This is a genomic window from Spongiactinospora sp. TRM90649, from assembly GCF_029382225.1.
Lineage (GTDB): Bacteria > Actinomycetota > Actinomycetes > Streptosporangiales > Streptosporangiaceae > Spongiactinospora.
The window spans coordinates 114,696-156,249 of sequence record NZ_JARLTC010000032.1; the positions used below are offsets into that span (position 1 = coordinate 114,696).

Here is a 41,554-nt window from a genome sequence, read left to right on the forward strand (position 1 = left end):
GCGTCAGGGCCAGGGAGACGGCCCTGGGGGACGCGCCCAGCCGCCTGAAGAGCATCGCAAGCGCGGGCAGGCAGGCCAGGCAGACCGCCGGGGCCACCCACCGGGCCAGGCTCTCCGCGCCGGGCAGCCCGAGCGCCGCCGCCAGCAGGTTCATCGCGCCCGGCGAACCGGTCGCGGCGGCGGGCGGCCTGGGCAGCGCGACGTGCAGCACGCCCGCCAGGACCAGCGCGGGCGACCAGCGGAGCACGAAGAGCACGGCGGGGGAGGGCGCCCGGCGCCCGCCGTTGACGATTCCGCGCAGGCCGGGCAGCACGGCCAGGGCCACCAGCGTCTGACTGCCGAGGATCGCCATGCCCACGCCGGTGATCCCGTACGTGGGCAGCAGCACCTGCGTGCCGCCGATGGCCATGGCCGCCATCGACGCCTGGACCACGACGATCGTGCGCGCCCTGCGCAGCGCCCGCAGCGCGCCCAGGTACAGCTCCACGATCGCCCGGGGCAGCGCGGCCAGCGCGATCAGCCGCATCAGGTCGGTGGCGTTCTCGGCGTAGCCGCCGCCGTAGAGCATCAGCGCGACGGGGGCGAACAGGGCGGCGCCCAGCACCAGCGGCGTGAGGATCAGGAACGTGCGGCGCAGCGCCTGGCGGCAGTTCTCGCCGAGCCTGGCCGAATCGAACGCCCCCTCGACGGTCAGCGAGGAGGCCATCGTGTAGCTCAGCATCTCCAGCATCGCGCCGAGCGTGATCGTCAGGCCGTAGTAGGCGTTCATTTCCTGCGAGACCTGCGCCGCGACCAGCACCGGAAGCCCGTAGTTCAGCAGCAGCGTGAAGATCGAGCCGGTGTAGTCGCCCATCAGGAAGCGACCGATCTGGCGGACGGTGAGGTTCCTGCCCACGCCGGTCCGCTTGGCGTGCTCGGGCACCAGCCTGCGGAAGATCAGGAAGTTCACCCACACCGCGACGGCGAGCCCCGGCGCGATCCAGGCCAGGAAGACCGCCCACGACGACACCTCCCCACCGGAGGAGACGAGCACGGCCGCGCCGACCAGGACCCCGAACCTGATGATCCAGAAGATCAGGTTGGCGATCGGCACCAGAGGCGCGCGCCGCAGCGCGGTGAGCACCACGTCCTGGAGCGTGCAGAGGCACCAGACGACCACCATGGCGGTGAAGACCACGCCCGCGCCCCACCCGGACAGCAGGCCGTAGGTGGCTCCCCAGCGGTCCAGGGTGAGTAAGAAGACCAGGCAGCCGGCCACCGCGAGGACCGCGCCGACCACGTAGACGAGCAGCACGAACTGACCGGCCCTGCGGCCGGTCTGCGGGAGGAACCGGGTCAGCGTGCCGACGAACCCGAACGAGGTGATGGCGGCCAGCAGTCGCATGGCCGCCAGGATCGCCAGCGCGACGCCGACGTCCTTCTCGGCGAAGACGCGGGCGGTGACCGCCCAGTAGGCCAGGCCGATGATCGCGCCCGCGCCCGCGTTGAGCATCAGGGCGTAGGCGCTGCGCAGCAGCGGGTCGTTGAGATCGGAGGGCAACCGGCTCCGCAGCCGGGCCCCGAGCCCGCCTGCGCGGTGACCGGGGCCTTCGGCGGAGCGGCTGCGATCAGTCACCGTGTGCTACCTGGCGTACCGCATATCTGGTTCTCCTGACCATCGCGTACCCCTTGGTCAGTGCTCGTTCCCGGAGATAGATCAGCGGAACCGTCCGGCCCTCGACGGCTCTGGCGAACCTGGTCATCCCCATGTTCCAGCCGACCGTCAGCCGGGGCACGGCCAGCACGTCGTGCCGGTCGGTGGCGATCCCGTTGCCGACCGCGCAGGCCGCCCAGTAGCCCGCCTTGCGGACCTCCCTGCGGACCCGGGCGCTGGAATACCCGAACGGGTAGGCCATGGTCGCGACGGGGGTGCCGATCCGGTCCTCCAGCAGCGCCTTGTTCCGCTTCAGCTCCTGCCGGAGCTCGGCGATCGGCAACTGGTCGAGCTGCGGATGGCTGTGGCTGTGGCCGCCGATCTCGATGCCGCAGGACGCGACCTCGGCCGCCTGGCCGTAGCTCAGCATGGTGTCCAGCGGGCGTCCGGCGGCGTCGGCGCCCGCGTCGCGCATCCAGCCGCTGGTCAGGAAGATCGTGGCGGGCACGCCGAGACGCGTCAGCACGGGCAGCGCCTCGGCGTGGAAGTCGGCGTAGCCGTCGTCGAACGTCACCACGATCGGCTTGCCGGGGAGCTCCCGGCCGCCGCTGTTGTGCACGGCCGCGACCAGGTCGCCCAGGGTGAGCGGGGTGAAGCCGCGCTCCTTGACGTAGGAGAGCTGCTCGGCGAACGCCGAAGGGCGGACGGCCAGCGACCGCGTCTCCGGCCTGGGCCGGTCGGTTACCGAGTGGTACATCAGGATCGGCACGCGGATCACGACCCGCCTCCCCTCAGCTTGAGCCGTGCGGTGCCCAGCGCGTATCCCCAGGTGGTCCAGGCCAGGCCGATCACGATCGCGCCGGCGCGGCCCAGCCCGGCGAGGTCGCCGCGCAGCGCGTCGCCCAGCCCGCGCAGCACGCCGAGCGGCAGCGTCCTGGTGGCGTACGAGCGCTCGCTGGAGAGCCCGTCGCCGGCCCCGACGCTGGCGGCGACCAGGGCCTTGGAGAGTCCCTCGGCATAGCACCGGGACCGCAGGTAGGCCAGCCGGGACCGCTGGGCGGAGACCTTGTGCCCGATCACGGCGCCGGGCTCGAAGAGGATCACCGATCCGGGGCGCCGCTGGGACAGCCGGATGCAGAACTCGGTCTCCTCGCAGCCCAGCGGACGGCTCTTGCGGCCCTGCACGCTGCGGCCGATCCCGGAGGAGAAGCCTCCCACCCCGGTCACGGCCTCCCTGCGGAAGGCCGCGTTGCCGCCCATCACGTTGCGGACGCGCGCGCGCCGCTCGGGCATGCCCCGATAGGTGCAGCCCACCGTCCAGTCGAACTCGCGGGGGAACCACCGGGGGCGGCTCCCGGCCGCCCACAGTGGTTCGGTGCGCCCGCCCACGCCGACGGTCGCCGGATCCTGGAAGCCCTCCTCCAAAGCCTCCAGCCATCCGGGGTCCGCCACCGCGTCGTCGTCCAGGTAGGCCACGATGTCACCGGTCGCGATCTCCGCGCCGGTGTTCTTGCCGCCTGAGAGCCCGCGCTCGTGGCCGTTCTCCACGACGACGGCGTCCGGGTATTCGCGCTTCAGCGCGAGCTGCAGATCCGGATTGTGGTCCACGACCAGGATCAGCTCGTGCGGCCCTCGCCGCTGACCCTCGACGGACGCGACCGCCTCACGGATGTCGTCCCAACGTTCCTCCGTGTAGACGCAGATGACAACGCTGACGTCCATGGCCCTTACGCCGCGCCCTGGTCGGCGGCCGGCGCGGCGGCGGGCTCGGCGGCGGGCTCCGGCGGGCGGCGGCGCCACTCGCGCAGGATCGTCCTGAGCACCCGGATGCCGTCCCGGGTGACCCTCAGGTTGCTGGTCCCGTGCAGGCGGACCCGCTCGTGGCTGGGCACCTCGTGGACGCGCAGCCCGGCCCGGTGGGCGCGGATGTTCATCAGCGTCTCGACCTCGAAGCCGTCGCAGTCCACGCCGATCACGTCGAGGTGACGGGCCCAGAAGGCGTTGTAGCCGTAGCAGAGGTCGCTGTAGCGGGAGCCGTAGATCATGTTGACCAGCCGGGTCAGCACCTTGTTGCCGAGCTGCCGGTTGTAGGTCAGGTCGTCGCTGCCGCCGCCGTTCAGGAAACGCGACCCCTTGACGAAGTCGGCTCCGGTGACGAGCGCGCCGACGAACTGGATGATCTCCCGCCCGTCGGTCGAGCCGTCGGCGTCGATCATCACGATGATGTCGCCGGTGCAGGCGGCGAAGCCGGCGGCCAGGGCGTCGCCCTTGCCCTTGCCGCGCTGGGTGACGATGCGCACGTTCGGGCGCAGCCGCCGGGCGACCGCGACCGTGTCGTCGACGGAGTTGCCGTCCACGAGCACGATCTCGTCGATCCAGTGCGGCAGCGTCGCGAAGACGTGCGGCAGGTTCTCCGCCTCGTTCAGCGCGGGGACCACCACGCTGACGGTCGGGGATATGGCCAGGTGCGGGGTGAGAGGTGTGAAGCGCTCGGCCGGTGGCACGGACCGCAGCGGGGTCACGTGCGCGTGGCCGTTGTGCTTGATGGTCTCGGGACTCATGGTCAGTGGTGTCCTTCCGGGCGGTGGGTCGCGGGCGCCGACTGCCAGGGGGAACCGGGGCGCGCGAGCGAGCCGACCAGTGGGAATGGTGAATTACGTGAGTGGCGCATGACAGTCCTGGGGCTGCTGGTTTTTTGAGGGTGCGGTGAGGTGCGTGTGATGAGGGATACCGCCCGCCGGGAACGCCTAACGCGATCCCGACGGTTCGCCGGGTTGCTGTGACCGACGTCCTGTGCGCAGCCGGCCGGCGACCTTCAGCGCACGATCCGCGAGCCGGTACAACTCCGGCCGGTCGGTCACGATCGTTCTGGCCTTGTTCACCGGGGTCCTGCCGATCCAGTGGATCGCGGAGGCGGCGGAGGGCCGGGAGATCCGCCCTTCCGCGACCAGCAGGACGCCGCTCTTCAACCAGTCCTTGTACTCCCGGCCGCCCTTGCCCATGTCCACCTGACGCAGACCGGCCCGCGCGGCGTGCTCCGCCATCAGCAGGTGGTGCACGATGCCCGGCGAGTAGCGGGCGTATTCCGGGTCATAGGCGGGAAACCAGCCGACCAGCGAGGTGGCGGTGCGCAGCCCTAGGTGGCCCGCCACGGGCACGTCGCCTGCGTAGAGCATGGTGAGCACCCCGGCGAAGCCGGGCGTCTCGGCGGCGTGCATCTCCTCGGTCAGCCGGACTATCCACGGCTGGGCGAACCTGTCCACACGGCCGGTCCTGCGGTACTGGTCGGACTTCCAGTCCAGCAGGGTGCGCAGCACGGCGGGGTCGGGGGACGCCCATTCCAGGCGGACGTCGCCGTGCTCGCGGCCGAGCTTGCGCTCCTTGTAGCGGACGGTCTTGTAGTTCTTGGGCGAGTTGGCGCGCACCCGCTCGGCGTAGGCGTCGAAGCCGTCGCTCAGGTCCATCACGGGGGCCGGCCGCACGTCGGACTCGAATCTGGCGAACGTGGGCTGACCGGCGACCATGTGGTCGAAGTCGAGGACGCTGAGGCGGCAGGCGCGCAGCAGCTCGCGGGCGTCGAGCTTCAGCTCGGGCACGGAGATCAGGCCGTGGCAGGTGGTCAGGAAGCCGCCGAGCGGCTTGCCGATGCCGAAGCCGTGGCGCTCGAACGGGAAGAAGCCGACGATCCGGCCGTCCTGCTCGATGACGGCGACCCGGACGTACTCCTGCAGGCGGCCCATGGCCTGGGCGAACTCCACTGACAGGAAAGCGTTGTCCAGGCTGGGATCGGCCTGCTGGAGTTCACGCCAGCGGGCGACCTCTGAGGGGCCGAGGTCCGCCGGGCGAGCGATCGTGATCTGCGTGCTCACCGTGACCCCACTCCCTCTTCTACGCGAACGCTCGGATTGTGCAGGACGCGCAGGACGTACAAGAAGCCTCCGAGCGCCGCGATCGTTGCGACCGCCGCACGCGGGGACCATGCATCCCAAACCAGCATGGCCTGTGCAAGAAGAACATTTATTACGAGACTTGCGGCTCCGCCGAAAATTAACGCCGCAACGGGGTCACGATCACGCAACAGTCCTGCGGCCGCGACGGCTGGGACCACCAAAAGGTACAGAGGGGTCAAGACCAGGCGGAGTGGTGTGTCGATGTCGGCCAGTGCGATCGCTGCGCCGGTGGCGCACGCGAGCCACAGCGCCCACGTGACTACTCCCCGGAACGTGCGCATCAGAAGGCTCCCCCGTCAAGCTGAGTCAAGGCATGGCTGATCGTCTCGGATTCATGGGACCAACCACGCCGTACGGTCGTCAATGGCGACGCGTAACCCCAGGACATGGTTTACCGGATCGACCGCCGCAGCGTAGTGTGATCCCCCACATACCCTACGAAGATCTTACAAGAGTGTCATATCTCCACTCTAGGGCGGGGTTAAGGTCGCCGGAGCCATGCCCTTCTGGACGGACCGGAGCTAGGTGCTAGCGCTCACCCTCCTGCAACGTGTCCTGTTGAGTCGGGGTGGAGGAGGTCTCGGACGGCTCGGGAGTCGCGGTGTCCGGCGGGTCCACAGGGGGTTCCGGCGCCTCGACATCCTGGCCCCGCCAGGAGATCGCGCAGTTCGCGGCGCCGCCGTTCGACCTGATCGTGACGCGTCCGGTGCCCGGCTCGCCGGGGTCGTGGACGGTCACCCAGACACCGGCGCTCGCGCCGGGGCGCAGCCGTCCGGAACGTGAGGAAAGTCCCATCGGACCGGAGACCGTCGCGCTCCACGACACCGCCTTGCCGCGCGCGGCGAACTGGATCAGCCCCGCGCCGGACCGCCCGAGATCGCCGGGGCAGGAGACGGAGAGCCGCGCGGAGGCCCCGGGGGCCGGGCGCCGCGAGGGGGAGGGGCGGGCCACGGCCTGCCGGGTCGTCCGCTCAGGGCCGGAGGTCGCGCTGGGCGTAGGCGGCGTGCCGGTCGAGGCGGCGGGGGCGGGCGCCGGTGATTCCGCCGGCTCGTCCTCGAAAAACCCCTCCGGCGTCTCCTCGGCCCCGGTGGGCTCGGGGCCGGGGGTGAAGACGACGGGTCCCTCGGGACTGGGCGCGGCCTGAAGGCCGTCCGTCCCGCCCCCGCCACCGGCCGCGATCACCGCTCCGGTCGCGGCCAGCACGCACACCGCCGCCGTGACGACGGGGGCCAGCCGGCGCGGCCTGCGGCGTGAGCGGCGCTCGGCGGCCACCGGGAACCCGGCCGCGTCGAGCCGCTCGGTGCGCTGGGCGATCAGTGTCCTGGTCTGCTCGCGTTCGGGGTTGACGCAGGTGTCGATCACCCGGCGGCGCAGCGAGAGCGGCGGGAAGGCGATCGGGATCAGTTCGAGCAGCCGCTCGGCGGAGACGTGCCGGTGCCGCAGCTCGGTGCAGACCTCGCAGCCGCCGATGTGGCCGGACAGCCGCTTGCGGAGCATCGCGGGCAGCGGCCCCTCCAGGGAGTCCACCATCGCCGACAGGTCGGGGCAGTGCGCCCTGCCGATCCTGGGGAGGACCACCGCGGCGGCGGCGAGCTCCAGGTGCTCGCGGGCGCGGGCGAGCCGGGCGCCGGTCTGCCGGGAGGTGAGGCCGAGCACGGAGGCGGTCTCGGCCTCGGTCAGCTCGTGCCGTACGGCGAGTTCGAGCACCTTGCGCTCGCCGCCGCTCATCTCGCCGAGCACCTCATGGACCAGGTCGGTCAGCTCGGGGTCGGCGGGCTCCTCGTAGTCCTCGTAGTCCCCGTAACCGTCGTAGTCCTGGTACTGGTCGTCGTGGGCCTCGGGGACCGGCGCGCTCAGCGGCGAGGCACCGCCCCGCCCGCGCCCGCGCGCGGTGCACTGGAAGCGCGTCAGCGCGTACAGCCACGCCCGCAGCCGCCCGGCGTCTCCCAGCCGGCCCACCGACCCGTGCGCGGTGACCAGCGCGTCGTGGACGGCGTCGGCCGCCGCCTCGGGGTCGGGCAGGTGGGAGCACGCGTAGTCGTTGAGTCGTTCGGCGTACGCGTCGTAGAGACTGGCGGGCGCGTGTGCGTCCACGCGCCGCAGCGCCTCGACCAGTAGGTGGTCGTCGGCGCGGCCGGTGTTCGGCCATCCGGACACGAATCTTCCTCCCCGCGGGACGGGCTCGTTCGCGGGTGTCGATCACCTGCCCGCGCCAGGGCCCCACGCGCGTAGGACGCCTGTCTGCCGGGAGTTGGTTGTCGTAAAGGGCGGTGTATGGCCTAGACATACCAAGTAGGCATATTTCATGCAGATCTTGGGGCTATCGCCTACGCGGTCAGCCGTCGCAGTTCGGCGCGCACAGGCGGCGCTTCATTCCCTCCAGGAAGATCTCACGCACCTGCATCACGTCCTTGGCGATGAACAGCTCGCCCCCGGTGGCCGAGGCGAGGGCCTGCATGCTCCGCCTGCCCTTGGGCGCGTCCGGACCGAAGGCGATGATCAGGATGTTGACCGGCTTGGCCGGGTCGTAGCGGTCCTTGAGCCGCTTGACGACCTCCGCGTCGGACAGCCCGCCGTCGGGGTCGTCGTTGCCCGCCCCGTCGGTGAGGACCAGGATCGTGTTGATCTTGTCGGCCTGGTAGTCCTCGGTCATCCGCTCGTAGGCGGCGTCGATGGTGTCGTTGAGCCCGGTGTCGCCGGTCGGCTTGGCGCGCACCCCGGCCAGGTGCCGGGCCAGCACGTTCTTGCGGAGCACTCCGCCGATCTTCTCGGTGAGCGGGCCGACGGGCACCGTCTCGCGGTAGTCGGTGCCCCGGCCGTTCATGTGGGTGGAGAACTCCCAAAAGCCGATCTCGCTGTCCGGCGGGAAGAGGCGCAGCCCTTCCACGCCGATCCGGGAGATGACCCGCATCCGGTCCATGCCCGCGCGGGGCACCGGCAGGGCCATGGTCCCCGACACGTCGTACAGGGCCAGCATGCGGGTACCCAGGTTGAGCCGCGACCAGGACTGGGCCAGCGCGGCGACGGCCTTGGCGTCAGGGGTGGCCAGGGCGCGCGGCGGTTTGGCGGCGAAGCCCGCGCCGGACGACAGGGCCTCGCCGCCCGCGCCGTCCGGGGTGCGGAAGCCGTGCTCGCGCAGCACCGTCCGGGCACGCTCGCGGCCCAGTTCGGCGGCGAACCCCCGGGCCGCCGTGGCGACGGCGTCATCGGCCGTGGTGACCACCGCCGGGTAGTCCAGGCTGATCGTTCCCTCGCGCGGATAGAGGGGCGCCACCGGGTCGGCCGACCCCTTCGCGGCGTTGTGCCGCCAGATCCCCTGCTCGGAGGCCACGCCGACGGGGACTTTCCGGGACTTGACGTCGAGGCTGGACAGCAGCGCCTCGGGCGACCCGGCCAGCGATCGGGAGAGCTGCTTGAGCGCGCCGATGAGCTGGTCCTCCTGACCGCCCGCGCGCAGCACCCCGGCGGCGGCCAGGGCCGCGCCCAGCCCGACGGCGCTCCGGCGCGGGTCGAGGGTCAGCACCCGCACGCGACCGGCCCCGCCGTCGGGGTCGGCGGCGTTCGCCGCCTCGGCCAGCTTGGCCCAGCTCGGCTCGCCCAGGCTCTCGCGCAGCCCGGACGCCGCCGACCGGGTGGCGGCCAGCACGATCGGCGAGCGGGCGACGGTCGCCGCCACGGCGGGCGGCTTACCGCCCGGCCTCACCCGGCCGAGCCACATCTCGGAGTCGGGGATCCACAGGTCCACCTCGGTACGGCCCGCCGTCGCGCCGCTGCCCGCGAGCGCGTTCGCCACGCCGGGGGAGTCCTGCGCCTGCACGCCGACCCGCACGCACCGGTCGCCGGACTTGTGCCGGGCGGCGTTGTACTCCTCGGCGATGGCCGTGACCGCGGGCTGGATGTCCGGGGCCGCCACCACCCGTACGGCCAGCTCGCCCCCCGCGCACTGCCGGTCGCGGTTGACGATCACGAACGCGGCGACGCCCAGCAGGACGGCCAGCGCGACCGCTCCCGCCAGTGGTACGAGCACCTGGCCCGTCCTCGCGCGACGGCGCGGCGGCCGGTACCCGTAGCCGCCGTCGCCGGAGTCGTCTGTGCGGTGACGTCCGCCCACGATGTCCTCTTCTGCCGGTCGGTGGATGCGGGGGGTCACCCTATCTAGAGACAGGCCGCAATGTTCCTAGAACGATACTTGGTGCGCTTAGAGTGGCAAAACGGGTCTTTTGGGGCGGGAAACAGCGGTCAGTGGCGGCAGAGCCGGCCGTGCCACGCTCGCCGTCCCTCGCGCACCGCCACCGCCGCGAGCGTGAGCGCGACCAGCGGGTCCACCCACCACCAGCCCGCCGTGTTGAGCCACAGCCCGGCCAGCACACCGCCCGCGAGCGCCGCGCACAGCAGGTTCTGGGTGCCCTCGCCCGCCGTGGCCGCCGAGGACAGCCGCGCCCCCAGGCGACGCTTCGCCAGCCCCAGCGCGGGCATGCTCACCAGGCTCACCGAGGTCACCACGATGCCCAGGAGGGTCGGCGTGGACCTGTGGCCCGCCCCGAGGTCGTAGATGACGTGCGCCACCAGATACGGCGCGAGCAGCCAGAAGGACACCGCCACGGCGGCGGTCGCCCGCCGTTCGGCGTGCGGGCTGTACGTGCGCGCCCCGGTGAACCGCCACACCACGATCAGGCTGGCCAGCGCCTCGACCAGGGCCGACAGGCCCCAGCCGATCAGCGCCACCGAGTGCGCGGAGAACCCGGCGGCGAGCCCGAGGCAGCTCTCCAGGCCCAACCAGGCCAGCGTCAGCGTGGAGAGCCGCCGGGCCGCGCGGGCGTCGCGCGCCCAGGCGGCGGCCCCGCCCTCGCGTGAGGCTGCTGACGCGGCCGGGAGCGAGCGAACACGCTGGTCAGGCACCGTGACCTCCCGTCATCCGCTCCCGGCCGCCGACAGCGCTACGTACCCTACCCAGCGCATAGGGTCACTGGTTCCAGTGCGCGCAAAGAAGCGGTTAGGCGCTGACCCGTTTCCTCCGGGGGCCCATGGGAGGATACGAAGGTGATCGAGATCGTGGAGGTGACCGACCCGGCGGACCCCCGGCTGGCCGACTACACCCGGCTGCGCGACGTCGAACTGCGCAAGAGCCTGGAGGCCGAGCACGGTCTGTTCATCGCCGAGGGTGAGAAGGTCATCCGCCGCGCGATCGCCACCGGTCACCCCGTCAGGTCCGTGCTCACCACCCGGCGCAGGCTCGACGCCCTGGCCGACGTCCTCGGCGGCGCGACCGTGTTCGTGGCGGCCGACGACGTCATCCGAGACGTCGCCGGGTTCCAGGTGCACCGGGGCGCCCTCGCCGCCATGCGGCGCCTGCCCCCGCTCCCGCTCGCCGACCTGCTCGCCGGGCCGTCCCCCCGGCGGATCATGGTCCTGGAGGACCTGGTCGACCACGGCAACGTCGGGGCCATCTTCCGCTCGGCCGCCGCGCTGGGCGTGGACGGCATCGCCCTGTCGCCCCGCTGCGCCGACCCCCTCTACCGCCGCGCGGTGAAGGTCTCGATGGGCGCGGTGTTCTCGATCCCCTACGCGCGGATGGGCGAGTGGTACGAAGGGCTGTCCCGGCTGCGCGAGGCGGGCTACCGCACGCTCGCCCTGACGCCCGACCAGAAGGCCACGCCCCTCTCCGGCGTCGAGCCCACCGGCCGGATGGCGCTGCTGCTGGGCTCGGAGGGCGACGGCCTGTCGTCGCGCTGGCTGGAGGAGGCCGACGAGGCGGTGTGCATCCCGATGAGCCCGTCGGCGATGGCCGCGGGCGTCGACTCGCTGAACGTCGTGGCCGCGGCGGCCGTCGCCGCCCACGACCTGGTGCGACACACCGCCGCCCAGCGGTAACGGGCTGCGAAGTTACACTGAAGGTTCGGAGACAAGGGGGGATCCGGATGGGCAACGTGGTTGATTACATTCGCGTCGAGTCGCTGGACCGCCAGGCCCAGCACCTGACCCAGGCCGAGCTCGACCTCCTCGCGGACCTGCTCGCCGCACGGCCCGCCGACGGTGAGTCCTAGGCGGACGCCACCGCCACCGGAGCGGGTGGTGCCGCTGGACGAGGCCGGTCGCCGGGCCGACGCGGCGGTGGCCGCGCTGGGGCTGCGGGCCGAACTCCGCGACGCGGGCGGCGGCCGCGATCCGACCGCCTGGTGGTGCGCGCTTGCCGACGGCGGCGTTCCGGTCGCGTGCGGAATGGGAAAGGGCGGGCCAGGGGAGGCCCGGGTGGGGGCGGTCTTCGAAGCCGTCGAGCACTATCTGACGGGTCCCGCCCGGTTCGATCCGGCCGCTGTCGAGCGGGCCCCGCCCGCCCGGATCGCCGCGGGTCCGCTGCGTGCGGAGGCGTGCGCGCCGCTGCTGGCCGCGACGCCCGGCCGCGAGATGGCCTGCCTGCCCTACCGCTCGCTCGACGGCGGGCGCACCACGCTGGTGCCGCTGTTCCTGTTCGCGCCCTGGTATGTCGAAGAAGGCGCCACGGGGGAGCGGGAGCGGGCGGGTGACGACTGCGACTACTCCCACCTGCGGCGCTACAGCTGCAACAGCGGCTCGGCCGTCGGCGTCACCGCCGCCGAGGCGCTGTTGCACGCGCTCAACGAGGCGATCGAGCGCGACGCCCTCTCACTGCTCCTGGTGCGGGCCTTCCTGGGGGGTCGCGGCCCCCTGCCCCGGCCGATCGACCCGCGCACGCTTCCGCCCGGCCCGGCCGCCGCGTACGCGGCGGCGGCTGAGGTGACCGGCTCGCCGGTATGGCTGCTGGACATCACCTCCGACCTGGGCGTGCCGGCCATGCTCGCCTACACGCCTCCCGCCGGGGACCGCCCGCATCGGCGCGGCGCCGGTACGTCGCTGAGCCCGGCCCACGCCGCGTGGCGGGCGCTCACCGAACTGGTGCAGGTCACGCTGGGGGAGAGCCTGATCGAAGGCCCGGCCTCCACACGGGGCGATCTCGGCGGGCTGGCGGCCCATCCCGCGTTGCACGCGTGCGGGCGGTTCGACCTCACCGCATACCTGGCCGGGGTGCCCGCGACTCCCTTTCCCGGCGAGCCCGCGCCGCCGGGATCGCCTGCCGAACAGGCCCGGAAGATCGCCGCGCTGCTGGCGGCGCGGGGCCGTACGGTCTACCGCCGTACGGCGTGCGCACTCCCCGGCGAGGTCACCGCCGTCCACGTGATCGTGCCGGGTCTGGAGCGGTTCATGGTCGTCACCGACGGTAATCTCGTGCTCCCCGGGCGTAGGGGGATGGACGCGGTGAATTTTACGGTCCGCCGTCATTGCAGGTCGGCCCATTAATCGGCGGTCACTCTTGGTCTGCACATAATGGCCTTATGTCTGGACAACATGGATGGCGAAGTCCCCGGACCAGAGCCTCCGTGATCCTGGGCCTACTGCTCCTGGCCCTGTCCACCGCGTTCCTGTTGATCGCCCAGCGGCTGCGGGGGAACCTGGGCGCGGGCACGACCGGAGTGACGGCCGGGCTCGGCTCACTGGTCACGGCCGTCGGCGGCGCGGTGGCGCTCGGCAACGGCCTGCTGCGATATCTGACCTGGTGGCACAGGCGCGGTGCGCCTGCTGCCGCCCCCAGTTCCGAGGACATCGGCCGGGCCAAGGACATCCTGGCGGGCCTGGTGACCCAGCAGTGGCGCGACGAGACCGTGCTGCGCTCGCTGTGCGACCCGGAGCCCATGCCGCTGCCCTGGCGCTCGACCGGGCGCCGCGAGCTGGCCGACCATCCCGAGATCATCGCCGAGGGCGCGGTGGCCTTTCCCGGCCTGGACGTCCACATCGAGGACATGGCACGCAAGTTTCGCGGGCTGCGCTGCCGCCGCCTGGTCATTCTGGGCGGTCCAGGCAGCGGCAAGACGACCCTGGCCGTGCAGCTGATGCTCGAACTGCTGCGCACTCGGGAGCCGGAGGAACAGGTCCCGGTGCTGCTGTCGGCCGGGCGCTGGGACGACCGCGCCCACCCACGGCTGAACGACTGGCTGGTGGCGACGCTGGCCGCGGACTACCCGGCGCTGCGCGCCGAGAGACTGGGCCAGGCCATCCCGGAGGCGTTGGTGGCGCGAGGCGAGGTGCTCCCCGTCATCGACGGAGTGGACGAACTGCCGGACGGCGTGCGCGCGAACCTGCTCAACGCGCTGAACCGCTCCATGCACGAGACCGACCAGCTCATCCTCACCTGCCGCACGGCGCAGTTCGCCGAGTCCGTCGAGTCGATCGGCGACGTCCTCACCGCGGCGGCGGTCATCGAGCCGCAGCCGATGACCCCGGACGCGGTGGCCGAGTACCTGCGGGCCTGCCTGCCCCCGGTGGCGTCCCCCACCTGGCCCCGGGTCCTCGTGGCGCTGCGCGCCGGGGCCGTGCCGGCCCTGGCCGAGGTCACCTCGACGTCGCTGGGGCTCTGGCTGGTCCGCGCCACCTACATCGCGCCCAGAGAGGATCCCGCGCCGCTGCTGGAACTCGGCCGGGGCAGTGCCGCCGACCTGCACGACCATCTGTGCGACCGGCTCATCCCCGCCCTGGTCGGCGCCCGGCCGCCCGCCGACGGCCCGACCCAGCCCTTCCGCCCGCAGCACGCGTGGCCCGCCGAGCACGTCGGGCGCTGGCTCACCTACCTGTCCCGCCAGCTCGTCCAGAGTGAGGACGACCCCCGCGACATGGCGTGGTGGCACCTGGCCCGCTACACGCCCAGCCGTCCGGTGCGGGTGGTGACCGGCATCACGATCGGGATCCTGGTCGGCATGACCTTCGCGTTACTGACCGGCGAGCCCGTCACCGGCCTCCCGCTCGGCTTGCTGGCCGCGGTCGTGGTGATGGTCATGATCGGATCCTGGTTCACCGAGTCGCCCGGCCACGCCGACTTCCAGCTCAGGGGCAGGGCGTCGGCCCTGCTGCGGGTGCTGCGCGACGGCCTGATCGTCGGCGCGCTGGGGGCAGTCATCGGCTGGATGATGGCCTACCAGGTGGGCGGGGCGCAGGCGGCCGTGGCGGGCGCGAGGGAGATCGGCCTGTTGTCCGGCATCGGCTTCGTCGTGGTGCTCAGCCTGATCCGCTGGGTCGAGCACCCCACCACCGAGGCGACCGCGCGCTCGCCCCGTTCGACGCTGCGAGCCGACCGGAACCTGACCGTGATCCGGACCGTCAGCGGGCTCGTGGTCGGCCTCATGTTCGGATACATCGGGCAGAAGGCGCAGCTCGCGCCGAGTGTGGCGATCGTCGGCGGACTCGTGCTCGGCCTCCTGTTCGGGCTCATGCTCGGCAGTCACCACGCCTGGCTGGCCTACACGCTGACCGTTCCCCGCCTGGCCACCCGGGGGCGGCTGCCGCTGCGGGCCATGGGCTTCCTGGAGGACGCCCACCGGCTGGGCCTGCTGCGCGCGGAGGGCCCGTACTACCAGTTCCGGCACATCGAGCTGCAGGAGCACCTCGCGCGGGGACGGCGGGCCGCGAACGACCCGCGTCCATGAGCGGGACGCCGGGGCCGCACATGAGAAGGCCGCCCCCGGCAGGCGGGGGCGGCCTCGTCACCGGCGGGGGTCACCGCCGGGTCGTCACTGCGGGATCAGCGTCCCTGGAGCCCTCTGACGTTGTCGCCGAAGCTCCAGTTCCTGGAACCGTCCCAGTTGATGGACCAGGTCATCAGGCCCTTGAGCTGGCCGCCGAAGGCGTTCCACGCCTGGCTGACGAGTCCGGGGCTCATGTAGCCGCCACCGGCGCCCGGCTGGGCGGGCAGGCCGGGGACCTGCTTGTCGTAGGGCACCTTGATCGTGGTGCCCTGGATGACCAGGCCGTTGTTGAGGCAGGTGGTCTGGGCGGTGAAGCCCTGCACGGTGCCGGCCGAGTAGGAGTCGCCGGAGCAGCCGTACATGCTGCCGTTGTAGTACTGCATGTTCAGCCACCACAGGCGGCCGTTGTCCGCGTACTTCTTGATGATCGGCAGGTACGCGCCCCAGATGGAGCCGTAGACCACGCTGCCGCCGGTCACGTAGGCGGTCTCGGGCGCCATGGTGAGCCCGAAGTTGGACGGCATCTGGGCGAGCACGCCGTCGATGATGCGCATCAGGTTCGACTGGGAGGCGGAGGGCTGGTTGATGTTGCCACTGCCGGCGAGCCCGGTCTCGATGTCGATGTCGATGCCGTCGAAGTTGTACCGCTTCAGGATCGGCACGACGGTGGCGACGAAGCGGTCGGCGACCGTGCTGGAGCTGAGGTCGATGCCCGCGGTCGCGCCGCCGATGGACATCAGGATCGTCGCGCCCGCGGCCTTCGCCGCGCACATCTCGGCCGGGGTCGAGACCTTGACGGTGTTGTCCATGCCGTCCTCCCACAGCACGGTGCCGTCGGAGCGGATGACCGGGAACGCGGCGTTGATCACGTTGTAGCCGTGCTGCTTGATACGCGGGTCGTTGATCGGGGTCCAGCCGAACGGCGGGTGGACACCGTTGATCGCACCGTCCCAGTTCTCCCAGTAGCCCTGGATGACCTTGCCGGCCGGGCGGCCCTTGACCGCGCAGGTCGCATCGCCGGTGGGGGTCACGGTGGGCGTGACCGTCGGTGTCACGGTGGGGGTGACGGTGGGCGTCACCGTGGGCGTGACCGTGGGGGTGACGGTGGGCGTGACGGTCGGGGTGGGGCCGCCGGGGCCGTCGAGGCTGACGTCGTCGGCGTAGTAGGTGCCCTGGCCGTACCAGCCGTGCAGGAACACCACGGCGGTCGTCTGGTTCGCCGTCGTGGTGAAGGGGATGCTGATCTGCGTGTACGACGTGGACGAGGAGGCCCAGCGGGACGAGCCGCCGTTCACACCAAGGTAGACGTAGCTGCCCCGGACCCAGGCCGACAGGGTGTAGGCGGTGCTGGGCCGCACGGACACCGTCTGGGTGCACTGGGCGTTGTCGGAGCCGCTGGCCGCGCCCGCCAGGGCACCGGAGCCGCTGCGGACCGGGCTGGAGACCACCGAGCCGAGACCACCGGTACAGGTCCACGGAGAGATGCCGCCGGCCTCGAAGCCGGGGTTCTGGAGGATGTTCGCGGCCTGGGCGGAGGAGGATTGGTTGACGAGGACGACTGTGGCGAGCAGCAGTGACGCCGCCACCGCCAGCCACCGGAAGATTCGCTTCATTTGGGGGGTTGCCCTTCTGACGCCCGCGTGGGGATGAGGGGGTGGGCGTCTACGGCGCGGCGGGGGGTTTGAACGCCGCGGTGATGGGGGCGTGCGCGCAGCGGGATTCGCGGGGTGCCGGGGGGAATCGGTCAGGGGCGGGGTCCATGCAGGGTCCGTTTCCGGCGATGCGGGTCACCGCACCGCCTTGCCCGTCATCCGGCTCCGCGCGCCGCTGCGGTGCCTTGTGGGTCTCCGGCGGGGCCGGGATGCCGGAACCGGGTCAGCCCCGGGTGTCGATCCAGACGGCCACCGTCGTGTGCGCGGTGATTCGGGTGAGTGAGGTCTGTCCCGCCGGGACCCAGGGGCCCTCGATGGGGATGAGACCGACCTCCGGGAGGAAGTGCCTTTGCAGAACGTGGATGCGATGCTCGCCGGTGCCGCTCGCGCAGTAGCTGCTCGCCTGCATGCCGCCGATCTGGTAGCTGCAGCCGGTGGGCGCGGCGGACGCGCTCGTCGCGCCGCCGATCAGGGCACCGGCGCCGAGTAAGACGACGGTGGACGCGGTGGATAACCACTTCCTGGCGTTCATGGGGACTCCCGTGGGCGTCACTCGTTTTCTTTAGGAAACTTTCCTAAAGATAGGAGGACGATCACGGACCGTCAATAGGCGCTTCACAGTAGCGGTTCGGAGGCGTATTCCAGAAGAGTCCGGGCCGTCGTGAAGCGGCGGGAGGCCTGCGTGTCGCCCAGTACCGCGCCCACCAGCAGACGGCCGTCGCGCTCGGCGGCGAAGAGCAGGCAGTAGCGGGCGGCCCTGGTGTATCCGGTCTTGACGCCGAGCGCGCCCCGGGTGGAGCCCAGCAGCTCGTTGGTGTTGCGCCAGGTGTGCGCGCCGTGCACGGAGGTCCTGCGCACGGTGTGCCGCCTGGTGGCGGAGATCTGCCGCAAGACCGGGTCGCGCAGCGCGGTCGCGGCCAGGCGCACCTGGTCCGCGGCGGTGGAGTGGCCGCCCTGGGCGGGGGACGGCAGGCCGTCCGCGTTCGTGTAGCGGGTGTCGCGCAGCCCGAGCGAGCGCGCCGCCGCGTTCATCTTGGCCGCGAACGCGCGGTCGCCCGGCCCGTAGCGGCGGGCCAGCGCGTGGGCGGCGTCGGCCCCCGACGGCAGCATCAGCGCGTACAGCAGGTCGCGCACGGTGAACCGCTCGCCCTTGCGCAGCGCCGCGGTCGTGGCCCCGTTGGAGAGCGCGTGGCGGACGTCGGCCGAGGTGATCGTCACGACGTCACCGAGCCCGCCCTCGCGCAGCACCACGTAGGCGGTCATGACCTTGGCCAGGCTCGCCACCGGCATCCGGCGAGTCGCCTGCTTGGAGTAGTGCACGGTGCCCGCCGAGACGTCGACCAGATAGGCGGCCCGGGCCGTCACGGCGGGCGCGCGCCGCACCGTGGACGGCGCGGCCGCGACCGGGGTCACCTCGGCGGGCGGAGGCGGCGGAGCCGCCGCGATCGTGGTCGCGGCCAGCGCCGCGGTGCTGATGAGAAGTCGGAAGCCCCCGTTGCTCATGCGGTCATAGTGGCATGCGCGCGGAGGCGGGGGGCTTCGCTTCCGCATCAGCGTGGCGACGCCTGCGGCGGCGCGCCAGTACCAGGGCGGCTACCGCCGCCGGCACGACCAGGGCGGCTCCCGCCGCCGCGAGCGGGGAGTGCGCGGCCAGTTCGAACCAGCCCCACAGCACCGTGTAGAGGCCGAACATGGTGACCGGCACCCAGGTCAGGCAGCCGAGCGCGCTGGCCGCCGCGTACCACGGATAGGTGACGCGGAGCACGCCCGCGACCCACGGCAGGGTGTGCCGCAGCACCGGCACCCAGAAGCACGCGTAGACCGCCAGCGCGCCCCAGCGGGCCACGACCCTCTCCACCGCCTCGATGCGGTGGCGGCCGATGCGCTCGCCGATCCTGGAGCCGTACAGCCGCTCGCCGAGCCTGCGGCCCACCCAGTAGTAGACCTGGAACGCTCCGAACAGCAACGCGCCGCCGCCGAGCGTGACCAGCCACAACGGCAGCCCGAAGACCGACGCCTCGGTGGGCGCGGGAATGAAGGACACCACCATGAGCCGCATGTCCCCCCTCGCCCCCCGCACCACCACCGGATATTAGGACAGCCTAACCTCGTGGTCCCGCCGGTGTGCATCCCGGTACCGGCGCAACGCCGGAAATCCACACTAAGTCGCCACTGCAAGTCGACGGCAAGCGGACCTAAAGCCGCTTGCCGTACACCTGAGGGTGAACGAGGAGGGGGTGTCGGCCGATGAGTCCGCGAAGCAGACTGGTGCCAGTGGTGGCGAGCGGGGCCGCGAACGCGGTCAAGCTACTGGTCGCCACGTTGACCTTCACCGGCGCGTACGTGGGGGTGGAGGCGTCGCAGAGCGCCTCTGTCAGCGCGCGGGAGGCGGCGGCCGGCACCCCGGTGACCATTGTGACGCTCAGCGCCCGCACCATGCCGGCGACGACCCCCGAGGGCGTCATCGGCATCGAGCCGATCGTCACCGCCGAGAACGCCGAGAACGCCGAGAACGCCGAGCGGCCCGGCGAGCCGGTGGCCGGGGCGATGAAGGCGGCGGGCGCGGCGGCGAACATCGGCGCGGTCACCGTCGGCATCACCGGCGGCCCGCGCCCGTGCGAGAAGGAACTGCGGGCGCGCGGCGAGATCCACAGCGCCGACCCGTCCGCCACCGTCCTGTACGGCTGGCGCCTGGAGCGCTGGAGCCACTCCGCAAGGAAGTGGAAGTCCTACGCCACCACGGTCTCCGGGTTCACCGGCCCCGCGACCGAGGCCCAGTGGAGCACCAACGTGGTCGCCAACCCCGGCTGGTATCGCGTCAAGCTGACCATCGAGGGCGGCACCGGCCCCTCGGCCGTGCGCGGCGAGCGGATCCAGCTCAGTTGCTGACCACGCCGCGCCCGCCCGGGAGCCTTCCACCGGGTCACAGATTGGCCGACAGCGCCCGCCGTGACGCCTCCACCCACCGGGGCACGCCGACCCGTTCGGCGACCGCCACGGCCTTCTCGTAGTGGTCTCTCGCGGCCTCCGGGAGGCCCAGACGGATCGCGAGGTCGCCCAGCGTCAGCGCCACCGGCCACAGCGCGACCACGCCGGTGCCCGCGCCCGCGATGCGGTCGGAGAACGGCTTCAGGGTGTCGTAGGACTCCTGCATCCGCATGCGGTCCTCCAGCAGCATGCCGGTCAGCGCCCGCCAGGTCATGGTCAGCTCGTAGAGGAAGTCGGGCCGCACGGGGGTGCGGACCGCCGCGACGGCGCGGGCGTCGCGCTGGTGACCCGCGGAGGCCAGGGCCAGGGCGTAGGCGTCGAGGGTCCACTTGGCCCCGCGCTGGTGCGCCTCGGACAGCGGCTCGACCATCTCGGCGGCGCGGCCGTCCACCAGGTGCAGGCAGAACGACGTGATCAGCGGGAGGTCCTGGCGGCCCTCCAGCATGCCGGCCCGCGCGGTCAGCCTGGCCGCCTCGCGGTAGGCGGTCTCCGCCCCGGCGTAGTCGCCGGCGATCATCCGCCGCTGCCCGGCGTACCACGCGCCGACGGCCCCGGGGGCGGGCAGGTCGTACTGCCTGGCGAGCTGCTCGGCGGAGGCCACCTCGGCGTCGGCCGTGGCGAAGTCGCCCCTGGCCGCCGCGCACTCCATCAGCACCAGATGGGCCAGCGCCTGCACGGCGACCTGCCCGGACGCCTGGCCGACCGACAGCAGCTCGCGCCCGATCGCCTCGCGCTCGCCCACCGCCGGGATGCCGTAGGACTGGCGCAGCCGCCCGCTGAGCGCCACCGCCAGCAGCGCGGGGTCGCCGCTGAGCCTGGCCAGCTCCTCGGCTTCGAGCGACGCCTCGTGGCCCCGGCCGGTGGCCGAGCCCTCCAGCTCCAGCGCGAGCGTGGCCAGCAGGCTGGCGCGCAGCGCCTGCTCCTGCGCGGGCAGCTCGATCAGCGCCTTCTCGGTGACGTTGACGATCTCCCACGCGGTGCGGGTGAAGTCGCGCGCCATGCCCTTGTGCGGGACGGCGAGCGACGCGGCGACGCGCGCCGTCAGTTCGAGGTCGCCGAGCGGGAGCGCGGCGTCCATGGCGGCCCGGCGCTGCCTGCGCGCCGCCGCCATGTCGCCGCACAGCCCGAGCGCCTTGATCAGCCGCAGCGAGAGCTGCAACCGCTCCCGGACGTGCTGCTCGCCCTCGGTACGGCCCGACCGGTCGAACGCGTTGATCGCCTGCTGCCACAGGTTGGCCGCCTCGCGGTGCGCGAACCGCCGCTCGGCCTGGTCTGCGGCGAGGCTGGCGTAGTGGACGGCCTTGGCCGCCGTCTCCGCCGTCCCCGCAGCGTCGAAGTGGTGGGCGAGCGCGGCGACGTCGGACGGGTTGCGCCGCTCGATGGCCGCGGCCACCGCGGCGTGCAGGCGGGTCCTGCGCAGCCGGGAGGCGTCGGAGTAGAGCGTGTCGCGGACCAGGTCGTGGTCGAAGCGGAGCATGCCCGGCCCCGGCTCGGTGACCAGCCCGGCCAGCAGCGCGGCCTCGACCGCCTCCACCACGGCGTCCTCGTCGCCCGCGACGTCCACCAGCAGGTCGACGTCGACGTCGCGGCCGATGACGGCCGCCTGGAGCAGGATCTGCTGCGCGGGGCCGGGCAGCCGGGCGATCCGGCGGCGCAGCACGTCGCGCACGCCGGACGGCACGCCGGTCAGCACCTCAGCCGAGGTGGTGCGCCCCCTGGTGGCCTCGGAGTCGAGCAGCCGCACGGTCTCGCGCACGAAGAACGGGTTTCCGCCGGTGCGTTCGGCGATGGTGTTGACGGCGTCTTCGTCCACCTCGCGCACACAGGTGGCGCGGACCAGCTCGGCGACGCTCTTCTGGTCGAGCCCGGACAGCCCCACGCGGACCGGGCCGAGCCGGGCGAGCGCCGCGAGGACGTCGGCCTGCTCGCCGGTGATCTCGCTGTCCCTGGCGGTGACCACGAGCAGCACCCTGCTGGTGGCCAGCAGGCTGGGCAGCGCCCGCAGCAGCGCGAGCGTCTGGGCGTCGGCCCAGTGCAGGTCCTCCAGGACGAGCAGCAGCGGGCACTCCTTGGCCACGGCGGCGAGATAGCCGCCGACGGCCCGGTGCAGGCGGAACCCGCCGGAGGCGATGTCGTCGTCGGGCGCGGGCGCGGTGTCGTCCAGCAGCGGCGCGAGGAGCTGGGCGTATTCCCCCGGGCCGACGGTGGACACCAGCTTGCGCAGGATCTCCACCCAGGCCCAGCCCGGCGGGGTCGCGCTGCTGTCGGGGCAGGCGCCCGCGGCGGCGATCCAGCCCTCGGTGCCGAGGGTGAGCGCGAGCCTGCGCACCAGCGTGGACTTGCCCTCGCCCGCGTCGCCGCTCACCACGGCGACGGTGAAGTGGCCGGTACGGCCCGCCGCGGTGACCAGCCGCGCCAGCTCGTTCTCCCGGCCGACGAAGGGCTCGGGCTCCAGCGGTGGAAGGTCGGGCACGGTGGCCGTGGGACGCGGCGGCCAGGTGTCGGCGACGGCGGGCATCGCCCGCGCACGCTGCGGCGGCCCGGCCAGCTCCAGGTCGGGCGACTGGGCCAGGATGTCGGACTCCAGCTTGCGCAGCGCCGGGCCGGGGTCGATGCCCAGCTCGTCGGCCAGGATCGTGCGGGCCCTGCGCAGCGCGGCGAGGGCGTCGCCCTGGCGTCCGCCCCGGTAGAGGCCGAGGGCCAGCAGCCGCCAGCCCTCCTCGCGCAGCGGGTGCTCGGAGGTCAGCGCCTCAAGATCGGGGACCGTCTCGGCCGGCATGCCGAGCCGCAGGCCGGTGTCGGCGTGCCGCTCCCTGGCCACGAGCCGCAGCTCGTTGAGCCGGTTGACCTCCGCCTCGGCCCACGGCTGCTCGGCGAAGTCGGAGTAGGGGGTGCCGCGCCACAGCCCGAGCGCCTTGGCCAGCCGCGCCCGCGCGGACGCGGGATCGTCGGCCTCGGCGTTCTCGCCCGCCGCGCGGACCATCTCCTCGAACCGCAGGGCGTCCACCTGGTCGGGGGCGACGCGCAGCGCGTAGCCCGAGGCCACGGTGACCAGCAGGCGGTTGGGACCGCCTCGGGGCCTGCCGGGTTCGAGCACCCGGCGCAGCCGGGAGATGTAGACCTGGAGCCCCGACTGCGCGCCCTTGGCCGCGTCGTCGTCCCACAGGTCGTAGAGCAGGGAGTCGACGGGGACCACCTGCCCGCGTGCGACGAGTAACCGGGCGAGCACGGCGCGTTGCCGTAGACCGCCGAGGTCGAGCTCGTCGTCGCCTTCGTACGCCTCGACCGGCCCAAGCACGCGGAACGCCACCATGTCAGCCGCCACGCTATGCGCGCCCGTGAAGGGGGCACAAGCCGTACCGGCTCATTGCGGTGCCGGCGTGACCACGGACGCCGATGTTATGGAAATCACCTATGGGGGCGAACGCGGGCATCGGGGATGATGCGCTACTCGCGTGCCGCGGCTCCGTCGCCGTGGACCTCACCGTGGACCTCACCGCGGTCCTCAACGTGGGCCGCCTCCTCGACCTTCCGACCTGATGGCCGACCTGCTCGTCCGTCACGCCTCCGCAAGAGGGACCAGGCGCCGAGCGCCAGCCCACCGAAGGGGATCTCGATAGTGTAGGTCCAGAAGCCGAACAGCAGTGCCGCGGCCGTCGCGGCGGGCAACGGCACACCGAAGGCGTTCAGCAGCGCGAGCACCCCGAGTTCCATGATCCCGGCGCCGCTCGGGGTGACGAGCGCGGTGGTCAGCACCCGTGAGAGGGCGAAGACCGCGATCGACTCGGCGAGTCCGGGGTAGGCGCCGGTGGCCTGCAGACAGCAGATCATGATGAGCCACTGGAAGCCCATGAACGCGATCATGCCGATGGTCAGGCCGGGCCAGCGCCGCCGCACGATGCCCGCGGTGTCGGCGCGCAGCCGGGTCAGCGCCTCGGAGGCGGCGTGCTCGCGGGGGCGCAGCCGGTGGGGGAGCACCCGCACGAAGCCGTCCAGGCCGCGCCCGAGCAGGGCGGCGGCGCGGTCCCAGTACAGGGCGAGCGCCACGATCGCGACGAGCGTCAGGATGGACAGCGCGCCGACCCACCCGGCCTGGGCGATCCGCTGGTCGGGCACCCGCCCGGCGAGCAGCAGCGCCAGGATGCCGACGGCGGGCAGGATGAAGCGGAACAGGTTGTTCCAGATGCCGGTGGTCAGCGTGGAGACCACGACGGCCCGGAACGGGAACCCCCACCCCTTGGTCATCGCGAAGGTCAGCGCCACGCCGAGCGCCCCGCCGAACGGCAGCAGGTTGCTCACCGCGCTGCTGCCCGCGTTGAGCGTGAGCGCCTGCGGATGCGTCAGCCCGGGCAGCGACGAGGTCAGCACCACCGTGTAGGCGGCGAGGCTGGCCAGCCACGTGAGCGACATGAGCAGCACCATCAGCGGGCTCATCTGGGCGAATTCCGACCCGATCTGAGCCCAGGAGACCTCTTTGTCGGTCAGAGCGCCGACGACCTGCGGCAAAAAGACGATCAGTCCGGCCGCCAGGCCGAGCGAGACGACGGACAGAAGGATCTGTATCCGGGTGTTCTTCATGGCGGCCACCAGTCTGCCCTGCGGAATTCCCCGCTGTGCTCATCCCACAGGACGAATCCGTCATCCCTCCGGGGGCGCCTCGAACGGGTGTTTCATCCTGCTGCCGGACGGCAGGTCGCGCCGGACGTACCATTCGGTGCGGAATATCAGCCGGTAGAACGGGCGCGGGATCTTCAGCATCACCCCGAGCGTGCGATCGCCGTCGCCGCCCGTGGCCTGCGTTGCGTGCGCCGCCATGCTGGCGCGCTTCTGCCGCGCGAAACGGCCCACGCTGACCCGGTGGGTGATCGTCTCGGCGGGGGAGTAGGCCCGCTCGAACGTGCGCAGGTCGAGTTCCGGCGGGAACTTGTAGAACCGGCCCGCCAGGCGGAGCGCGCGCAGGAGCAGGTCGCGATCGACCGTGGCCTCCAGCACGATCGGCGTGCCCGCGATCTCGGCCGCCCGCCTGCCCACGCGGTGGACCTGCACGTGGTCGGGATGGCCGTAGCCGCCCGCCGGGTCGTAGATGGTGACCAGGTCGGCGGCCTCCTCCTTGAGCACCGCGGCGAGCCGCTGGGCGGCCTCCTCGGTGTCGGCGTCGATGAAGGCGTTGTCCGGACGGTCGTAGGCCAGGCCGCCGGCCGCGCTCAGCCCGGAGTCGGCGTAGCCGAGCTTCACGACCCGCGCACAGCCCAGCAGCGCCGCCGAGCGGTACAGCTCGGACATGCGGGTCTCGCCCAGCGCCTCGCCGGGCGCCAGGTCGGCCAGCCCGCGCTCGCCGGCCGTGGCCACCACCAGCACGACCCGGTGCCCCTGGGCCGCGAGCATGGCCATGGTCCCGGCCGTGAGCAGCGCCTCGTCATCTGGATGGGCGTGGAAGAAGACTGCTGTGCTTATGGCGCTCATCTCCGTTCCCGCGGCTCAACGGCGTGTCGGGGGGTATGAGCAAACCCTATCCCGCCGTCCGGGCGGAGAACGCGACGTGTGATCCCCCCGTACGCTGAGACGGTGAGGATCCTCCACGTCAGCGACTGCTATCTCCCACGTCTCGGCGGCATCGAGGTCCAGGTCGCCGATCTCACGGCGGCCCAGGCGAAGTCCGGTCACGAGGTCGAAGTGGCCACCGCCACGCCGGGCGACCCGCTGCCCGGCGTGCACAGGATCGTCGCGCCCATGCCGTTCGACCTGCCGGTCCACCCGTTCGGGGTCGGGCGGACGCTGCGGCTGCTGGCCGCGCGTCGGCCCGACGTGGTCCACGTCCACGCGGGCGCCGTGTCGCCGTTCGCCTGGATGGCCGCCCGCGCGGCGGCGCGGGCGCGCCTGCCGCTGGTCGTGACCGTGCACAGCATGTGGGATCCCGTGACCAAGGGCGTCTACGCCGCGCTGGGCGGGACCTACGACTGGCGGCGCTGGGGGCTGGTCGGCACCGCCGTCAGCGAGGCCGCCGCGCGGCCCATCCGCGCGGTCGCCGGGCGCGGCGTGCCGGTGCACGTCGTCTCCAACGGCCTCGACATCTCCGGCTGGCGGCCGACCGGCCCCGCGCGCCATGCCGCGCCGGGCGATCCCGTCCACGTGGTCGCCGTCGGCAGGCTCGCCCCGCGCAAACACCCCCTGCGGCTGCTGAGGATGCTCCAGACGGCCGAGCGCCGCGCCCCCGGCCTCCGGGCCACCATCGTGGGCGACGGCCCGGCCAGGGCCTCCATGGAGCGCCATCTGCGGCGCGAGGGGATGACCGGCTGGGTCGAGCTGCCCGGCAGGCTGTCGCGCGAGCGGATCCGCGCCCTGCTGGCGGAGGCAGACGTCTTCGTGGCCCCGGCGCCCAGGGAGTCCTTCGGCCTGGCCGCCCTGGAGGCGCGGGCCGCCGGGGTGCCCGTGGTGGCGCGGGCGCAGAGCGGCGTGGCCGACTTCGTCAGGCCCGGCGAGGAGGGGCTGCTCGGCCGCGACCTCGCGGAGATGGCCGCCTCCATCGCCAGGCTGGCCACCGACACCGGCCTGCGCGAGCGGATCGCCGCGCACAACCGCGAGACCGAGCCGGTGCGGTGCTCGTGGCCCTCGGTGCTCGCCGGTTTCGAGCGCTGCTACGAGCAGGCGGTGTCCCGCGCGCGGGGCCGTCCGTTCAGCGGTTGAGCGCCACTCAGCGGTTGAGCACCACGATGCCCTCGCGCTCGAAGACCTTCCGGTAACCGGCGGCGACCAGCTCGTCCACCCGCTGGCGCGGGATGTCGGCCGACGCGAACGGGAACTCCCCGTTGCGCACGTCGGCCACCACCCAGGGCGCGCCCCTCGGCTGGTGGTCCAGCAGCAGGACCGTGGTCCGCGAGCTCAGCGCGGGCCCGATCGAGTTCGACGTCTCCACCACGACCCCGGAGGGCACCTTGGCGACCGCCTTTGCGGCGGCCGAGGCCCGCGCGTCCCGCTGGTAGAAGGTCGGATGCACGAGCTGGTCGAAGGCGAAGCGCGGCAGCAGCGTGAGCGCCACCACGAGCGTCCCCGCCGCCCAGACCAGGACCAGCCCCTTGTCCTCCCGCCGCATCCACCCGAGCAACCGCACCAGCCCGTCCACCCCGGCACAGAACAGGATGACGACGGTGAAGGCGCTGTAGTGGAAGTCGGCCGCCCACCACAGCGCGCGGTCGGACAGCATCCGCTCCATCACCATCGGCAGCGCGGCCAGAGCCAGAGGGGAGAGCAGGCAGAGCATCAGCGCCGGCCACGCGAGCAGTAGCACGGTGTCCAGCTTGGTCTCCTCGCCCAAAAGCAGGCGGAACAGGGCCAGGGGATCCCGCACCAGGGCCAGCGCGAGGCCGGGAACGTCGGGGGCGAGGTGGCCGTAGGCCCAGAAGTCGCGGGGGTCGCCGCCCGCCATGGGGATGAGCACCCCGCGCACCAGTATGGTCCAACCGCCGCCGATCAGCCCGAACGAGACTCCGGCCAGGCGTTCGCCGGTGAGGAACAGGAACAGGCCGAAGCCGATCACCATCAGGCCCATGTCCTCCTTCACCAGGAGAAGCGTGGCCATGGCGATGTAGGCATGCGTTTCCTTGCGCGCGTGCAGGCGCTCGATCAGGATCGCGGTGAGCAGCGGGGCGAAGGCGGCCTCGTGGAAGTCGAAGTTGGCCGCCTGTGCCACAGGCCAGGACAAGGCGTAGGCGACGGCGACGAGATAGGCCGGCGTCGTGCCGAGCATTCGGCGGGTGTAGAGCCACAGGAAAGGGATGGCCCCGGCGAGGAGCACGGCCTGGAGCACGATCAGGGTGGCCGGGCCGTCGTGGATCCAGTAGAACGGCGCGAGCAGGGCCAGGATGGGAGAGAAGTGGTCGCCGAGCTGGAGATAGTCCATGCCCCGGTCCAGGGTCACTCCCCGTGAGGGCACGAAGGGGGCGCCGAACCGCGAGTATCCCCGCACCGCCTGGTCGAAGATGACCAGGTCGAAGGTGGTGGCGCGGAAGGTGTGGAGGCGGACCAGGCCGAGGGTGGCGTAGACGGTGGCGGCGGCGGTCACCAGCAGGGCGACTCTGGGGCGGTGGCCCCGCAGGGCCGCCGTCGCGCGGCGGGACAGGGCGTCGGGTAACACCCTCGCGAGCCGGTCCCACCGTCCGGGAGCGGGCGGCGCGCTGGTGCCGTCGGTGATGGTCACGGCGGACACACTAGGAGATCTCTCACATACTTGGCATTTCACCACGTAGGTGGTGGGAGTAGCCGTACCGGTCGCCGCGCCTGGGACCGGCACGGCTACTCGCTCATGTCCGCGGGGGCGTTCCGCGACCGCACGCGCGGCCGTACGGCATGCGCCCCCGCAGCGCCGTAAGGCCGCGCGTGGTCGGCCTGGTCGGCCTAGGAGCAGGCCTGCGCGAGCTTGGTGCCCGCCTCGGTCATCTTGGTGACCGCGTCGTTGGCGGCCGTGGGGTTCGACGCGTCGATCTTGATCCCGCCGAACGAGGTGGACAGGTCGTTCAGCGCCGTGGCGGCCTCGCCGTCGGCCTTGGCGGCCAGGTCCTTGAGCTTGCCGGACAGGTCGGCGAACGCCTTGTTCATGCCCTCCGGGTCGGCGATCTTGGCGGTGACCGTGGTGCTGAAGTCGGTCAGCACCTTCTGGGCGTCGGCGCAGACCGCCGAGCTGCCGCCGGCCGCCGAGTCGCCGCCGGTGGTCGAGTCGCCGTCGGCCGTCGGGCTGCCGCCCGACGACCCGCAGGAGGCGAGGACGACGGCGGTGAGGGTGGAGGCCGCGGCGACACTGACACGGCGGATAAGGACGGTAGACATTGCTCTGCTTTCGGATTTGGGAGTCCTGGGGCTATTGCGACGCAGGTTACGTTAGGGGCGCGGCTTGCGAATGACTTTCATCGTGCTTACAGGGGTAGAAGCACCGCATGACGACGGGGGCGGCGGGCGAGGAGGCTCCGCCCGCGCTCAGGAAGGTCATCGGCCGCCAGATGCTTCTGCTGTTCGTGGTCGGCGACATCCTGGGCGCGGGCATCCACGCGCTGGTGGGCAAGGTCGCGGGACACGTGGGCGGGGCGCTGGGGCTGCCGTTCGTGGTGGCGTGGCGATCGGCGCTACGCCCTGCTGGCCGGTGACGGCGAGCCCGCGCGGGCGCTGTCGTTCCACCCGGTGCACGGCGCGTTCCTCGGGATCCTCGGCGGCACCGCGCTCGCCTTCTACGCGCTGCTCGGCTTGTAGGATTCGGTCAACCTCGCGGAGGAGGCGAAAGACCCCCGCCGCGACTACCCGAGGGCGCTGTTCGGCGGCGTGGCCGTCGCCGCGGTGATCTACCTGGCCGTCGCCTTCACCGCCACAATGCTGGTCGACACCGCGCGCGGCCGTCCCGATCCTGGTCGGCGTGGCGCTGTGGTTCGTCAACCGCCTGATGGTCGGCCGGGGCGCGCCGCCGCCGGACTCGGACCGTCCGGCCGCCGACGCGCCCCCGGGCGGGCTCACCAGTACATGACCGCCGACTGGTTCGACTCCCACGAGGTGTAGAGACGCACGCGCACCACGTACTCGCGGCCCTTGAACAGCCGGACCTTCAGCTCGGCGTTGCGCGGCTGGCCGGCGTCGTCGTCGCCCGCGAGGTAGCGCAGCTCGCCGTCCACCTCCTCGAACAGGACGGTCACCGTGTCGGCCGGGCCGAACGAGCGGACCGTGTACTCGCGGGTGGCGTCGGGCCGGATGCGGTAGTCGGCCTGCTGCCCGGCGTTCAGCGACAGCGGCCTGGACTCGAACGGCTTGAGCGTCGGGTAGTCCGCCGAGTCCATCGCCGGATACCACTCGCGGATGTAGGCCGCGTCGAGGGAGGAGATCGTCCCCGGCGGGCTGATGCCGCTCACCCCGAACTCGGCGGGGGTGAGGATCAGGCCGGGCCGGAACGGGTAGTGCATGATCGAGGTGGCGTCCCAGGTCGAGCCGGAGACCCCCTCCAGCTTCCTGATGATGTTGTTGAACGTCTTCTCCCTGTCCCAGAAGTTGGGCGGGCCGCCGAGTTCGGCGTAAACGGCCTCCTCGTCCCAGACGATCCCGGCGAAGGGGTTCTGGTGCTCGTGCATCATGCCGAGCGTGTGGCCGATCTCGTGCAGCGCGGTGCGCCGCGCGCCGGGCGTGGTCAGGTCCCAGCCGAAGTTCATGGTGCGCTCGCCGACGCCGATGCCGAGGACATCGCGGCCCACGTAGGACCAGGAGCCCTCGCCGCGCGCGAACCCGATCCTGACCTCCGCCTCCGAGCGGTCGAAGACCTCGATGAAGTCGAGCCCGATGCCGAGGCCCTTCCACTCGGCGAAGCTCTCGCGGACGGCGTCCTGCTGCTCCTTGCCGCCGACCCACGTCACGAACTCGGCGCCGTCGGAGGTGACCGTCCGGGAGCCGTCGGACTCGCCGTCGAAGAAGTAGTAGCGCAGCGTGGTGCCGTTCACCCACTTGTTGCCCAGGAGGATGATCGCGTCCATCCGGTTCCTGGACAGCCCGGCCGGTACGACGCGGGCGGGGGTGGGCGGCAGCCCGCAGAGCGCCACCGTGGTGTCTGGCATGAGGTCCTCCAAAGTAGCCGTGCGTCCGCATCGACTCTCTGCCTGTGACGGCGCCCGCGCCTGAGTACCCCGCTACTCAAGCCCACCCGTTCCGGGGGAACAGCCGTGAAAGCGGCGGGGTTGACCCGGACATGGAGCCTGTGCAGCGAGGCCGGGTACGGCTTGAGCCGACGGCCAAGAGGGTGCGTGCCTACCTGAACGGGCGCCCGGTGGCCGACACCGTGCGCGCGCTGATGGTGTGGGAGAGTCCGCACTATCCGACGTACTACATCCCCCTCGAAGACCTGGAGGAGGGCCTGCTGGAGCCGGACGGCGAGACCCGGCACTCACCGAGCCGGGGCGAGGGCGCGGTCCACTCGGTGGACGGCAAGAAGGGCGCGGCGCTCGTATACGCCGAATCGCCGATCGAGCGGCTGCGCGACCGGGTGCGCCTGGACTGGGACGCCATGGACGCCTGGTTCGAGGAGGACGTGGAGGTCTTCGTGCACGCCCGCGACCCGTACACGCGGGTGGACGTGCTGGAGAGCTCCCGCCACGTCAGGGTGGAGGTGGGCGGCGTCACGGTGGCCGACTCGCACCACCCGAAGATCCTGTTCGAGACGGGTCTACCCGCCCGCTACTACCTGCCCAAGACCGACATCAGGCTCGACCTGCTGGAGCCCACGGACACCGTCACCCGGTGCCCGTACAAGGGGTGGGCGGAGTACTGGTCGGTGGCCGGGGAGAAGGACCTGGCCTGGTCGTACCGCACTCCGCTGCGTGAGAGCGGGGAGGTCGCCGGGCTGGTCTCCTTCTACAACGAGAAGGTGGACATCTACCTCGACGGCGTGCTCCAGGAGCGTCCGAAGACGCCCTTCAGTTGATCTCAGTAGGGCAGGACGCGCCCTGACGGAGTACGGAGGTCGAGAGGGCGTTCCGTGAACGCCGGCCGCGGACGCCGCGGGACCACGCGAATTCTCTTCATCCCTGACTCCTCTCGGAGGGCCGGCACTGTTCGGTTACCCGTCCGGGCTCGATATATGTCACCGCACATGTCACCGCCGCGAGGATGTACGGCCCGGCCCCCCGGCCGGGCCGTACGCACCCCCTAGCGGCGGATCACGTGCAGTACGCTGGCGATCCGCTCGGCGGCGGTGGTGACGTCCTCCGCCTGCCCGATCCTGCCGGCCCAGGAGAGCCAGAACCACCATTCGCCATCGCTCTCATGCGCGGCGAACACATCCTCGGACCTGGCGGGGGCCATCGGGTTGATCACATGCAGCCGGGGAAACAGGCCCGTCCGCGACTTCAGTTCGACCTGGAAGGCATGCGCCTCCAGTTGCAGCGCCAGCCGCTGAAGATGATCTATCGCGTCGGCGCTGACGAGTGGGCCGTCTGCCCTCATGCCGATCACTCCTGCCTGGCGTAGGAGGGTTTGCTACCAGTGCAGGGTGCGTCTCCATGCGGTACGACGGCAATCGTCTAAGTTCCGCGTGTTCGTTGGAAGTACCCGGAAAAGACTGGGGAATCCGTGGAAAATACGCGATTCTGGGGAACAGAGAGCACATGACCGATAGTGGCGTGGTGCGCCACGATTAACATCGGTGAAACATCGTGCGAAACATCAGGGCGAGCGGTGGAGGGCGGGCCATGGCCCGAGGGGAACATTCACCGGCGTGCGCGCGTCGCTGGCGGGAGCAGGCCGGAACCCGTCAGTGGACCCCGTGGCAGACCGCGCAGGCGATCCACGGCTGCTGCGGGGTGAGCCTGCTCAAGGCGCACCGCCTGGCCCGGGGATGGTCCGCGCGCCAGGCGATCCAGGAACTGGAGGACCTCTGCGCCCAGCACGGCCTCGGCGAGCCGAGGGCCAGCATCGACCTGCTCAACGCCTGGGAGAACAACCGGGCGCGGCCCCGCCCCCAGACCATCGACCTGCTGGCCAGGCTCTACCGGGCCAACGCCGTACGGCTCGGGCTGTCCGGCGACTACTGCGAGGAGCCCGGCGACGGCGGGGTCGTGGTGGTCCCCTCCGGCGAGGAGCGCCACGAGCCGCACACCCGCTGGTACGGCGAGCGCGACGACACCGAGCGCCGCGCGCTCTTCCACCACGCGCTGCTGGTCGCGGGCCCCGGCATGAACGGGCGGATGCTGGCCGAGGTGGAGCGCACCAGGCAGGACCTCGACCGCACGCTCGCCACCACGTCCGTCACCGAGGACCAGCTCGACATGCTGGACGAGCAGGTGATCCGCTACCGCCGCGAGTACATCACCAACGCGCCGCTGCCGATGCTCTACCGGCTGATGCTGGAGCTGACCGACGTGCGCAGGCTGGCCGAGGCGCGCCAGCCCGCCGTCGCCCAGCGCCGCCTGCTGAACGCCACCACCATGCTCGCGCTGCTGTCGGCGGACGCCCTGATGAAGCTCGGCGACACCCGTCAGGCCCACGCCTGGTACGGCAGCGCCCGCACCGCCTCCGACGACATGGGCGACGTGCGGCTGCGCGCCCTGGTCCGCGCCCAGCAGGCCATGCTGCCGTACTACTACGGCGACCCCGGCGAGACCGTCAGGCTCGCCCGTGAGGCGCGGATGTTAGCCGGCTCCGCCCCCAGCTCACCGGCCGCGCTCGGCGCCGCCGCAGAGGCCAGGGCGCTGGCCAGGCTGGGCGAGCACAAGGCGGCCAGGACCGCGCTGGCCGAGGCCGAGCGCATCTTCTCCCGGATGCCCAGGGAGGGCGGCGACCACCTGGCCTTCCACTTCTCCGAACGACGACTTCGCTTCTACCGCACCTGCACGCTGATCGAGCTGGGGGAGGCGGGCCAGATGGACGACTGGGAATCGGGCGCGAGCGGGCCGTACACGATCGACCCCGCGCTGATCATGCTGGACCAGGCCATCCGGCTGGCCCGGGAGGGGCAGGTCCACGACGCCTGCGGGCTCGCCGAGAAGGCCCTGGCGAACGTCCCGCCCGAGCACCGCACCTCGATCGTGGTGATCAGGGCCAGGGCCCTGCTCGCCGCCGTCCCGCCCGCGCAGCGCGGGCTCTCCTCGGTGCGCCACCTCAACGCCATGATCGACGGCGCCGCCCCGCAGCTCGCGCTGGAGTGCCGATGACGCCTGTGACCTCGCCCGAGCGCAACAGCCTGGCCGAGGAGGCGACCGCCGTGCTCCGCGAGGTCTGCCGGAAGACGGGGCTCGACGCCGAGGGGGCCCACCTGATGCGGGTGCGCAGCAACGCGGTGTTCAAGCTGCGCGGCGAGATCGTGGTGCGGATCGCCACCGCCCCCGACGCCCTCACCCGCACGCCCGTGGTGCTGGCCGTGGCCCGGTGGCTGGCCGAGCGCGGCTTCCCGAGCGTACGGCCCGCCGACGAGCTGGGCGACCAGCCGGTGGTGCAGTCCGGCCGGGTGGTCACCTTCTGGCGTTACGTGCCCGCGAGCGGCCGGCCGACCACCACCGAGCTGGGCCGCATCCTGCGCGACCTGCACCGGTTGCCCGTCCCGCCGTTCGCGCTCAAGCGGCTCGCCGACCCGCTGGCCGACATCCGCAGGACCGTGGAGCGCGCCGCCGCCGACGAGGCGGGCGTGCTCACCCCCCGCCAGCGCGACTGGCTGCGCCACCGGGTGGCCGAGCTGACCGCCCGCTGGGACGACCTGGACGACATCGGGCCGCACGTGCTGCTGCACGGCGACGCCTGGATCGACAACCTGCTGCGCCACGCGGACGGGCACGTGGTGCTGTGCGACTGGGACGGCGTGGCCGTCGGCCCGCGCCAGTGGGACCTGGTGCACACCTACCACGGCCAGCGCAGGTTCGGCCTGACCGCCGGGGACGTGGACGCGTTCGCCGCCGCCTACGGCCGCGACCTGCGCGCCTGGCCCGGCTACTCCACGCTGATGGAGATCAGGGACATGTACGCCGTCGGCATCCACATCCGCAACGCGGCCGGCGACCCGTTCTCCCGCCGGGAGCTGCCCCGGCGTCTCGACTCGCTCACCAAGGGCGACGGGCACGCCAGGTGGTACATGTCGCCCGCGTAGTGTTGGGCTCGTGAGCAAGAGCGTCGCGGCGAAGGTGTCCGAGGTGCTCGGCGCCTTCCTGCCGGGCGACGTACGCCTGTCCCTCACCGAGATCTGCCGCCGGGCGGACGTGCCGCTGACCACCGGCCACCGGCTCGTCCGCGAGCTGACCGCGAGCGGTTTCCTGGAGCGGCTGCCCGAGGGGTCCTACCGGGTGGGGCGGCGGCTGTGGCGGATCGGCGCCCAGGCCGCCGAACTGCGCGAGCTGCGTGAGCTGGCGCTGCCGTACATGGCCGACCTGTACGCCGCGACCAGGGAGAACGTGCAGCTAGCGGTGCTGACCGGCGACCGCGTGCTGTGCCTGGAGCGGTTGCGCGGGCCGCACTCGGTGCCGGTGTTCTCGCGGGTGGCGGGCGAGCTGCCGCTGCACGCGACCGGGGTGGGCAAGGTGCTGCTCGCCTTCGCCGAGGAGGAGCTCGTGGAGCGGGTGATGGCCGGGCCGCTGGCCGCCGTCACCGCGAACACGGTCACCGATCCCGCCCGGCTGCGCGCCGAACTGGCCGAGATCCGCCGCACCGGGGTGGCCCACACCCAGGAGGAGATGTCGATCGGCACGCTGTCGGCGGCGGCACCGGTGCGCGGCAGGGGCGAGCGGGTGGTGGCCGCGCTGTCCGTCGTGGTCTGGCGGCACAGCGCCGACCTGCGGCGGCTCGACCCCGCCGTGTCGCGTGCGGCGAACGCGCTTTCCCGCGATCTGGCGGGCAACTCTTGAGCTGGGGTCTTCCGCTCAGCGGAAGACCACCGGGTGCGACCTTGATCGGACAGAGCATGCTCGTCTCATGCGAACACAGGTCGGGATCGTCGGCGGCGGTCCGGCGGGATTGCTGCTGTCCCATCTTCTCGCCCTGCGCGGCATCGACTCGGTGGTGCTCGAACTGCGGAGCAGGGAGTACTGCGAGCGCCGGGTCCGCGCGGGCGTGCTGGAGCAGGGAACCGTCGACGTCCTCACCGCGGCGGGCGTCGGGGAGCGGCTGCGCCGGGAGGGACTGCCGCACGACGGCATCGAGCTACGGTACGGCGGCGGCACCCACCGCATCGCCTTCGAGAAGCTGGTGCCGGGCAGGAACATCACCGTCTATGGGCAACAGGAGGTCGTCAAAGACCTGATCGAGGCCAGGCTGGCCGCCGAAGGGAAGATCCACTTCGAGGTGGACGACGTCCGGGTCCACGACCTGGACGGCTCGCCGTACATCACCTACGGCGACGGGCAGCGGCTGGACTGCGACGTGATCGCCGGATGCGACGGCTTCCACGGCGTGACCCGCGCGTCGATCCCCGAGGACGCGCTGACCACCTTCCAGCGCGACTACCCCTTCGCCTGGCTTGGCGTGCTGGCCCGGGTGCCTCCGTCCGCCGAGGAGCTCATCTACGCCAGGACCCCCAAGGGCTTCGCGCTGCACAGCATGCGCTCGCCCGAGGTCAGCCGCTTCTACCTGCAGGTCCCGACGGACACGCGGGAGGAGGACTGGCCGGACGAGCGGATCTGGGCCGAGCTGAAGGAGCGGCTGTCCACCGTCCCCGGCTTCACCCTGCACACGGGCCCGATCCTGGAGAAGTCGGTCACCCCGATGCGCTCGTTCGTCACCGAGCCGATGCGCCACGGCAAGCTCTTCCTGGCCGGCGACGCCGCCCACATCGTGCCGCCCACCGGGGCCAAGGGCCTCAACCTGGCGGTCGCCGACGTGACCGTGCTGACCGACGCCCTGGCGCACTGGTACGCCACCGGCGAGACCGGCCTCCTCGACTCCTACTCCGCCACCTGCCTGCGGCGGGTCTGGCGGGCCCAGCACTTCTCCTGGTGGATGACCCACCTGCTGCACACCTTCGACGACGAGGACGCCTACGGCGAACGGCTGCAGACCTCGTACCTGGACTACGTGACCTCGTCGGAGGCGGCGGCGACCACGCTTGCCGAGAACTACGTGGGGATGGCCCTGGGCCGCCTCTGAACATCTGGAGGACCGACATGAGAACCGACCCGCATCCGCCGTACCTGCACCCGGCCTACGCCAGCACGGTGCTGCGCGCGCCGGCGCTGCCGCTGGTGGAGGCCAAACTCGACCCCGAGGCCATCGAGCTGGTCGACCCCGTCTACGGGCACCGGGCCGTCGGCGAACTGGACAACGACCTGACCCTCGGGCACGACGGGGAGCCGCTCGGCGAGCGGATCATCGTCACCGGCCGCCTGCTGGACGACGACGGGCGCGCCGTGCGCAACGCGCTGGTGGAGGTCTGGCAGGCAAACTCCGCCGGGCGCTACGCCCACCAGCGCGACCGGCACCCGGCGCCGCTGGACCCCAACTTCACCGGGTTCGGCCGCTGCCTGACCGACGACGAGGGCCGGTACCGGTTCGTCACGATCAAGCCGGGGGCCTACCCCTGGCGCAACCATCCCAACGCGTGGCGGCCCGCGCACATCCACTTCTCGGTGTTCGGCACCCAGTTCGCGCAGCGGCTGGTCACCCAGATGTACTTCCCCGGCGACCCGCTGTTCGAGCACGACCCGATCATGGGGTCGGTGCCCGACCCGTCGCCGCTGGTGGCGCGGTTCGACCTGGAGACCACCCAGCCGGAGTGGGCGCTGGGCTATCAGTGGGACATCGTCATCAAGGGGGAGGCGTGATGCGGACGCCGTCGCAGACCGTCGGACCGTTCTTCGGATACGCGCTGCCGTACCCGGAGGGCCCGTACACCGTGCCCGAGGATCACCCGGACGCGATCGAGGTGAGCGGCAGGGTCCTGGACGGCGCCGGCGAGCCGGTGCCGGACGCGCTGCTGGAGATCTGCCAGCCGGGGATCTTCGGCCGCTCCCCGACCGACGACGACGGGCGCTACTTCTTCCGTACGGCCAGGCCCGACGCCTACATCCCGCTGCTGGTCTTCGCCCGCGGCCTGCTGAAGCCGGTGTGGACGCGGATCTACCTGGCCGACGGCGATCCCTTCCTGGCCTCCCTCGACGAGCCACGGCGCGCGACGCTCGTGGCCCGCCAGGAGGGCGAGGCGTCATACCGCTTCGACGTGCGCCTTCAGGGCGAAGGCGAGACGGTCTTCCTGTCGCTGTGAGAGGCGTTCGCCGCCGAGATCACAGCTCCACGGACGTCATGTCCGGGTAGCGGTCACCCTGCACCGCTCCCGCCGGAACGGCCTTTTCCAGGGCGGCGAGCAGGTCCGGGGTCAGGTGCACGTCCGCCGCGGCGGTGTTCTCCTCCAGGTAGCGGATCCGCTTGGTCCCCGGGATCGGGATCACGTCGTCGCCCCTGCTCAGCAGCCAGGCCAGGGCGAGCTGGGCGGGGGTGCACCCCGCCTCGGCGGCGATGGCGCGGACCTCGGCGACCAGCGCCAGGTTGTGCTCCATCGCCCCGGTCTGCGTGCGCGGCGCCGACCTGCGGTAGTCGTCGGCGCTCAGGTCGTCGTGCGAGGCGATGGCGCCCGACAGGATGCCCCGGCTGATCGGGGAGTAGGCCACCAGCGCGATCCCCAGCTCGCGGGCGGTGGGCCGGATGGTCTCCTCGATGTCCCTGGTGAACAGGGAGTACTCGCTCTGCAGGGCGGCGATCGGGTGCGTCGCGGCGGCCTTGCGCAGGGTGTCGGCGTTCACCTCGGACAGCCCGAGGTGGCGCACCTTGCCCGCCGTGACCAGTTCGCCCATCGCGCCCACCGACTCCTCGACGGGCACGTCCGGGTTGCGGCGGTGCATGTAGTACAGGTCGATGTGGTCCACGCCGAGGCGCTTGAGCGAGGCGTCGCACGCGGCGCGGATGTAGGCGGGACTGTTGTTCACCTCTCTGGACGCCGGGTCGTCGCCGCGAATGATGCCGAACTTGGTGGCGAGTACCACCTCGTCCCTGTGCCCGGCGATGGCGCGGCCGACGAGTTCCTCGTTGTGGCCTCTGCCGTACATGTCGGCGGTGTCCAGGAAGCCGACGCCGAGGTCCAGCGCGCGGTGGATCACCGCGATCGACTCCTTCTCGTCGGCCGGGCCGTAGAACTCCGACATTCCCATGCAGCCCAGGCCGATGGCGGCGACCTCCGGCCCCCCGTTCCCCAGTCTGCGGTTGATCATTCGCTCCATGGGGACCACCCTGCCCCCTGGAGTGCGCTCCAAGTCAAGTTCGGGGCCGACCCTGATAGGGCCTGCCCCAGCATAGGTGAAGTCATCGCAGGTCAAGGGTGATATGTGAGGCATGTCCCGGTAGAGCCCGCCCTACTCCCCTGGGGGATCCGGTAAGGGACCGGTCAGGGCCGGTTCTGGGGCGATCTCCGATACCCGGGGCGAGCGCTTGCCGGGAGTGTGGTGAGCCATGGGGACGAAAGCACAATCCAACCTCAAAGGGCTGGTCATCACCGGATTCTCGGCGGTCGTCGTGGGGGCGGCGGGTATGCTCGGGCTGCACCTCGGCACCGGGCTCGACCCGCTGCACGGGCTCATCAGCGAGTACGCCTTCCAGCCCGGAGGGTGGCTGCTCGGAGCCTCTCTCACCAGCTTCGCGATCGGGGCCGCGCTCTTCTCGGCGGCCATGATCCGGGCGGCCGGGTGCCGCCGGGTTGCCTGGCTCGTCGCCGCGTGGGGTCTGTGCATGTTCCTCGTCGGGACCTTCCCGACCGATCCGCCCGGCCTGGCGATGTCCATGTCGGGGGAGATCCACCGCTACGCGGCGCTCGTCGCGTTCCTCGCCATGCCGCTCGCGGGGCTGCTGCCGGCCCGGCTGCTCGGCCGTGACCGCTCGGCCGTCGCGATACGCGTGCTCAGCGGGATCGCGCTGGTCTGCCTGGTGAGCGTGCTGGTGCCGTACGCGCTGCGGTTCGCGGGCATTCCGATGAGCAACGAGGACATCCCCGCGGGCCTCACCCAGCGCCTGGTCGTCGTCACCGAGCTGGGGGTGCTGGTCCTGCTCGGCCGCGACCTGCTGGTCCGCGCCAAGGGCATCCTGACCCCGGCGGCCGAGCGCGCCGAGCGCCCCGCGCCGGTGGCCGCCTGAGCCGCCTGAGCCGTCCGGCCTACGCGGCGGTGTTCGCCGAGTCCGCGCCGAGGGTCTCGCAGAGCGCCCGCACCCGGTCGCGGACCCGCTCGTCGAGCACGCTCGCGGGCCACGGGGGCCACGGGGGCCACGGGGGCCACGGGGGCCACGGGGGACACGGCCTCGACGCCTTCACCACCGACCTCGTGACGGCGGCGGCCGGGGCGGCGCTCGACGCCGTGTCCCACGCCTGGGCCGGCGCGGGCGGCCGGGGCGACCGGATCGCCATGGTGGACCGCGCCTTCGCACTGCTCCGCCCGGCCTGCCTGCCGCGCGAGTGAGGGCCGGTCGCCCTCGGGTAGGGGCGATCGGATGAAGAGTCTCCTGAAGCTCATCTTCGCCCGCAAGCTGCTCCGCACGCCGCTCGGCGCGGCGGCCCTGGTCGCGGGCTGGTACCTCGGCCACCGCCGCCGCGAACGCAAACGCCGCGAACACGCCGCCGCCGACCCTCATTACGTGGAGCCCCGCAAAACCGTTTGGGCGGGAAGATGATCACGGCCTACCATCCGGATCCGTGGCGAGCAGGTTGCGCGAGATCACGCCGGAGCGGATCAAGACCGCACTGCGCGAGCGCGCGGGGCGCGTGCTGGCCGTGGCGGCCCACCACGGAGCCCGCCGGCTGGTCCTCGGCGCGTGGGGATGCGGGGTGTTCCGCAACGACCCGCGCGAGGTCGCCGAGGCGTTCCACGGCCACCTGACCGGCGGCGGGGGGTTCGGCGGCGGGTTCGAGCGGGTGGTGTTCGCGGTCTGGGACCGCTCAGCCGTCTCCGCCAACCGCGCCGCGTTCACCGGGACCTTCGGGACCCCCGGCGGCGCGTCCTAGCCCCTCCAGCAGCCCGGCCCACCCGTCGCGGGTCTCGCCGGCGAGGCCCGGGGGCAGGCCGGTGTGCCGCAGGACCAGCACCGTCGCGCCGTCGTCGGCCTTGAGCGTGATCTCGACGCGGGACGACCCCGGCGGGAGGTCGGGCACCCCCGGGGCCTTTTCCCAGCCGAAGGTGAAGACGACCCGCTCGTAGGGCGTCAGCTCCACGAACTCGCCGCGCATGACCGGCCGGGGGCCGCCGCTCATCCGCACCCGCAGCACGCCCCCGGGCTCCGGGACGGCCTGCGCCTCGCCCCACCACCGCGCCAGCCGTACCGGATCGGTGAGGAACCCCCAGACCGTCTCGGGACGCGCCTCGATCCGCAGCACGTGCTCGATCACGCCCCCTCCTCCTTCTCCTCGCGCTCGGCCGCCCGCTTGAGCCGGTCGAGCGGGCTCGCCCACATGTCCGCGAAGAACGCCGCCGCCTCGGCGAGCCCGCCCGGCCGCAGCCGGTAGAACCGCCGGTTGCCCTCGCGCCGCACATCGAGCAGCCCGGCCCCGACCAGCACCCGCAGATGCTGTGAGACGGCGGGACGGCTCATCCTGGGAAACCGCCCGGCGATCTCCCCGGCCGGCGCCTCCCGATCGCGCACCAGCACGAGGATGGCCCGCCGGGTCGGATCCGCGATCGCGCGCAACGCCTCGTCCACGTGCTTACGATACGGTATGTAAGTATTTAAGCAACTTCTTACAAACTCGGAGGGTCCCATGCATGACGAGAACCGCCGTCTGGCCGCCCTGATCGGCCGCTGGCGCTCCGAAGGCCGCACCGTCGCCACCCCGGAGGCCCCGTCCGTCAACATCGGCGGCCACGACGTCTACGAGTGGTTCCCCGGCGAGCAGTTCCTGGTCCACCACGTCGACGTGCTCATGGGCGGCGAAGAGGTCAGGGCCATCGAGATGATCGGCCCCTACGACCCCGCCACCGCCTCCTACCCCATGCGCGCCTTCGACCACCAGGGCGCCTTCACCACCATGGACGCCACCCGCGCCGGCGACACCTGGACCTTCACCGGCCCCACCACCCGAGCCACCCTCACCATCACCCCCGACACCATGCGCGCCCGCTGGGACCGCCTGACCTCTACCTCCACCTGGACCCACTGGATGGACATGACCTTCACCAAGGAACCCTGACCGGCCCCAGTCAGCCTGTCGTGCTCCAGCCCCGGTCCAGGCAGACCAGCGGGGGTATCACTCTAAGTGTGGAATGATCACCATGGGTAAACGACTTAGGTGGATCACCTTAACGCTTCGGGGGGAGCGTCAACCATGACGAACACACG

Annotated in this window: 39 protein-coding genes; 18 read left to right on the top strand and 21 right to left on the bottom strand. The window is 72.1% G+C overall.

All coding sequences use genetic code 11. The annotated features are described in order from the left end of the window. Positions 1-1,607: 1,607 nt before the first annotated feature. The 7 genes from P3X83_RS32075 to P3X83_RS32105 form a co-directional block, all read right to left on the bottom strand. Complete coding sequence (locus tag P3X83_RS32075) at positions 1,608-2,411, bottom strand: polysaccharide deacetylase family protein (RefSeq protein WP_277309045.1); 804 nt, start codon at positions 2,409-2,411, stop codon at positions 1,608-1,610. After that, complete coding sequence (locus tag P3X83_RS32080; RefSeq protein ID WP_277309046.1) at positions 2,408-3,355, bottom strand: glycosyltransferase family 2 protein; 948 nt, start codon at positions 3,353-3,355, stop codon at positions 2,408-2,410. Before P3X83_RS32080 ends, P3X83_RS32075 begins: the two co-directional genes overlap by 4 nt. Positions 3,356-3,360: 5 nt before the next feature. After that, entirely contained in the window at positions 3,361-4,194 is an 834-nt protein-coding gene (locus P3X83_RS32085) for a glycosyltransferase family 2 protein (protein ID WP_277309047.1), read from the bottom strand. A gap of 186 nt (positions 4,195-4,380) precedes the next feature. After that, a complete protein-coding gene (locus tag P3X83_RS32090) occupies positions 4,381-5,502 on the bottom strand; it encodes a GNAT family N-acetyltransferase (RefSeq protein WP_277309048.1) in 1,122 nt (373 codons plus the stop codon). Positions 5,503-6,111: 609 nt separating this feature from the next. Beyond that, positions 6,112-7,740 carry a sigma-70 family RNA polymerase sigma factor gene (locus tag P3X83_RS32095; RefSeq protein ID WP_277309049.1) on the bottom strand — a complete coding sequence of 543 codons (1,629 nt, stop codon included), beginning with the start codon at positions 7,738-7,740 and terminating at the stop codon, positions 6,112-6,114. 178 nt (positions 7,741-7,918) lie between these two features. Continuing rightward, positions 7,919-9,610, bottom strand: a complete 1,692-nt coding sequence (locus tag P3X83_RS32100) for a substrate-binding domain-containing protein (RefSeq protein ID WP_277309050.1) — start codon at positions 9,608-9,610, stop codon at positions 7,919-7,921. A 212-nt stretch (positions 9,611-9,822) separates the two neighbouring features. Then, on the bottom strand, positions 9,823-10,482 hold the full coding sequence (locus tag P3X83_RS32105; protein ID WP_277309051.1) for a hypothetical protein: 660 nt from the start codon (positions 10,480-10,482) through the stop codon (positions 9,823-9,825). Between the two features lie 144 nt (positions 10,483-10,626). Here P3X83_RS32105 and P3X83_RS32110 point away from each other — a divergent pair, with 144 nt between their 5' ends. The 3 genes from P3X83_RS32110 (at position 10,627) to P3X83_RS32120 (ending at position 15,074) form a co-directional block, all read left to right on the top strand. Beyond that, positions 10,627-11,454, top strand: coding sequence for an RNA methyltransferase (locus P3X83_RS32110; RefSeq protein ID WP_277309087.1), 828 nt, complete (start codon positions 10,627-10,629; stop codon positions 11,452-11,454). Positions 11,455-11,655: 201 nt separating this feature from the next. Then, positions 11,656-12,897 (top strand): YcaO-like family protein, encoded by a 1,242-nt coding sequence (locus tag P3X83_RS32115; protein ID WP_277309052.1) that lies wholly within the window; start codon positions 11,656-11,658, stop codon positions 12,895-12,897. A gap of 80 nt (positions 12,898-12,977) precedes the next feature. Continuing rightward, positions 12,978-15,074 (top strand): NACHT domain-containing protein, encoded by a 2,097-nt coding sequence (locus tag P3X83_RS32120; protein WP_277309053.1) that lies wholly within the window; start codon positions 12,978-12,980, stop codon positions 15,072-15,074. 95 nt (positions 15,075-15,169) lie between these two features. Here the strand turns inward: P3X83_RS32120 and P3X83_RS32125 are convergent, their stop codons facing one another. The 4 genes from P3X83_RS32125 to P3X83_RS32140 form a co-directional block, all read right to left on the bottom strand. Continuing rightward, positions 15,170-16,726, bottom strand: coding sequence for a glycosyl hydrolase family 18 protein (locus P3X83_RS32125; protein WP_277309054.1), 1,557 nt, complete (start codon positions 16,724-16,726; stop codon positions 15,170-15,172). Between the two features lie 262 nt (positions 16,727-16,988). Then, positions 16,989-17,297: a hypothetical protein gene (locus P3X83_RS32130; RefSeq protein ID WP_277309055.1), complete on the bottom strand. Its 309-nt coding sequence runs from the start codon at positions 17,295-17,297 to the stop codon at positions 16,989-16,991. Between the two features lie 83 nt (positions 17,298-17,380). After that, entirely contained in the window at positions 17,381-18,268 is an 888-nt protein-coding gene (locus P3X83_RS32135) for a serine hydrolase (protein ID WP_277309056.1), read from the bottom strand. Positions 18,269-18,272: 4 nt separating this feature from the next. Next, on the bottom strand, positions 18,273-18,824 hold the full coding sequence (locus tag P3X83_RS32140) for a VTT domain-containing protein (protein WP_277309057.1): 552 nt from the start codon (positions 18,822-18,824) through the stop codon (positions 18,273-18,275). Positions 18,825-19,012: 188 nt separating this feature from the next. On the opposite strand from P3X83_RS32140, the gene P3X83_RS32145 reads away from it, so the two are divergent. Then, positions 19,013-19,654, top strand: a complete 642-nt coding sequence (locus tag P3X83_RS32145; RefSeq protein ID WP_277309058.1) for a hypothetical protein — start codon at positions 19,013-19,015, stop codon at positions 19,652-19,654. Positions 19,655-19,688: 34 nt separating this feature from the next. Here the strand turns inward: P3X83_RS32145 and P3X83_RS32150 are convergent, their stop codons facing one another. The 3 genes from P3X83_RS32150 to P3X83_RS32160 form a co-directional block, all read right to left on the bottom strand. Continuing rightward, positions 19,689-23,078, bottom strand: coding sequence for a BTAD domain-containing putative transcriptional regulator (locus P3X83_RS32150; protein WP_277309059.1), 3,390 nt, complete (start codon positions 23,076-23,078; stop codon positions 19,689-19,691). Between the two features lie 122 nt (positions 23,079-23,200). Further along, positions 23,201-24,331 carry a lysylphosphatidylglycerol synthase transmembrane domain-containing protein gene (locus P3X83_RS32155; RefSeq protein WP_277309060.1) on the bottom strand — a complete coding sequence of 377 codons (1,131 nt, stop codon included), beginning with the start codon at positions 24,329-24,331 and terminating at the stop codon, positions 23,201-23,203. 60 nt (positions 24,332-24,391) lie between these two features. Then, positions 24,392-25,216 (bottom strand): PIG-L family deacetylase, encoded by an 825-nt coding sequence (locus tag P3X83_RS32160; RefSeq protein WP_277309061.1) that lies wholly within the window; start codon positions 25,214-25,216, stop codon positions 24,392-24,394. A gap of 102 nt (positions 25,217-25,318) precedes the next feature. Here P3X83_RS32160 and P3X83_RS32165 point away from each other — a divergent pair, with 102 nt between their 5' ends. Further along, positions 25,319-26,437, top strand: a complete 1,119-nt coding sequence (locus P3X83_RS32165) for a glycosyltransferase family 4 protein (protein WP_277309062.1) — start codon at positions 25,319-25,321, stop codon at positions 26,435-26,437. Between the two features lie 7 nt (positions 26,438-26,444). Here P3X83_RS32165 and P3X83_RS32170 read toward each other — a convergent pair whose 3' ends face one another. Continuing rightward, positions 26,445-27,947, bottom strand: coding sequence for a DUF2079 domain-containing protein (locus P3X83_RS32170; protein ID WP_277309063.1), 1,503 nt, complete (start codon positions 27,945-27,947; stop codon positions 26,445-26,447). 197 nt (positions 27,948-28,144) lie between these two features. Continuing rightward, positions 28,145-28,573, bottom strand: coding sequence for a hypothetical protein (locus P3X83_RS32175; protein WP_277309064.1), 429 nt, complete (start codon positions 28,571-28,573; stop codon positions 28,145-28,147). Positions 28,574-28,680: 107 nt separating this feature from the next. Here P3X83_RS32175 and P3X83_RS32180 point away from each other — a divergent pair, with 107 nt between their 5' ends. Beyond that, positions 28,681-28,887 (top strand): hypothetical protein, encoded by a 207-nt coding sequence (locus P3X83_RS32180; RefSeq protein ID WP_277309066.1) that lies wholly within the window; start codon positions 28,681-28,683, stop codon positions 28,885-28,887. A gap of 357 nt (positions 28,888-29,244) precedes the next feature. On the opposite strand, the gene P3X83_RS32185 is transcribed toward P3X83_RS32180, so the two are convergent. After that, positions 29,245-30,330 carry a M12 family metallopeptidase gene (locus P3X83_RS32185; RefSeq protein WP_277309067.1) on the bottom strand — a complete coding sequence of 362 codons (1,086 nt, stop codon included), beginning with the start codon at positions 30,328-30,330 and terminating at the stop codon, positions 29,245-29,247. Positions 30,331-30,461: 131 nt separating this feature from the next. Between P3X83_RS32185 and P3X83_RS32190 the strand changes: the two genes are divergently transcribed. Then, positions 30,462-31,193, top strand: a complete 732-nt coding sequence (locus P3X83_RS32190; protein WP_277309068.1) for a DUF427 domain-containing protein — start codon at positions 30,462-30,464, stop codon at positions 31,191-31,193. 224 nt (positions 31,194-31,417) lie between these two features. Here P3X83_RS32190 and P3X83_RS32195 read toward each other — a convergent pair whose 3' ends face one another. Then, a complete protein-coding gene (locus P3X83_RS32195) occupies positions 31,418-31,714 on the bottom strand; it encodes a hypothetical protein (RefSeq protein ID WP_277309069.1) in 297 nt (98 codons plus the stop codon). Positions 31,715-31,959: 245 nt separating this feature from the next. Between P3X83_RS32195 and P3X83_RS32200 the strand changes: the two genes are divergently transcribed. From P3X83_RS32200 to P3X83_RS32225, 6 genes are all read left to right on the top strand, one after another. Next, positions 31,960-33,420 carry a helix-turn-helix transcriptional regulator gene (locus P3X83_RS32200; RefSeq protein ID WP_277309070.1) on the top strand — a complete coding sequence of 487 codons (1,461 nt, stop codon included), beginning with the start codon at positions 31,960-31,962 and terminating at the stop codon, positions 33,418-33,420. Next, positions 33,417-34,346: an aminoglycoside phosphotransferase family protein gene (locus P3X83_RS32205; protein WP_277309071.1), complete on the top strand. Its 930-nt coding sequence runs from the start codon at positions 33,417-33,419 to the stop codon at positions 34,344-34,346. Before P3X83_RS32200 ends, P3X83_RS32205 begins: the two co-directional genes overlap by 4 nt. A gap of 10 nt (positions 34,347-34,356) precedes the next feature. Next, entirely contained in the window at positions 34,357-35,097 is a 741-nt protein-coding gene (locus P3X83_RS32210; protein ID WP_277309072.1) for an IclR family transcriptional regulator, read from the top strand. 67 nt (positions 35,098-35,164) lie between these two features. Continuing rightward, a complete protein-coding gene (pobA, locus tag P3X83_RS32215; protein WP_277309073.1) occupies positions 35,165-36,334 on the top strand; it encodes a 4-hydroxybenzoate 3-monooxygenase in 1,170 nt (389 codons plus the stop codon). A 17-nt stretch (positions 36,335-36,351) separates the two neighbouring features. Then, on the top strand, positions 36,352-37,008 hold the full coding sequence (pcaH, locus tag P3X83_RS32220) for a protocatechuate 3,4-dioxygenase subunit beta (protein ID WP_277309074.1): 657 nt from the start codon (positions 36,352-36,354) through the stop codon (positions 37,006-37,008). Then, positions 37,008-37,448 carry a protocatechuate 3,4-dioxygenase subunit alpha gene (locus tag P3X83_RS32225; RefSeq protein WP_277309075.1) on the top strand — a complete coding sequence of 147 codons (441 nt, stop codon included), beginning with the start codon at positions 37,008-37,010 and terminating at the stop codon, positions 37,446-37,448. The genes pcaH and P3X83_RS32225 overlap by 1 nt, the downstream gene beginning before the upstream one ends. Positions 37,449-37,467: 19 nt before the next feature. Here P3X83_RS32225 and P3X83_RS32230 read toward each other — a convergent pair whose 3' ends face one another. Beyond that, the gene (locus P3X83_RS32230; RefSeq protein ID WP_346742765.1) at positions 37,468-38,457 is read right to left on the bottom strand and encodes an aldo/keto reductase; all 990 of its coding nucleotides are present in this window, start codon (positions 38,455-38,457) and stop codon (positions 37,468-37,470) included. Between the two features lie 229 nt (positions 38,458-38,686). Here P3X83_RS32230 and P3X83_RS32235 point away from each other — a divergent pair, with 229 nt between their 5' ends. Genes P3X83_RS32235 through P3X83_RS32250 form a run of 4 tightly spaced genes read left to right on the top strand, consistent with a single transcriptional unit; the run spans position 38,687 to position 40,226 of the window. Beyond that, complete coding sequence (locus P3X83_RS32235; protein WP_277309076.1) at positions 38,687-39,364, top strand: DUF998 domain-containing protein; 678 nt, start codon at positions 38,687-38,689, stop codon at positions 39,362-39,364. 29 nt (positions 39,365-39,393) lie between these two features. Next, on the top strand, positions 39,394-39,684 hold the full coding sequence (locus P3X83_RS32240) for a hypothetical protein (protein ID WP_277309077.1): 291 nt from the start codon (positions 39,394-39,396) through the stop codon (positions 39,682-39,684). Positions 39,685-39,715: 31 nt separating this feature from the next. Then, positions 39,716-39,895 carry a DUF6203 family protein gene (locus P3X83_RS32245; RefSeq protein ID WP_277309078.1) on the top strand — a complete coding sequence of 60 codons (180 nt, stop codon included), beginning with the start codon at positions 39,716-39,718 and terminating at the stop codon, positions 39,893-39,895. A gap of 22 nt (positions 39,896-39,917) precedes the next feature. Next, positions 39,918-40,226, top strand: a complete 309-nt coding sequence (locus P3X83_RS32250) for a TIGR02452 family protein (RefSeq protein WP_346742766.1) — start codon at positions 39,918-39,920, stop codon at positions 40,224-40,226. Here P3X83_RS32250 and P3X83_RS32255 read toward each other — a convergent pair. Both P3X83_RS32255 and P3X83_RS32260 read right to left on the bottom strand, forming a co-directional pair. Continuing rightward, positions 40,161-40,607 (bottom strand): SRPBCC domain-containing protein, encoded by a 447-nt coding sequence (locus P3X83_RS32255; RefSeq protein ID WP_277309079.1) that lies wholly within the window; start codon positions 40,605-40,607, stop codon positions 40,161-40,163. The genes P3X83_RS32250 and P3X83_RS32255 overlap by 66 nt on opposite strands. Then, the gene (locus P3X83_RS32260; RefSeq protein WP_277309080.1) at positions 40,604-40,918 is read right to left on the bottom strand and encodes a metalloregulator ArsR/SmtB family transcription factor; all 315 of its coding nucleotides are present in this window, start codon (positions 40,916-40,918) and stop codon (positions 40,604-40,606) included. The genes P3X83_RS32255 and P3X83_RS32260 overlap by 4 nt, the downstream gene beginning before the upstream one ends. Positions 40,919-40,976: 58 nt before the next feature. On the opposite strand from P3X83_RS32260, the gene P3X83_RS32265 reads away from it, so the two are divergent. After that, on the top strand, positions 40,977-41,405 hold the full coding sequence (locus tag P3X83_RS32265; RefSeq protein WP_277309081.1) for a DUF1579 family protein: 429 nt from the start codon (positions 40,977-40,979) through the stop codon (positions 41,403-41,405). The last annotated feature ends 149 nt before the right edge of the window (positions 41,406-41,554 follow it).

What these genes read in the sequence shown, in the direction of transcription:
- P3X83_RS32180 (WP_277309066.1), top strand. Translation starts at nt 28,681, where the DNA reads ATGACGACGGGGGCGGCGGGCGAGGAGGCTCCGCCCGCGCTCAGGAAG.
- P3X83_RS32265 (WP_277309081.1), top strand. Translation starts at nt 40,977, where the DNA reads ATGCATGACGAGAACCGCCGTCTGGCCGCCCTGATCGGCCGCTGGCGC.
- P3X83_RS32185 (WP_277309067.1), bottom strand. Translation starts at nt 30,330, where the DNA reads ATGCCAGACACCACGGTGGCGCTCTGCGGGCTGCCGCCCACCCCCGCC.
- P3X83_RS32130 (WP_277309055.1), bottom strand. Translation starts at nt 17,297, where the DNA reads ATGAACGCCAGGAAGTGGTTATCCACCGCGTCCACCGTCGTCTTACTC.
- P3X83_RS32155 (WP_277309060.1), bottom strand. Translation starts at nt 24,331, where the DNA reads ATGAAGAACACCCGGATACAGATCCTTCTGTCCGTCGTCTCGCTCGGC.
- P3X83_RS32235 (WP_277309076.1), top strand. Translation starts at nt 38,687, where the DNA reads ATGGGGACGAAAGCACAATCCAACCTCAAAGGGCTGGTCATCACCGGA.
- P3X83_RS32195 (WP_277309069.1), bottom strand. Translation starts at nt 31,714, where the DNA reads ATGAGGGCAGACGGCCCACTCGTCAGCGCCGACGCGATAGATCATCTT.
- P3X83_RS32200 (WP_277309070.1), top strand. Translation starts at nt 31,960, where the DNA reads ATGGCCCGAGGGGAACATTCACCGGCGTGCGCGCGTCGCTGGCGGGAG.
- P3X83_RS32085 (WP_277309047.1), bottom strand. Translation starts at nt 4,194, where the DNA reads ATGAGTCCCGAGACCATCAAGCACAACGGCCACGCGCACGTGACCCCG.
- P3X83_RS32230 (WP_346742765.1), bottom strand. Translation starts at nt 38,457, where the DNA reads ATGGAGCGAATGATCAACCGCAGACTGGGGAACGGGGGGCCGGAGGTC.
- pobA (WP_277309073.1), top strand. Translation starts at nt 35,165, where the DNA reads ATGCGAACACAGGTCGGGATCGTCGGCGGCGGTCCGGCGGGATTGCTG.
- P3X83_RS32145 (WP_277309058.1), top strand. Translation starts at nt 19,013, where the DNA reads ATGAGTCCGCGAAGCAGACTGGTGCCAGTGGTGGCGAGCGGGGCCGCG.
- P3X83_RS32125 (WP_277309054.1), bottom strand. Translation starts at nt 16,726, where the DNA reads ATGAAGCGAATCTTCCGGTGGCTGGCGGTGGCGGCGTCACTGCTGCTC.
- P3X83_RS32190 (WP_277309068.1), top strand. Translation starts at nt 30,462, where the DNA reads ATGGAGCCTGTGCAGCGAGGCCGGGTACGGCTTGAGCCGACGGCCAAG.
- P3X83_RS32205 (WP_277309071.1), top strand. Translation starts at nt 33,417, where the DNA reads ATGACGCCTGTGACCTCGCCCGAGCGCAACAGCCTGGCCGAGGAGGCG.
- P3X83_RS32135 (WP_277309056.1), bottom strand. Translation starts at nt 18,268, where the DNA reads ATGAGCAACGGGGGCTTCCGACTTCTCATCAGCACCGCGGCGCTGGCC.
- P3X83_RS32245 (WP_277309078.1), top strand. Translation starts at nt 39,716, where the DNA reads ATGAAGAGTCTCCTGAAGCTCATCTTCGCCCGCAAGCTGCTCCGCACG.
- pcaH (WP_277309074.1), top strand. Translation starts at nt 36,352, where the DNA reads ATGAGAACCGACCCGCATCCGCCGTACCTGCACCCGGCCTACGCCAGC.
- P3X83_RS32175 (WP_277309064.1), bottom strand. Translation starts at nt 28,573, where the DNA reads ATGTCTACCGTCCTTATCCGCCGTGTCAGTGTCGCCGCGGCCTCCACC.
- P3X83_RS32140 (WP_277309057.1), bottom strand. Translation starts at nt 18,824, where the DNA reads ATGCGGCTCATGGTGGTGTCCTTCATTCCCGCGCCCACCGAGGCGTCG.
- P3X83_RS32225 (WP_277309075.1), top strand. Translation starts at nt 37,008, where the DNA reads ATGCGGACGCCGTCGCAGACCGTCGGACCGTTCTTCGGATACGCGCTG.
- P3X83_RS32160 (WP_277309061.1), bottom strand. Translation starts at nt 25,216, where the DNA reads ATGAGCGCCATAAGCACAGCAGTCTTCTTCCACGCCCATCCAGATGAC.
- P3X83_RS32080 (WP_277309046.1), bottom strand. Translation starts at nt 3,355, where the DNA reads ATGGACGTCAGCGTTGTCATCTGCGTCTACACGGAGGAACGTTGGGAC.